Here is a 57671-nt window from a genome sequence, read left to right on the forward strand (position 1 = left end):
AGACCACACCGATACCTCAGACATTACGCGTGTGAACGACAATGCGCCTGAGATTACGATAACAGCGAAGGATGTCACTGAAGAATCAGTATCGAATACCACAGTCATCGCGACCTTCGTGGCAACAGATGCTGATGGCGATGAGCTGACGTACACGCTTCTGAACAATGACGAGGGTTACTTTGTCCTAGACGGTACCAATGTGGTTCTAACGGACGCCGGTGTCGCAGCCATCAACAACGATCAGCTAGATCTAGAGTCGTTGGACATCACGGTTCAAGCCGATGATGGTACTTATCAATCAGACCACACTGATACCTCTGATATCACTCGTGTGAACGACAACGCTCCAGAAATCACAGTAACGGCGAAGGATGTGACCGAAGAATCAGTATCTAACACCACAGTCATTGCGACCTTCGTGGCAACAGATGCTGATGGCGATGATCTGACTTACACGCTATTAAATAACGATAATGGCTACTTTGTCCTAGACGGTACTAATGTGGTTCTGACCGATGTAGGTGTGGCCGCCATCAACAACGATGAGCTAGATCTAGAGTCGTTGGACATCACGGTTCAAGCGGATGATGGCACCTATCAATCAGACCACACTGATACCTCAGACATTACGCGTGTAAACGACAATGCTCCAGAAATCACAGTAACGGCGAAGGATGTAGAGGAAGAGTCAGTATCGAACACCACCGTCATTGCGACGTTCGTGGCAACAGATGCGGATGGCGATGATCTGACGTACACGCTATTAAATAACGATAATGGCTACTTCGTACTGGACGGCACCAATGTAGTTCTAACGGATGCGGGTGTTGCGGCCATCAACAACGATGAGCTAGATCTAGAGTCGTTGGACATCACGGTTCAAGCGGACGACGGCACTCACCAATCAGACCACACTGATACCTCTGATATCACTCGTGTGAACGATAACGCGCCTGAGATTACGGTAACAGCGAAGGATGTCACTGAAGAATCAGTATCGAACACCACGGTCATTGCGACCTTCGAGGCTTCGGATGCGGACGGCGATGATCTGACGTACACGCTTCTGAACAATGACGAGGGTTACTTCGTATTGGATGGCACTAACGTTGTTCTGACCGATGCCGGTGTCGCAGCCATCAACAACGATGAGCTAGATCTAGAGTCGTTGGACATCACCGTTCAAGTAGACGACGGCACTTATCAATCAGACCACACTGATACCTCAGACATTACGCGCATTAACGACAACGCGCCTGAGATTACGGTAACAGCGAAGGATGTCACCGAGGAATCAGTCACTAACACCACCGTCATTGCGACCTTCGAGGCTTCGGATGCGGACGGCGATGATCTGACGTACACGCTTCTGAACAACGATGCAGGTTACTTCGTACTGGATGGCACCAACGTCGTTCTAACGGATGCGGGTGTTGCAGCCATCAACAACGATGAGCTAGATCTAGAGTCGTTGGACATCACGGTTCAAGCGGATGATGGCACTCACCAATCAGACCACACCGATACCTCAAACATTGCGCGCGTGAACGATAACGCGCCTGAGATTATGGTAACAGCGAAGGATGTAGAGGAAGAGTCAGTATCGAACACCACCGTCATTGCGACGTTCGTGGCAACAGATGCGGATGGCGACGATCTGACTTACACGCTATTAAATAACGATAATGGCTACTTTGTCCTAGACGGTACTAATGTGGTTCTGACCGATGCAGGTGTGGCCGCTATTAATAATGATGAGCTAGATCTAGAATCGTTGGACATCACGGTTCAAGCCGATGATGGTACTTATCAATCAGACCACACCGATACCTCAGACATTACGCGCATTAACGACAACGCTCCAGAAATCACAGTAACGGCGAAGGATGTAGAGGAAGAGTCAGTATCAAACAGCACCGTCATCGCGACGTTCGTGGCTTCGGATGCGGACGGCGATGAGCTGACGTACACGCTTTTAAACAACGATGCAGGTTACTTCGTACTGGATGGCACCAACGTCGTTCTAACGGATGCGGGTGTTGCAGCCATCAACAACGATGAGCTAGATCTAGAGTCATTGGACATCACCGTTCAAGCAGACGACGGCACTTATCAATCAGACCACACTGATACCTCAGACATTACGCGCACTAACGACAACGCGCCTGAAATCACGGTAACAGCAAAAGATGTCACTGAAGAGTCCGTGACTAACACCACAGTCATCGCGACGTTCGTGGCTTCGGATGCGGATGGCGATGAGCTGACTTACTCGCTACTAAATAACGATGACGGTTACTTTGTCCTAGATGGCACCAACGTCGTTCTAACGGATGCGGGTGTGGCCGCCATCAACAACGATCAGCTAGATCTAGAGTCGTTGGACATCACGGTTCAAGCGGACGACGGCACTCACCAATCAGACCACACTGATACCTCTGATATCACTCGTGTGAACGATAACGCGCCTGAGATTACGGTAACAGCGAAAGATGTAGAGGAAGAGTCAGTATCGAACACCACCGTCATTGCGACGTTCGTGGCAACAGATGCAGACGGTGATGAGTTAACTTACACGCTTCTGAACAATGACGAGGGTTACTTTGTCCTGGATGGCACCAACGTCGTTCTGACCGATGTAGGTGTCGCAGCCATCAACAACGATGAGCTAGATCTAGAGTCGCTGGACATCACGGTTCAGGCGGATGATGGTACTTATCAATCAGACCACACCGATACCTCTGATATCACTCGTGTGAACGATAACGCGCCTGAGGTTACGGTAACAGCGAAGGATGTCACCGAGGAATCAGTCACTAACACCACAGTCATCGCGACCTTCGTGGCAACAGATGCAGACGGTGATGAGCTCACTTACACGCTACTAAATAACGATAATGGCTACTTTGTACTGGATGGCACCAACGTTGTTCTGACCGATGCGGGTGTGGCCGCTATCAACAACGATGAGCTAGATCTAGAGTCATTGGACATCACCGTTCAAGCAGACGACGGCACTTATCAATCAGACAGTACCGATACCTCAGACATTACGCGCGTTAATGACAACGCGCCTGAGATTACAGTAACAGCGAAGGATGTCACCGAGGAATCAGTCACTAACACCACAGTCATTGCGACGTTCGTGGCAACAGATGCGGATGGCGATGATCTGACTTACACGCTATTAAATAACGATAATGGCTACTTTGTCCTAGACGGTACTAATGTGGTTCTGACCGATGTAGGTGTCGCAGCCATCAACAACGATCAGCTAGATCTAGAGTCATTGGACATCACCGTTCAGGCGGATGATGGTGCTTATCAATCAGACCACACCGATACCTCAGACATTACGCGTGTAAACGACAACGCTCCAGAAATCACGGTAACGGCGAAGGACGTCACTGAAGAGTCAGTATCGAACACCACGGTCATCGCGACGTTCGTGGCAACAGATGCGGATGGCGACGATCTAACTTACTCGCTTCTGAATAACGATAATGGCTACTTCGTACTGGATGGCACTAACGTCGTTCTAACGGATGCGGGTGTGGCCGCCATCAACAACGATCAGCTAGACCTAGAGTCATTGGACATCACGGTTCAAGCGGACGACGGCACTTATCAATCAGATAGCACCGATACCTCAGACATTACGCGCACTAACGACAACGCGCCTGAAATCACAGTCACTGCTGTTGATGTGACCGAAGAGTCAGTATCGAACACCACCGTCATCGCGACCTTCGTGGCAACAGATGCTGATGGCGATGAGCTGACGTACACGCTTCTGAACAATGACGAGGGTTACTTTGTCCTAGACGGTACCAATGTGGTTCTAACGGACGCCGGTGTCGCAGCCATCAACAACGATCAGCTAGATCTAGAGTCGTTGGACATCACGGTTCAAGCCGATGATGGTACTTATCAATCAGATAGCACCGATACCTCAGACATTATGCGTGTTAATGACAACGCACCTGAAATCACAGTCACTGCTGTTGATGTGACGGAAGAGTCAGTATCTAACACCACCGTCATTGCGACCTTCGTGGCAACAGATGCCGATGGTGATGAGCTGACGTACACGCTTTTGAACAACGATGCAGGTTACTTCGTACTGGATGGCACCAACGTCGTTCTAACGGACGCGGGTGTTGCGGCCATCAACAACGATGAGCTAGATCTAGAGTCGTTGGACATCACGGTTCAAGCGGACGACGGCACTAACCAATCAGACCACACTGATACCTCTGATATCACTCGTGTGAACGACAACGCACCGGAAATCACGGTAACGGCGAGGGATGTAGAGGAAGAGTCAGTCACTAACACCACCGTCATCGCGACGTTCGTGGCAACAGATGCGGATGGCGACGAGTTAACTTACACGCTTCTGGACAATGACGAGGGTTACTTCGTATTGGATGGCACTAACGTCGTTCTGACCGATGCAGGTGTGGCCGCCATCAACAACGATGAGCTAGATCTAGAGTCGTTGGACATCACGGTTCAGGCGGATGATGGTACTTATCAATCAGAACACACAGATACCTCAGACATTACGCGCATTAATGACAACGCGCCTGAGATTACAGTAACAGCGAAGGATGTCACCGAGGAATCAGTCACTAACACCACAGTCATTGCGACGTTCGTGGCAACAGATGCGGATGGCGATGATCTGACTTACACGCTATTAAATAACGATAATGGCTACTTTGTCCTAGACGGTACTAATGTGGTTCTGACCGATGTAGGTGTCGCAGCCATCAACAACGATCAGCTAGATCTAGAGTCATTGGACATCACCGTTCAGGCGGATGATGGCACTTATCAATCAGACCACACCGATACCTCAAACATTGCGCGCGTGAACGATAACGCGCCTGAGATTATGGTAACAGCGAAGGATGTAGAGGAAGAGTCAGTATCGAACACCACCGTCATTGCGACGTTCGTGGCAACAGATGCGGATGGCGACGATCTGACTTACACGCTATTAAATAACGATAATGGCTACTTTGTCCTAGACGGTACTAATGTGGTTCTGACCGATGCAGGTGTGGCCGCTATTAATAATGATGAGCTAGATCTAGAATCGTTGGACATCACGGTTCAAGCCGATGATGGTACTTATCAATCAGACCACACCGATACCTCAGACATTACGCGCATTAACGACAACGCTCCAGAAATCACAGTAACGGCGAAGGATGTAGAGGAAGAGTCAGTATCAAACAGCACCGTCATCGCGACGTTCGTGGCTTCGGATGCGGACGGCGATGAGCTGACGTACACGCTTTTAAACAACGATGCAGGTTACTTCGTACTGGATGGCACCAACGTCGTTCTAACGGATGCGGGTGTTGCAGCCATCAACAACGATGAGCTAGATCTAGAGTCATTGGACATCACCGTTCAAGCAGACGACGGCACTTATCAATCAGACCACACTGATACCTCAGACATTACGCGCACTAACGACAACGCGCCTGAAATCACGGTAACAGCAAAAGATGTCACTGAAGAGTCCGTGACTAACACCACAGTCATCGCGACGTTCGTGGCTTCGGATGCGGATGGCGATGAGCTGACTTACTCGCTACTAAATAACGATGACGGTTACTTTGTCCTAGATGGCACCAACGTCGTTCTAACGGATGCGGGTGTGGCCGCCATCAACAACGATCAGCTAGATCTAGAGTCGTTGGACATCACGGTTCAAGCGGACGACGGCACTCACCAATCAGACCACACTGATACCTCTGATATCACTCGTGTGAACGATAACGCGCCTGAGATTACGGTAACAGCGAAAGATGTAGAGGAAGAGTCAGTATCGAACACCACCGTCATTGCGACGTTCGTGGCAACAGATGCAGACGGTGATGAGTTAACTTACACGCTTCTGAACAATGACGAGGGTTACTTTGTCCTGGATGGCACCAACGTCGTTCTGACCGATGTAGGTGTCGCAGCCATCAACAACGATGAGCTAGATCTAGAGTCGCTGGACATCACGGTTCAGGCGGATGATGGTACTTATCAATCAGACCACACCGATACCTCTGATATCACTCGTGTGAACGATAACGCGCCTGAGGTTACGGTAACAGCGAAGGATGTCACCGAGGAATCAGTCACTAACACCACAGTCATCGCGACCTTCGTGGCAACAGATGCAGACGGTGATGAGCTCACTTACACGCTACTAAATAACGATAATGGCTACTTTGTACTGGATGGCACCAACGTTGTTCTGACCGATGCGGGTGTGGCCGCTATCAACAACGATGAGCTAGATCTAGAGTCATTGGACATCACCGTTCAAGCAGACGACGGCACTTATCAATCAGACAGTACCGATACCTCAGACATTACGCGCGTTAATGACAACGCGCCTGAGATTACAGTAACAGCGAAGGATGTCACCGAGGAATCAGTCACTAACACCACAGTCATTGCGACGTTCGTGGCAACAGATGCGGATGGCGATGATCTGACTTACACGCTATTAAATAACGATAATGGCTACTTTGTCCTAGACGGTACTAATGTGGTTCTGACCGATGTAGGTGTCGCAGCCATCAACAACGATCAGCTAGATCTAGAGTCATTGGACATCACCGTTCAGGCGGATGATGGTGCTTATCAATCAGACCACACCGATACCTCAGACATTACGCGTGTAAACGACAACGCTCCAGAAATCACGGTAACGGCGAAGGACGTCACTGAAGAGTCAGTATCGAACACCACGGTCATCGCGACGTTCGTGGCAACAGATGCGGATGGCGACGATCTAACTTACTCGCTTCTGAATAACGATAATGGCTACTTCGTACTGGATGGCACTAACGTCGTTCTAACGGATGCGGGTGTGGCCGCCATCAACAACGATCAGCTAGACCTAGAGTCATTGGACATCACGGTTCAAGCGGACGACGGCACTTATCAATCAGATAGCACCGATACCTCAGACATTACGCGCACTAACGACAACGCGCCTGAAATCACAGTCACTGCTGTTGATGTGACCGAAGAGTCAGTATCGAACACCACCGTCATCGCGACCTTCGTGGCAACAGATGCTGATGGCGATGAGCTGACGTACACGCTTCTGAACAATGACGAGGGTTACTTTGTCCTAGACGGTACCAATGTGGTTCTAACGGACGCCGGTGTCGCAGCCATCAACAACGATCAGCTAGATCTAGAGTCGTTGGACATCACGGTTCAAGCCGATGATGGTACTTATCAATCAGATAGCACCGATACCTCAGACATTATGCGTGTTAATGACAACGCACCTGAAATCACAGTCACTGCTGTTGATGTGACGGAAGAGTCAGTATCTAACACCACCGTCATTGCGACCTTCGTGGCAACAGATGCCGATGGTGATGAGCTGACGTACACGCTTTTGAACAACGATGCAGGTTACTTCGTACTGGATGGCACCAACGTCGTTCTAACGGACGCGGGTGTTGCGGCCATCAACAACGATGAGCTAGATCTAGAGTCGTTGGACATCACGGTTCAAGCGGACGACGGCACTAACCAATCAGACCACACTGATACCTCTGATATCACTCGTGTGAACGACAACGCACCGGAAATCACGGTAACGGCGAGGGATGTAGAGGAAGAGTCAGTCACTAACACCACCGTCATCGCGACGTTCGTGGCAACAGATGCGGATGGCGACGAGTTAACTTACACGCTTCTGGACAATGACGAGGGTTACTTCGTATTGGATGGCACTAACGTCGTTCTGACCGATGCAGGTGTGGCCGCCATCAACAACGATGAGCTAGATCTAGAGTCGTTGGACATCACGGTTCAGGCGGATGATGGTACTTATCAATCAGAACACACAGATACCTCAGACATTACGCGCATTAATGACAACGCGCCTGAGATTACAGTAACAGCGAAGGATGTCACCGAGGAATCAGTCACTAACACCACAGTCATTGCGACGTTCGTGGCAACAGATGCGGATGGCGATGATCTGACTTACACGCTATTAAATAACGATAATGGCTACTTTGTCCTAGACGGTACTAATGTGGTTCTGACCGATGTAGGTGTCGCAGCCATCAACAACGATCAGCTAGATCTAGAGTCATTGGACATCACCGTTCAGGCGGATGATGGCACTTATCAATCAGACCACACCGATACCTCAGACATTACGCGCATTAACGACAACGCTCCAGAAATCACAGTAACGGCGAAGGATGTAGAGGAAGAGTCAGTATCGAACACTACAATCATTGCGACGTTCGTGGCAACAGATGCGGATGGCGACGAGTTAACTTACACGCTTCTGAACAATGACGAGGGTTACTTTGTCCTGGATGGCACCAACGTCGTTCTAACGGACGCGGGTGTTGCGGCCATCAACAACGATGAGCTAGATCTAGAGTCGTTGGACATCACCGTTCAAGCAGACGACGGCACTAACCAATCAGACCACACTGATACCTCTGATATCACTCGTGTGAACGACAACGCTCCAGAAATCACAGTAACGGCGAAGGATGTAGAGGAAGAGTCAGTCACTAACACCACCGTCATCGCGACGTTCGTGGCTTCGGATGCGGACGGCGATGAGCTGACGTACACGCTTTTAAACAACGATGCAGGTTACTTCGTACTGGATGGCACCAACGTCGTTCTAACGGATGCGGGTGTTGCAGCCATCAACAACGATGAGCTAGATCTAGAGTCGCTGGACATCACGGTTCAAGCCGATGATGGCACTTATCAATCAGACCACACCGATACCTCAGACATTACTCGTGTGAACGACAATGCGCCTGAGATTACGGTAACAGCTAAGGATGTCACTGAAGAATCGGTATCGAACACCACAGTCATCGCGACGTTCGTGGCAACAGATGCGGATGGCGATGAGCTGACGTACACGCTTTTAAACAACGATGCAGGTTACTTCGTACTGGATGGCACCAACGTCGTTCTAACGGATGCGGGTGTTGCAGCCATCAACAACGATGAGCTAGATCTAGAGTCGCTGGACATCACGGTTCAAGCCGATGATGGCACTTATCAATCAGACCACACCGATACCTCAGACATTACTCGTGTGAACGACAATGCGCCTGAGATTACGGTAACAGCTAAGGATGTCACTGAAGAATCGGTATCGAACACCACAGTCATCGCGACGTTCGTGGCAACAGATGCGGATGGCGACGATCTAACTTACTCACTTCTGAATAACGATAATGGCTACTTCGTACTGGATGGCACTAACGTCGTTCTAACTGATGCGGGTGTGGCCGCTATCAACAATGATGGGTTAGCTCTAGAGTCATTGGACATCACGGTTCAAGCGGACGACGGCATTTACCAGTCAGATAGCACCGATACTTCAGGCATCACACGTATTAAAGACAACGCGCCAGAGATAACGGTCACTGCAATTGATGTTACTGAAGATGCTGTTAGTGAAAATATGGTCATTGCGAGTTTCACTGCCTCAGATGCTGACGGGGATACGCTGACCTACGCACTATTGAACAACAGTAACAATTACTTTGTACTAGATGGAAACAACGTAAGGCTTACTGCTGACGGTGTCGTGGCTATTAATAATGATCAGCTCAACCTAACTGAGCTGGATATTACAGTACAAGCCAATGATGGTAAGTACACAACTGATCATACTGATACTTCTATAGTGAATCGCTTCGACGACTCTCCAACTGCCTCTGACAACTCAATCACAGGAACCGAAGACACCGCGATTATTTTCAACTGGGATCAGTTCAACGCAGACGACATTGATACCGCTGATGCAGACCTATCAGTGGTCATCAAAACATTACCTGCTGATGGTACACTGGAAGTGCTCGTTAATGGTGTTTGGCAGGAAGCGAGTATTAATGACTCTATATCAAAAGTAGACATTGATGCAGGTAGCCTGAGATTTACTCCTGACGCTAACGAGTCTGGGTACGATGGTTTTTCAGATTCAGGGTTTGGTGATCAAAAACCAAACTATGCCCAGTTTGATTTTGCAGTAAGCGATGGTAACTCTGAGAGCTCTGAGGCTTCAATTACGATTGATATTACCCCTGAAGTTGATAAACCTGACCTGTTGGTTCTTCAAGAAAGAACGGAAGCTTCGATTAACTTCCAAGATACTGTATTACCTAATGGTAAGTCTTGGAGTTCGGATATTGATGTGAGTGAAGTGCTAGGTAATAACACTCTAGGCACTTGGTATGCGAACGATGACAATAAGGTTGAGATTGGTAGAGAGTCAACGTACCGACCTGGGGCTAGCGATAGTAACCTTGTTTTGGAAATTGAAGCTGATAACGGAGACAACTCGATTTATACCGATATCTCGGTAGAAGAGGGGCGCTATTACAGTTTCTCCTTCGATGCGGCAGCTAGACGCTGGGAAAACGGTGATAGTGATCTAGATATTTTGTGGGTCAAGTTGGATGACCAAGGTAATCCAATCATGGACGAAGCGGTCACGCTGTATGAGTTCCGTCCAACGGATAATACCTGGGAGAGAAATATTCAGGTAACTCTACCTTCGAATGAAGAAGGGGATTACCGCCTTATTGTTCAATCGACTGATGCCAATAGTTACGGCGCTATTGTTGATAACCTAGTTCTTGAGTCTTCTGATGCGAAAGGGTCTGAGGGTGAGTTTGTCGACCTTTGGGATCTCACTGCAGGTCTAGTAGATACAGATGGTAGTGAAACCTTGCAACTAACCTTGGAAGGGCTGCCTGAAGGAACGGTTATTAAAGACATCAACGGCAATGAGGTTGTGGTTGATAGCAATGGCTGGGTCGATATTACCGGCTTAGATATCGCGACGCTAAAAGCTAATGTGACCGAAGCTGGCGACTATGAGGTGGTATTTACAGCAACAGCCACTGAGACCAGCACCGGAGAGTCTGCTTCATCAAGTACTAAACTACCACTGATCATTGAAAGTAGTGAATTTATCACTAAGACCGCTTCGTTTGGCGACGATGATATTGTAGGTACCGATGCAAATGAACTGATCGTCGGAGATGTTCAAGGTTTCCAAATTGTCGCTGGTGAAGACTACAACATTGCCTTCATCCTTGATACGTCTGGGAGTATGCGTGGCGTAATTGATGATGCAAAAAACGAAATAATATCGGCCTTTAATCAAATCGTAGATGTGGCTACTCAAGAAAACTCGGGTGTAGTGAATGTGATGCTTGCTGAGTTTGCAACAGGGGCTCAGGTTGTTGTTTCTATTGATTTGTCAGCAATGACTGCTGATGAAGCAAAGACAAAGTTCCAAACTGAAGTCCTTAAACTTGATGCAAATAGTTCTACGAACTACGAATCAGCATTCGAAACGACGATAGAATGGTTTGATTCGTTGTCTGAAAACGGCGCATCTAACCAAACTTTCTTCATTACCGACGGTGAGCCTACACGTGGTATCCAGCTAACTGAAGCTAGCTTGAGTTCATTCTTGGTTGGCTATGATACTGCATTGGGTCAGGTTGAAACGCTCGAAGATGTATTGCCAGAAAACTACACAGTAGGCACAGAGGTCTATTATGACAATAAATTGGTTGTTGATAGCGAAGGTAAATTCTACTCCTCATACACAGGGGAACACCTTGGCACCATAACCAAGAAGGGTAATGATTATGTCTTTACTGACCGCTGGGACAATAAGTCAGAAGAGGTGAAACAGGCTCAACACTATTACGCCATTTTAAACTCTATTTCTGTTGTTGAGGCAATAGGCCTTGGCAGTGGTGTCGATTTAAGCACCCTGGTGAAGTTTGATAGTGACAATTTTGTTGAAGCAAATGTTGATGTAGATGATTTAGAAGAAGTTATACTGGGCAAAACAACATCATTAGATCCTGGTGTTGATTCTATTGATTCGGGAGCGGGTTCAGATATTTTGTTTGGCGATTCAGTCAATTTTGCTGGTATCGATGTTCAAGGTGTCCCTGCTATACAAAAATACATTGCAGGTAAAACAGGACAGTTTGAATCAGATGTAGATGCGAAGGATATGTTCGCCTATATATCGCAGAATACGGAAGAGTTCGACCAGTCGGATGATAGTCATAAAAACGACATACTCGACGGCGGCGCCGATGACGATATCTTATTTGGACAAGGTGGTAACGACATTCTAACGGGGGGCTCTGGCGATGATCTGCTGTTAGGTGGCGCTGGTGACGACATATTAGTTGGTGGAATGGGCGAGGACATCATGACGGGTGGAACTGGCGCAGATACCTTTGTTTGGAGTCAATCTGACTTACGTGTTTTCAATGAGACTGACACTATCATAGATTTCTCTATTGAAGATGGCGATAAGTTAGACCTTAGCGAGGTGTTCTCAGATGTTTCAGACTCTGTTGACCTAGACGCACTGTTGACCCAACTAGAAGGCACTATAACTGGTGACGATACGCAATCATTCATCACAGTGGAAAAGGGCGAAGAGTCTTTCACTATTGAACTGCAAGGGATATCAGCTACCGAGTTGACCGATAACCTAGCAACAATAGTGCAGCTAACCGATAGCTAAACGAATGACCCCAAGCCTAGCGCTTGGGGTTTTTGTTTGTGCCCAGGCTAGTTCCAGCTGAGAGTTGTCCAGTTGTCTCGCTTGGGCAAAGCTGCGAGGCTAGGGCAAGGATTGATTAGATAGGCGTAGTCGGCGTGCTCACACAGAGCGAGGTCATTGATCGAATCTGTATAGAAATGAATGGTTGAGTAGGCCTGCTTGCTTTGAGATAACCACTGCTCAAGGCGCGTCACCTTACCTTCTCTATAGCTAGGCACACCTTCTATTTTTGCTGTATATCTATCGTTTTTTTCCGCAAGATCAATGCCTAAGCTGTGCTTAATACCAATGCGTTTGGCAACAGCTTCTACTACAAATGTCACTGTGGCTGAGATGATCAGCATATCGATGCCATCGGCCTCTAGTTGCTGTATCAAAGTCTTAGACTCGTCAAACTGTCTACTCAAGATATGAGTCTCTACACATTCATCAACCAAAGCATCAACGTCCTTTTTTGACAGGTGTAGCAGCGGTGCTATTGCAAACTCAAGGTACTCGTCCATATCAAGTCTTCCTTGAGAGTAAAGCTCCATCAGTCGCTGATCTTCTGCCAAAAAGCTAGGGTCTTGCACTACGCCTTTCTCTAGGAGAAATTCATTCCAGATCATTGCACAATCGCCATTGATTAGCGTTTCGTCCATATCAAATACATATAAGGGCTTTGCCATTTTTTGTTCTCTTTGACGATTGATATTATGAGGGCATAGTTATTCCTCAGCGTACGCTGATAGTAGTGGCTGTTTATTTCGGTTTTATTGCAAAAGGTCAACAGACCCTAGAGGTTTAGCTCCATCTTATAATCATCCATGACATAACCGCCTCCAATATCCGCAACGATCTCTTCCGTTATTTCAAAGCCGATGCGCTGATAGGCAGCAATGGAGTGGGCGTTGTATTTATTGACGGTGAGAAAGACCTTATTCAAATTGTTCGACTTGGCTAAGTCCTTGATAAAGTTAATCGATAGTGCGCCAATCCCATTGCCTCGCTCACTAGAAAGCACGTAAATCTTGCTTAAAAACAGTTGCTCTGGTTGTAGCTTTACGCCCACATAGCCCGCAGGTTTACCGTCTTTGTGAATGAGGTAATAGTGAATATTGCTATCTTTTACTTCTGTAGCGATTGTCGCAGGAGAGTGGATGTGAGTGAGCATATAGTGCACTTGCTCCGCCCCTATGATGGGGGTGTAATGCTCAGTCCATATGATATTGGCTAGGTCGACAACGATATCTATTTGCTTCGGGTTGGTGACTCTTGTAAAGGTAACGTCCATATATCCTCTTAAACAATAACGGCAACCATAAGGCAGCCGTCGTATTCATTATGCATGGTAACTAGGATAATCGATGTCACCTTTTTCATCACCCCTGTATGGGATTAATCATGCTATGAGTATCGAAATCTGAGAGAAGCTAATCATTTTTGAAACGAGAGACTAGTCTTTATTTGGCTTCTATTTCTCGTATCCACAACGTAAAAAGCTTCCTTTCGGGTACGCTTTTTCTTCCCAAGTACTGAGTAACTTTTTCTCACCAGGCTCTAGCTCAAACTGGAATCGTTGTACCGCTGAGAGACCACTGTCTGAATCTGGTCGATAGCGCACCTCTACTAGGCCCTTAGCTAGCTTCTCGTTACTTCTGTTCTCAACATAATAGTCAGTAGAGTAATTGTTGGTTTCTTTAACCAGACCAATCGTCTCTGCACACACAGGCTCCTGTGGCTTTGGCGCGTTCTCATTGGCACAGGCAGTTAGAGCGCTGACTACAATGAGAGTGGTAATCACTTTTTTCAATTTGATACTTCCTGTAGGTTGTTTAGCAGGAATATATCAGTAGCTCTAAATTAATTCTTTGAAGTCGTGGGTATTTGAGCTAATTGAATAATTTAATCGATGTACCCTTCAAGCGCTAGGGTAGCGACTCTGTTAGGAACATCATGGTTTGTCGAATAGTTGGGGAAAGTTTAGGAAACCAACCCTAGCTGTAAACCTAGGGTTGGTGAGTTTCTTCTATAAAAGCTAGCTTTGTGTGCCAAAGTAAACCGGCAACTCTTTCACATCTTGAGTTTCGGTTAGGGCAAGCATTAGCATGATGCGTGCTTTTTGAGGGTTTAGTACTCCAGAACCGATAGCGTGTGATTTAGCCGTAACGAAACCAGAGCCTGTGCGTGTAGAAAGCACTACTGGGTAACCGTCTTCGTTTAGTTGGCTAATTCTCTCTCGAACCGCAGAAGGAACCGAGCCATTACCACTGCCCGCAACCACAATGCCGTCTGCTCCAGACTCTACAATGGCATCAATGATCTCTGGTCCCATATTTTGGTAGCTGTATACGATATCCACTTTCGGCAAGGTCTCTAATTTAGACACATCAAATGTTGGCTTACCCATGACTTTTGCTGGCTCGTAATAGAACTTAGGCTCACCTCCTGCGAAGGTTCCCAAGAAGCCTTGATCATGTGCCTTGAAGGTATCTAGAGAGATAGAGCTTGTTTTAGAGGTGTAGTAAGCCGCGCCAATGTTATCGTTCAAAAGCACCATAGTGCCTCTTCCATAAGCATTCTCATTAGAAGCTAACTTAACCGCATTCAATAGGTTCATTGGGCCATCAGCACTAATAGCCGTTGCTGGGCGCATAGCACCAACCACAACAATAGGCTTGTCAGTTTGATTGACTAGATCCATGAAGAAGGCCGTTTCTTCAGTGGTATCCGTGCCGTGGGTAATGACCACGCCTGAGGTATCGTTTTGCAATAAAGAGTTGGCTGTGTTTGCCATCTCAAGCAATATCTTACTATCGATATTTGAGCTGCTGGTATTGGCAACTTGAATACCGTCTACGTTAGCTACATCGACAATTTGAGGTACCGCTTCAATAAGAGTCGATACCGCAATCTCTCCTGCTTTATAGCCGGTCACATCGGTTGATTTTTCTGCAGAGCCGGCAATGGTGCCGCCCGTCCCTAAGATGGTGATATTAGGCAGTTCTTGGGCAATGGCATTCAAGCTAAATAGAGATGAAATGATTAGAGCGGTGGTAAGTTTTTTCATGGCGTCCTCTGGAACTAAATGGATATAACTAACCCATTGCACAATCGATGCCATTTCTACTAAAAGTCTCTCTATTTCATTTATTTAAGTGAAAAGTATGCCAAGTTATGTGTGCTTTTAAAGAGTCAAGATTTGCTTTGAAACGGACTGTAGTTAAAGTGTTTCTAGATGGTAATTGCGAGATTTTTGTTTGGTGCACCTGCACCGAAATAGGACGCTAAAGATAACCCGCACAAATGTTCCGAAGACAAAAAGCACGCACTGGGTGTATTCTGATTTGAAAAGAGATTAGCAATAAGGCACCGAGCATGAACATAACCGAGCATTCAGCCCTGATCGTCATCGACCTACAAGAAGGTATTGTTGATAAGGTGCCAGCAGAAGTAGCAACGGCAGTCATTGAGAACAGTACCGCTCTATGTGAGGCATTCGAACGAGCTGAGCTACCTGTTTTTATTGTTAACGTGGCAGGCCGAGCAAAAGGACTCACGCAGTTGCAACAAGAGGCATCCCAAAGTGCTCAAGCGTCACCTGCGCCGGTTTGGGGCTCCGTGATTAAACGCCTTGGCAACAAACCTAGATTCAAGTACCTAACAAAATACTCATGGGGCGCATTTACTAACACGGGTTTAGATGAGCAACTTAAAGAGCAGGGGATTACGCATGTCTATCTCACCGGCATTGCCACCAGCGTTGGGGTTGAATCAACAGCGAGGCAAGCCTTTGAGTTAGATTACAACGTGGTGATTGTCGAAGATGCCATCGCCGATATGGATCCTGTTTGTCATCAGCATAGCTGTGAGAGAGTGTTTCCGAAAATGAGTCTATTGATGAAAACAGAAGAGTTACTGGCAGGCTAATACATCACATATTCAATAGTGTGCGACGCGCACTTTTTCATCGTCGCACATTAAGTACCTGCAGTGTTCCAAGTGCAATCTACTTCGTAACCCACTTCAAAAGCAATCCACTTCAAATTATTGCCCCTAAAACGTAAAGCTAAGTAAATTCCCATACCAGCCATGAGGCACTACAACGACGTTATGCTAACCTTATATTAGTTAAGTCTAATGTTTATTTTAGTCTGCAAGGGAGTGATCATGGCTAGGTATAGTTGGGTACAAAGAGCGATATTTTTGCCTCCTGTTTTATTGGGCGTGGTCATGTTGGCATTGGCCCCGACGATGAAGGCTGAACCACCACAATCCAATACAACCACTACTAAGAAATCTGTGCGTGTTCTAAAAGTGATACCTCGTAATATTCAACCTTCTGCGGTTGGATATGGTCTTACAGAGTCTTCCCAAGAGTGGGAGGCTCAATCAGAATTAGATGGCGCTGTAGTTTGGGTATCTGAGCGGTTTGAAACTGGCGAGATAATTAACAAGGGGAGTGAAATTCTGCATATTGACCCTTCTTCTTACTTGCTTACAGTCGCTCGATTGGAGGCTGAAATAGAAGTGTCTAAGCTCACAGACAAAACTATTTTAGAGTCGTTAAAGATTGCAGAGAAAGACTTTCTAGTACAGAAGTCCGAATATGATCGCTCTGTAAAACTTAGCAAGACGGGGCACATTTCCAACGCGGAAAAAGATAAAGCGACGAGAGAGTTACTGGGTAGCCAGCAGCAATTGCAGACATTAAAAAATAGCCTAGCAATTAATCGAGCTCAGAAGAAGGTATTAGAAACTGAGTTGGCATTGGCCAAGCGGGACCTTGTAAATACTGTAGTAAAAGCGCCTTTTGATATTCGAATTACCGACAAGCAAGTTGGATTGGCTGAATATGTGAATAGAGGTGAGTTGATGCTTAAGGCTGATGGAATTGAAGCTGTAGAGGTCAGCGCTCAATTTCCTCTCGGTAAAATGCGCCCACTGCGAAGAGCTTCGAATCTGGATCCATTAAGTCATGATGTCCATAAAGATCTACAAGCAACTCTAGAACTAAAAGCAGGTGACAAAGTTATTTCATGGCATGGCAAGGTGAGTCGTTCGGGTGGGCAAATAGATACACAAACTCAAAGCCAAAGTATTGTTGTAGAGGTTGATGCCCCCTACCAACAAGCCGTTCCCGGGAAAAAACCGCCGCTCATTCGCAATACATTCATCAAGGTTACTCTTAAAGCTCCAGTGATGAAGAATCAAATCGTCCTCCCAGTGACCGCAATTCATAATGATTTGGTTTACATAGTTAAAGATGGGAAATTAACACGGCAATCTGTAGATATAGATTTTGTGCAAGGGCAGGTGGCCGTGATTAAGTCGGGTGTGGCCGTTGATGACCTTGTAGTGCTGAGTAAGCTGGTCCCTGCCGTTGAAGGCATGGCTTTGAAACCCATACCAGATGCAAATATGGAAAAGTGGCTTGAAAAAGAAGTTGGGTTTAAAGAGAACAAGATCAGCAAAAGTGAGGGTAAATCATGATTGCTTACTTTGCTCGACATGCGACAGCTGCCAATGTATTGATGATTGCTATTTTGTTGTTAGGTGCATTTGCTCTGCCAAAATTGCAAAAAGACACTTTCCCTATCACTCCTACAAAAGATATAGCGGTTCGGATCAGTTATCCCGGAGCGTCGCCATCAGAGGTCATGGAAGAAGTGTGCTACCCCTTGGAGGAGTCTCTTGATCAACTCAGTGGCATTAAGGAGCTATCGTGTGGCGCTAGAGAAAATCTAGCGATTGCCAATGCTGAAATTGAGAGTGGTGAAGATATTGATATATTGACCACAGATATTCAGCAACAAGTGAATGCAATTAATGACTTTCCTGATCGAGTAGAGCAAATCACAGTGGCTAAGCTGGATAGAGTCGCAAGCGTGGCCAGTGTGGCCATCATCGGTAATATGTCTGATCAAGACCTCTACTTGTATGCTCAGAAAGTAAAGCAGAAGTTAAAAGCCAATCCCTTGATTGCACAAGTAACTGTCAGTGGGTTCTCTGATCAAGAGATAGAGGTCAGAGTCTCTCAATGGAAGTTAAAGCAGTATGGATTAAGTATTTCAGATCTCTCAAACCTAGTTCAGCAACAAAGCATTAGTACGCCTGCAGGTGTGTTCAGCAATGAACTGGAAGAGATTAGTGTTCGTTTTGACCAACTGGGTAGCACAGTCGAAGATTTTCAGAATGTTATCGTGAAATCCAGTGAGTTGGGAACGCAAGTACGATTGGGAGATATTGCCAAGATAGAACAGAAATTTGAATCTGACGAAGATGTCATTCAGTTTCAAGGGCAAAGAGCGGCACTTCTTCAAGTATCTAAAACGTACTTTCAAGATACTCTGAACGTGAAAGAGGCCGTGGTAAAGATTATTGAGAATGAGAAAAAACAAGTTCCACAGGGCATTGAACTTCATGTGACTCAAGACTCGAGTATTAACATCACTGAGCGTTTAAGAATTTTAACCAGCAATGGTGTGCAAGGTCTAGCGTTAGCATTTCTTGTGTTATGGGCATTCTTCAATATCAGATTTAGTTTTTGGGTGACCATGGGATTACCCGTTTCGTTTCTTGGTGCCATATTCACTATGCATCTTTTAGGTTACACCCTGAATATGATGACAATGGTTGGGCTAATTGTCGCGATTGGTTTGCTGATGGATGACTCTTTGATCATTGCAGAGAATATTGCGGCGAAAAGACAGAAAGGATTGCCTCCCATTGAAGCTGCGATTGTCGGTACGAAACAAGTCTTACCTGGCGTGCTCGCTTCGTTTGCAACCACTATCATGGTAATAGGGCCATTGATGTTCCTTAGTGGAAAGATGGGTGAAGTGCTTCGCTATATCCCTATTATTTTGCTGATTACATTATTAGTGAGTCTTATTGAAGCCTTTCTTATTCTTCCATCCCACCTCGCTCATAGCCACGTTACATCTAAATCCAGTCCGATGCGGGACAAGATTATTATGGCCTTTGAAAAGATGCGAGATAAGGTATTTGTGCCCCTTTCCGTAAAGGCAATGAAAGCGCCGTATTTCACTCTCGGGATATTGATGATGATCGTTATGGTTTCGACGGCTTCACTCTCTGCAGGGCTCCTGAAATTCAAGGCAATGCCATCGTTGGAAAGCGATGTTTTGCAAGCTCGAATTCTTTTACCGCAGGGAAGTGTGTTGTCTCAGACAGAAACGATTGTAGCAAAGGTGTCTGATGCTTTAGATAAGCTTAGTAAAGCGTATGCCGAGAAATATCCCGATTCAGAGCCTTTAGTACAAAACAAAACGATCATGTACAACACCAATGTTGATGCGAATGAATCCGGCCCTCACATGGCGACGGTCAGTGCCGATCTGCTGCCTGCTCAATTTAGACAGCAGAGCATTAAGTCTCTCGTTCAGGAATGGAAGAAGAAGGTAGGAAGCCTGCCCGATGTGGTTTCAATGAAGTTTACCGACAAAGAAAGAGGCCTTGCTGGAAATGGGATTGATATTCGAGTGCAGGGAGATTCTTTAGAGCAGCTAGACAAAGTGAGCCGTTCGCTGATTAAGTGGTTAAAAGGCTTTGATGGTACCTTTAATTTGTCGAGCGATCTGCGTTCAGGAAGAACAGAAATACAGGTGAGCTTGAAAGATGAAGCGGGTGTCATGGGAGTAAATGCTTCCCTGCTCTCACAAAACCTTCGTAGTGCGGTGAAGGGAAGCACAGATCTAACGGTATTTCAAAACGGAGAAACCATCGATATTTCAGTGAGGTTGGATGAGTTTACGCATCAGGCAAGCTTACAGGAATTAAAAGACCTTACGATTACCGCCACTAATGGCACGTTAGTTCCGCTATCCAGTGTGGCGACGTTTAAGGAGGTGCAAACATTTTCCAGAATTAATCGAATCAATGGCGTTAATACAGTGACCGTGCAGGGGGATATCAATACACGTATCGCTAATGCTAGGGATATCATGTTGAAGTTTAATAGTGAGTTTGTCCCTAATGCTAAGAAGAAATACCCAGACGTTAGTTTTGTGTCTCAAGGACAAGATAGAGAGAGCGCAGACACTGGGTCATCACTGATAACATTCTTCATATTGGGGTTGATAGGGATTTATCTCATCCTTACCTTCTTATTCGAAAGTTACCTGCAGCCGATCGCCGTGTTGCTAGCTATTCCTATGGGTTGGATAGGGGTAGTTTGGGGACATATGGGAATGGGACTGGATCTGACCATTCCAAGTTTGGTGGGTTTTGCCACTCTTGCGGGTATTGTGGTGAATGACAATATCTTGCTTGTGAATTTTATCAAACAAAATAGAGAAGATGGGATGAGCTTATTAGACGCATGTCGTGAAGGTGTTCATGATCGATTTAGAGCCATTTTTATTACTTCTCTGACGACATTTGCAGGTTTGCTTCCGTTATTAGTCGAATCTAGCACGCAAGCTCAGTTTTTGGTTCCATTGATAGCGAGTATCGCTTTTGGGCTTGTCTCTGCCACATTGCTCGCTTCTATTATTGTGCCTTGCGTATTGCTGATTCTGGACGACTTGAAGGTAACCAAGTTACCTAAAGCCGCTAAATTGGAAGCAATGTAACTGAGAGGCTGAGGATTCTAAACGTTAGATGGGATTAAACCGTTAGCGAGGATAGACCTAAGGGCTATCCTCGCTCATCGTTAGATAAACAGTCTGTGTTGAAGAATAGGATTATTCTTCGACCTCAAGGGTAAATGCTCGGCTAGGGTCAACGTATACCTTGTTTCCCATACCTTCGCGACCCAGCAGCATTAAGTACGACATGTCTTTGCGGTTGGTTAGCGTTACTTCGATTGGCCAACTGTGCCCCGCGATGCCGAACGTGGTCTTAATCACGCAGCGTTGTTCTGCTTCACCGTTTGAAGATTTGATCTTACGTGAATCGATGACCTTAGCCTGACAGGTTACGATTTTGTCCAGATTGTAGATATCTGGGTGAAGATCAAACTCCACGTATGGCTTACCATTTTTGCGAAATTTACGGATGTTGTCCGCATGCAAAGATGAGGTTTTTGCACCCGTATCCACTCGCACTTCAAGATCAACAATGCCTAAGTCAGGCAAGCTACACAGTTCAAGATTACCGATTATCAATCTATCCATTATCACTTTCACCTAAAGTGTCTTGCAGAAGCTCTATATGCTCTGCAACACCATCATCATTTTGTCCAAAGTAAGCAATGTGATACATCGCATCGCCTTCTTGAACCAAAGGAATGTTCTGTTTGCCAATAATGATTCCAGAACGTGTAGAAACCACTTTTTGGATTAACTCACCCAGTGGAGAGTGTATTTCGGCCAGAGTTTGGCCTTTAATCACTTGCTCTCCAAGCTCAAACATCTCGTTGACGAAGCCACTGCCGCTAGCTCTTAGCCACTCGCTTTTGTTAGCGATAAATGGCTCAATCTTGCGTTTAACTCGGCGCTTGCGAATCAAACCTAGCTTCATCAATACGTTTTGCACGCCTTGGTACCCTGCGTTAATTGATAGGTCATCAAAGCGCAATGCTTCCCCCGCTTCATACAGTAAGATTCGAGTGTTGTTACTCGTTGCAGCCTCCCGCAGAGAACCGTCTCGCAATACGGAGTTTAGAAGCACCGGCACACCAAAGGTTTCTGCTAGGTCTTTAGTTTCTGCATCACTAAGGTCAGCACGGATCTGTGGCAAGTTGGAGCGATGAATCGCTCCAGTATGCAGGTCAATGCCGTAGTCACAGTGCTTGACGATATTCTCCATCAAGGTATACGCTAATCTCGCAGCCATTGAGCCTTTTTCTGAACCAGGAAAGCTACGGTTGAGGTCGCGGCGATCCGGTAGATAACGGCTTTGGTTCAACACCCCATAAACGTTCACCATAGGCACCAAGATTAAGGTGCCTCGAATGACATTTAGGTTAGCCGAGATAAGGCGCCTGATGATTTCAATACCATTAAGCTCATCACCATGAACCGCGGCACTGACAAACACGGTTGGCCCTTGGCGCTTACCACGCTGGATGTGTACAGGTAGCGACAGTTCTGTATCGGTATACAGCTTGGCAACGGGTACATCAATCTGGCATTGCTCACCGGGCAGAATATCTACACCGGCAATAGTAAGTGCCTTGCTCATCAGCCTTTTCCTTTCGTTTTGTTTGCGTTTGGTTTGGCATTCTTTTCAATAAAGTCGAAGATCATGCTCGCAACGTCTTTCTCAGTTGCTTTTTCGATACCTTCAAGGCCAGGTGAAGAGTTAACTTCCATCACCACTGGGCCATTCTTAGATTGTAGAATGTCGACACCACACACATTCAGTCCCATCACTTTAGCGGCATTGATTGCAGTTTGGCGCTCTTCTTTGGTCAAGCGTACCAGCTGCGCTGTGCCACCACGGTGCAAGTTCGAGCGGAATTCGCCTTCACCTGCTTGTCGTTTCATTGCTGCTATTACTTTGTTGCCGACTACGAAGCAACGAATGTCAGCGCCTTTAGCTTCTTCAATGAACTCTTGAACCAAGATGTTCGCTTTTAGGCCCATAAACGCTTCTATAACGCTTTCTGCGGCCTTGTTGGTTTCTGCTAATACAACGCCAATGCCTTGAGTTCCTTCCAGAAGCTTGATGACCACTGGAGCACCACCGACGTTCTTAATTACGTCAGGAATATTGTCAGGCTTGCTTGCAAACCCGGTGCGCGGCAAACCAATGCCTTTACGTGATAACAATTGCAATGAACGCAATTTGTCGCGAGAACGACTGATAGCAACAGACTCGTTAACAGCAAAGGTTCCCATCATCTCAAATTGACGAACCACTGCTGTCCCGTAAAAGGTAATCGAAGAACCAATTCTTGGGATGACCGCATCGTAATGAGGCAGGTCTTCACCTTGGTAGCGAACCTTTGGACTGTTACTAGTAATGTCCATATAACAATGCAAAGTATCAATAATATCTACTTGGTGTCCTCTCGCTTCACCTGCTTCTTTAAGGCGGCGAGTGGAGTACAAAGATTCATTGCGAGATAAGATTGCAATACGCATGGTTTCGATTCCTACAGTTACGGTTAATTTGTGCGCAATGTAGTCGTATCTGCCCGTGAACGTAAGCGAATAATTTTTATCGACAAGATAAGGGATATTTGTCGTAGAAAATAACTTCAACTTTACGGCATAACCCTATGTACTTAGACTATTTGTTAGCGGTATTGTGTAGGTCAACAGACCTTAGTAGGTGCTAGCCCCAATCACAAAGGGCCCAATGAGAGAGTAACGTTATGGATGTAAAGGTATTTAAAACCTTTTTAGAAGTGGCTAAAGAGAGGCACTTTGGTCGTGCATCTGAGAATCTTTATATTACTCAGGCTGCCGTGAGCGCTCGGATAAAGCAGCTTGAATCGTATTTCGATACCACGCTGTTTATTCGAGATCGTAATGCCATTAAGTTAACCAGTGCAGGGGAGCGCTTGATCGGGTATGCCGAGGTTATGGTAAACACCCTACAACAAGCGAAGTTTGAGCTCTCTTTGGACAGTGGTAAGGCATTACAGTTAACACTTGCGGGTACGCCCAACATTTGGGACGCCTACTTGCAAAATGGCTTGAGCGTCATAACCGACTCGTTTACCGGATATGGCTTTATTGCGGAGTCACTGTCGCGGGAGCAGTTAAACCGAAACTTACTGGAACGTACCCTAGATATTGCCTTCGTCTTTGACCCATTAAAGTCAGATGAACTGTTTAGTACCAAGGTTGCGGATTTAGAGTTGATGCTTGTCTCTACCTCACCAAATTCTGCAGAAGCGGCTTTTTCTCAAGGTTATGTGTATGTGGACTGGGGGACTCGCTTCGCCTCAGAGCACGCGGAGCGTCATCCTAAAACGCCAGCACCTTTTTTAAGAACCTCTACAGGCCGAATCGCGTTGGATTTCATTTTGGAGAAAGGCGGCACGGCTTATTTGCCAAAATCAGTGGTAGAACCGTTTGTAACCGCGGGCCAACTGCATTTGGTGAAAGGTATAGAAGAGTGGAAACGCCCTGTTTACTTGAGTTATCGTAAATCGAGTACCTCTATTGATGCCATAAAACAGGTAGAGAAACTGTTCTCTCAAATCGATCCGCAAACAACATTTACCCTGCAGCAGGGTAGTGAAGTTAATTAATATCTTGGACTTATAGGCCAGTTTGCATATATCCAGATCACGCAAACTGGCTTGTTTGATGCACCGATAGTGACTGTGCCTTCAGTTTTTACTCAAGTTCACCTCAAACCTCACAAAACCGTTTTTCATCGCTAATCCTTCAACAAAAAAACGCTTAAGATCAAACGTGTATTCATTAGCAAATTCAAAGGATTGAGATGCTTATGCGTTATGAAACAGGCTTCACTTTTGTGCTGAAGCAAGGAATAGGGATATTACTCGCTGTCCTGCTTATAATAAGTGCATTCTTTTATTTATCTTACGATCTAAACCAAACCATTCTCGCGTTTGGTGATGTCAACGAATTGATAGACGAAACCCCTATAACGGTATTAGTAGGAGAATACTCCTCCGCCAATTAAATACTCAACTATGATCGAGACTCTTAGCTTTTGCGTAGAGGTAACGTCTTCAGGAGGGTACTTATGAAATGGATTTTATTGATCAGCGGACTGTGTTTCGCTGCAACCACCTTTGCCGCGAGTGAGCAGTTTGTTCGATATGAATATCAAGGGCAAACGGGCTATGGACAGCTAAAAGAACAAAACATCTACCCCGTCGAGGGTGACCTTTTCGGTCAATTCACCCTCTCTACACAAGTTATTAAACAAAGTGACGTGAAATTACTTTTGCCGGTCGAGCCTGAGAAAGTGTTCGCGGTGGGGATGAATTTTGCGAGCCATTTATCGTCTCCCTCAAACAAACCACCACCACTGTTTCTCAAGCTCCCTTCTTCTTTAGTGCTGTCTGGCGAACCCGTCATGGTGCCCAAAGGAGCCAGCAATGTGCACTTTGAAGGAGAGCTTGTCTTGGTCATAGGCAAAGAGATTCGCTACGTAACGGAAAGCGAAGCCAGTGATGCCATCTTTGGTGTGACAGTGGGTAACGATATTACCGAGCGAGGTTGGCAAGGCAGAGACTTGCAATGGCTACGGTCAAAAGCGGCAGATGGATTTGGCCCAATAGGAGCCACCATTACCCGTGGAGTGGATTACAACAATGTCATTCTTACTACACGCTTGAATGGCAAGGTGGTACAACAAGAGTCCACCAAAAACATGATTCACAGCCCCGCTAAGGTGGTGAGCTACTTAAGCCAGTACTTTACGCTAAAGCCGGGAGACCTCATTTATATGGGCACCCCAGGCCGTACCAAGGCACTGAAAAACAATGATGTTGTTTCGGTATCAATTGAAGGGGTGGGAGAGCTCAGCAACAAGATCCAGTTTTAAACAAAAAAAGAGTGGAAGCCTATTGGCCTTCCACTCTTTTTTGCTAGAAGCTATCAGCCTGTCTCTTGATCACAACTCGAGCTTTGGGGTATCCGTCATGCCCGAGTGCTCTTATCGGGCATCTGTTTCTATAAAAGGTCCCCGATAAAAGCCCTCGGGGACGACGTTTATTAATCGCATGAACGTCAGGCTATCAGCTAGCCTCTAGCCATTAATATCCAAACGCCGGAGCCAAAACCTTGTACATCAGCGCCGGAAAATCATCGAAAAGATGCAACGTATTGTTGTGCTTAGCGCCTGTACTTAGATCGGTGAAATCTGCACGGAAATAGAATCTCTCTGAATCCTTGTAGGTATCCATATCAAAGTCAGTGACCAGATCGTACGGTATACCATTGGATAGGATTTGATGGCCATCCAATTGGTGTGTCAGTGTGTGCTTGATGTTAATGCATTCATCGTTGGCGCAGTGCGTGGCGATGTTAAAGCTTACACTATCACCTTGAGTGCTAAGGTGTTTATCCGCTAAGCCCACTGCATTGTGATTGACCATAGGCCAGATATAGCCATTGTCGATTTGCTTATCATTGATCACCCAGATAAACGCGTGCTCATAGAGCATTTCAAGTTCGCTGGTATGGCGTGACACAAAATGCACGATAGTCAGTTCTTCATTTTCCCACACGCAGGATACATGAATGGCCATTTGTGGATGCTCGCCGGTGTAGCGACATACCGCATCTAGGTCTTCCACGGCCATTCCGTAACGAGCTGACGCTTCTATGTACCAATCGATTGGCAATCTATCTGGGATTAAATCACCTGGTAAATGTCCAGGCTCACCTGCGCCAGGGTTAGGACGCTCAGGAGCAGTTACATCTGGAAGATGCGATGGCGGTAATTGCTGAGAGGCGTTGTCATTGCTAGAGGAGTTACAACCTATTAAAAAGGTTACCAGAGCAATCGGCAGTAAATGTTTCATTGTGCTTACCTTATGATGCGAGTTCAGAGCAAAGCCTGTAGTAACCTTGCTCAATGCTTTTTCTGGCGTATTTATAACAACGGCAAGCAGCTACGACTAATTCATGAAACAACTATCGTTAATAAGCAGTGCTTATCATAAGGCGGTTTGAAGTGCGCAAGGAAAGGGTTAATTGGCGTTCTTCTGCATCAATCCAAAAGGCACAGACTCAAATAAGTCTGGGTTGGTAGAGGTATTAGGACCTGGGTTGGGGGAGTGCCAGTCCAGTAGCATTATGGCTAACACATTGCGATGTTCACCGTAGCTAAAATCGAGGTTTCCTGAAACCGAGGGGATGCGGCCAGCGGTTTCATCGATAGATTGTCTGATGGCTTCTCGAGCTTTATAGACGACAGGGTCATCTTCAAGCCCAGCGAGTAAGAAGCTGAGACCAACCTCAGCGATAACATCTTGTTTGGTGTAGGTGATGATATCTTCTATGTTTTGTCGAAAATAGTCGTATATCCAAGCATGGTCCGCTTCGTTGACTTGGCGTTGATAGTAGCCCGAGTCCGCAATCACAATATGGGTCATACCATAGAGCTTGTTTTCATACTGCTGCAGAGACAATCGATAATCTTCATGATCTGGGTAGGTATCCTTTAGCGCCTGAGTAAATTCAGTGACGTGATCGCCCATCCCCAATTGCTTCAACCAATAGACCTGATTGGCCAGTTGAGCTGCCCATGCTCTTATCATCGCTTTGTCAGTAAACAATTTATCGAAGGGGTATTGCTCAAGATGCCTTCTTAGCTTCTTATCGTCTTTGTGCTTTAGACCATAGTCATCGACTCGAGCCATATATCTCAGTAGATCTAAGCCTAGATAAAAGTATTCTGGCTTGTCCTTTGTGGCGACCAGTCGTCTTTTACTGCGCTCATCTTTACCTTGCTGATATTGCGTTAGGCGCTGCTCGGCGTATTGATTCATGGTTTGCTTGGAGTGAAGGTCGGCAGAGAGTTGGTTCAGTCTGATGGACATGATGCCGATGTCTTCTTCAATCACGACTAGGTACTTAGGATCTAGCGTTTGTCGGAACATGCGTAAGCCAAAATGACCTTGCTTATAGGGCGAGAGGGTGAATAGTTCCTGCTCATAGGTCTGTTTTACGGTGTTGGCTGCGCTACGATAGGTATCAGAAGAGGTGGTTTGTTGAAAATAATAAACCGCCACACCAGAGCAAACGAGTGCGGTAATACCTACATAGGCTAGCGGTCGTTTAATCATTCCCTTGAAATTCCTTATCTCTAAAATAGCCACATTGCTTATTCTAGGCGAAATCTATCTAACAATATGACTTTGAAAGTTATTTTTCCGTTAAAGATACTAGTAATTAACCAGCGGTGAATGAGCCTTCATCCTCAATTCTTTAGTCTTTAAATCCATCTTTTATAGCTCCATTTTTCGCCAATGTTGAGCAAGATCTCGTTTATTTTGTGTCAGTCCGGTGGTGGAATATAAGTTTACATTTTTAAACCTTGACGCAGTTAATAAAATTAAACTCAAACTACCACTTTAGTGTGATGTGGTTCTCTAATATTTTTTGATCTAAATCTATAAAATCAGTAAATCTGTTTAAAAACAACTAGTTAATGTGTTTTGGTGTGATTTTGTCATCTACCCCTATAGGAGTATTCTGTGCCTACCGAGTTAATAGAAGTAAACCTAAGTGATGAGCGTACAACAAGTTAAGTTTACAAAAGAAGACAAGAAAAGCCTTCAACACTATTTTCGCATTGCAGACACTATTGCGGATTTAATTGGGCCACATTGCGAAGTATTGATTCACTCTTTTGAGAGCCTCGAAAACTCAGTAGTAAAAATCGTCAATGGGCATCATACCGGGCGTGAAATCGGTTCCCCAATAACCGACCTTGGTCTGCGCATGTGGAGCGAGTTTGAGCGAACAGGAGAGGTTTCACCGAAATGTTATTTCACTAAGAGTAGTGATGGCGCAATGATGAAATCAACCACATGCGTGTTGGCCGGTGAGAATGGCAAAGCGATTGGCATGTTGTGTATCAACATGAACTTGTCTCACCCTTTCCCAGAGATCATGAAAACACTGATGCCTGATGTGTCAGTGAGCAACTTCTTGGAGAACGAACATTTCAGCACCTCTGCAGGTGATGTGATTTATCAAGCACTTGAGCAGGCGATTCATGAAGTGGATGGCGACCCGAGTGTGACTCCAAAAGGACGTAATAAAGCGATTACCAAACACCTGTTTGATAATGGGATTTTTGAGCTGAAAGAGACCACAACACAAGTGGCAGAGAAGCTAGGGATCACTCGTCAGGCAATCTATAAGTTCCTCAGAGAATTCAAATCAGAAACAACTGAAATTTTAAATTAAGGAAAAGTCGTGAAACAACTTATCTCAACCCCTAATGCTCCAGCTGCAATCGGACCTTATGCCCAAGGTACTGCTTATTCCGAGTTAGTACTGACTTCGGGTCAATTACCTCTAGACCCAGAAACTATGGCGTTTGTTGAAGGCGGCATCAAAGAGCAAGCAAGACAGTCGTTATTAAATCTAAAAGAAGTATTAGAAGCCGGTGGGGCCAGTCTAGAGACCGTTTTAAAAACCACCTGTTTTCTGTCTGATATGGAGAATTTTGCTGCATTTAATGAAGTGTATACCGAAGTATTTGGCACAGATAACCCACCGGCGCGCTCTTGTGTAGAAGCAGCTCGCTTACCTAAAGATGCACTTGTCGAAGTCGAAGCTATTGCCCATCGCAAATAGCGAAAGCCTAAATAGGATTTAATTATGAGTTTCCAATTTATTGTACTTTCCGTACTGTTTTTAGGTTTTTACGCAGTACTGTCCAATTTTAAAAAGCAAAAGAAAACATTTAACTACCGCGTACTCAGTGCATTGGTGGGAGGTCTTTTATTTGGTGGTGTGATTCAGTTGTCACTAGGCGTTGACCACAGCGCAGTCGCCAGCTTTGGCGAGTTCATCTCTGTATTTGGTAAAGGCTACATCAAGCTTTTACAAATGATCGTTATCCCATTAGTGTTTGTGGCTATGGTTTCATCTGTGATGAACGTAGATGGTGCGGGCGCACTGTCTAAAATAGCACCAAAAATCATTGGGTTATTGATCTTCACTGTAGCGATCTCTGCCATTATTGGTGTTGCAAGTATCTATATCTTTGGTATTGATGCCAACACTATGGTGACCTCTGTTGGCTCTAACGGCGCTATTGAAGCTCGTGGTGACCGCCTGCTTTCAACTCAAGAAAGCATGTCTAGCAATGGCCTAGCAGCGCTTGCTCTATCTATCATCCCTGCGAACGTATTCGATATGTTGACGGGCTCTGAAAGAACTTCAACGCTATCTACTGTTCTATTTGGTATGTTCCTTGGCTACAGCATCCTACAGGTTAAGAAGCGTCGCCCAGAGAAAGTGCAAAACTTCGTAGATTTCATTAACTCTGCTAAAGAAGTTGTACTGTCTATGGTTCGCGAAATCTTGAAGCTAACGCCATACGGTGTGTTCGCTCTGATGACGTCGTTCATGATGACAAATGACCTATTTGCTCTTGCAGAGATGGGCCGCTTCCTAGTTGCAAGCTACGCAGCAATCTTTGCAATGTATCTAGTGCACATCGCGATGGTCTCCATCACTGGTTTGTCTCCAATGAAGTTTGTGAAGAAGTCATGGCCTGTATTGGTGTTTGGTTTCGGTTCTCGTTCAAGCATGGCGGCTATCCCACTTAACGTTGAAACGCAAAATCGCACTTTAGGTGTAGACGAAGAAACTGCCAACATGTCAGCAACGTTCGGTACGAGTATTGGCCAAAATGGTTGTGCAGGTATCTACCCAGCAATGCTAGCTATCATGGCTGCGCAAGTCATGGGTATTCCAGTAGACCTAGGCTTCATTGTTCAGCTAGTTGCTGTTATCGCGATTGCTTCATTCGGTATTGCTGGTGTGGGCGGCGGTGCAACCTTCGCTGCAGTAGCGGTACTGACTATCATGGGATTAGATATCACCGTTGTGGCTATCCTAGTCTCAATCGAAGCCTTGATTGATATGGCGCGTACTGCCTTGAATATCTCTGGTTCTATGTTGTCTGGTGTATTGACGGCTAAGAAGAACGGCACACTAGATAAAGAAGTGTACAACTCGGAAGTAACCAAAGGTACTGAGACTCCAGAGGAAGCGATAGCTTAATCGGTCTCTTTAATAAATATAAAGAAATACTCTATTTGGTGGCCATATTGGCCACCCTTTTTAGTTAAGGTTTTAGTATGAAAATAGTGGTGATCGGCGGTAACGCGGCGGGTATGAGTTTTGCGGCAAAATACAAACGCAATCAGCCAAGTGATGAAGTGGTTGTTATCGAAAAGCGTGACTATATCTCTTTTGGCGGTTGTGGCTTGCCTTACTTCGCTGGTGGCATGTTTGATGATACTGAGCGAATGATTTCTCGTACGCCAGAGCAGGCGATTAAGTCAGGCCTGGATCTGCGAATCTCTACTGAAGTCGTCTCTATTGATAGAGACAACAAACAAGTGGAAGTATTAGCTAATGGACAAAAAGAGCGTATTGATTACGACAAAGTGATCATCTGCACCGGCGCAAGACCGATAGTGCCTAGTTTTGGTGAATATAACCCAGAAAATGTCTTTACTCTTACCAGTCAAGAAGACGGATTAGCGGTAAAGGCAGCTTTTGCTGAAGAGAAAAATCAAAATATCTGTGTCATTGGTGCCGGCTTTATTGGTCTTGAGGTATTTGACGCCGCTGACCATTTAAACAAGAAGGTGACTATCATTGAGCGCGCCTCTCGCGTAATGAGCCGCCAGTTTGGCGCAGATATGGTGTCTGCCGTAGAGCAAAGTATTACAGAAGCGGGTGCGGACTTAAGAGTTGATTGCAGCGTAGAAGCCATTCGAGATGCTGAAGCTGGTGGTTACGAAGTGATCACAGATAAAGGCTCTGTATTTGCAGATGTGGTCGTCATGTCTTTGGGCTTTAAGCCGAATACCGAGATGCTTGATTTAGACAAACATCCAACAGGTGCACTGCTGGTGAATGAGTTCGGCCAAACAGCAGACGAGCACATTTACGCTGTAGGCGATTGCGCTGTGGCTCACCACATTGCTTTGAACCAGTCGGTATACCTACCGCTTGCTACAACGGCGAATAAGCAAGCTCGAATGATGGCAGATAACCTATCAGGTAAAGATGTTTATTTGGAAGGCTTCCTAGGTTCTTCGTGCTTGAAAGTCTTAGATTACGAGATGGCTTGTACGGGTGTCACTCAGGCACTAGCCGAAGAGTCTGGCATTGAGCACAAGATCTCTGTGATTTCAGACAAAAATCAAACCGACTATTACCCTGGTCAAGAAGACATTAAGGTGAAGTTAATTTATAACCCAAAAACCAAAGTAATCTTGGGTGGCGAGATCGTTGGTAAGAAGGGCGCAGTAAGCAGAATCAATGCTCTCGCTGTAGCCATCACAGCTAAGATGACCACATCGCAATTGGGTTATCTGGATTTCTGCTACGCTCCTCCATTTGCTCGTACGTGGGATGCCCTGAATGTCGCAGGTAACGTAGCCAAGTAAATCATGCTCTAACTAAAACCCTAGAAGTGGATAGTCCATTTCTAGGGTTTTTTGGTTTAAAGCTTACTGGTTCTTGAAAGAGAAGGTCAGCTCAGTGCTAGTATGTTTCGCACCGCCTGTTTGCACTGCTCTATATTTTCCACATCACTGGGTATAACTAACACAGTATCATCACCGGCAATGGAGCCTAATATGGCTTTGTCTGCGTCAAAATCAATCAATCTAGCGATCAGCTGGGCACTGCCAGGCTTTGCCTTTATTACAATCATAGATTTGTTGTCTGCAACGGAATCGATCTGAGAAGCAATAGATGAATCAAACTGTATGGCGCTGGTTTCTGGTGCTAAGCAGTAAATCTTTTTACCTAGGGCGTTTGGCGCCTTGATAACCCCTAGTTGAGTCAGAAGACGTGAAACCGTTGATTGGCTGATTCCAGCAAAGCCATTTTTGATTAAGCTTTCTCGTAATTCACTCTGATTGTGAAAGCTATTTTCCTGAAGAAGACGTTTACATACGTTTTCCAATGACTTGTCTTGAGATTGAGGGTGGCTCAAGCTGGCACTGCTGTGCATAGATTTACCTTAGTGATGCATTAATAGTATTAGGTGTGAGCGGCGGCATATTATCATCGAATTCCTCCTTAATGTATGAAGAAGATCACTGTATTACTATTATATTTATTATTAATAATCAATGGCTTGCATAACATCTACGTATCTATATTTAGTTGGTTTCATATTAATTGTAAATAAAGGTCTTTGCAGGGTATCTCTGATATTCCATCAGTTTCTATTGCTTGGGTTGCACAACAAAGTAGTAATAACTCCTTATATTCAACACCATTCCAGTTTTGAATAGTTACCTTGCAAATTTATAGTGAATAAATAATTAAATTGATATCAATCAAGAGTACTGTGCACCTGGTTGCAGTTACAAGCGCTATAAATGAACGCATCTAGTGTCAGTTGCTCAATTTTCATAAATAAGTGACGCAGTTATCAAAAATGAAATGATTGATGTCGGTATTTGGTATTTTGATCACGGAACTTTAGGCGTAACTTATCCATATCGAAGCGATAGCCAATAAGTTTTATATAGCTAACCTTCGTGGGGAAATATAAAGAGTAGCCAAGAGTCAGTTTCTAGGAACGAGTTCACTTTCGACTGTTTTTTATATTAATGTTACTGCTAAATACGAGGTTAAATTATGAGGCTGGATGGAATCAGCGGGGACATTCTTGTTGCTGCAAAAAGAGTTATTCTTTGCCAAGTAGTATTAGCCATCGGTGTAGTTTTATTTGAAGTGTTTTTTGGTAATAAAATAGATATGGAATCTGCAGTATTAGGTGTCGTTATTGCGATGATACCACCGCTGATCGGTTTTATATATGCAAGCCTTAAAGTGCAAAGAAACCCAAATTATAGCTTGCGCGATCTTATGCAAATGAGTCGTGTAGTGAAACTCATTTATACATTTGTAATGTTTATTCTGGCCTTCCGATTCTTCGGTTTGGACAACCCAGTAATTATAGAAGCATACATTGTGACAATGATTGGGTACTTCTTAACACCATTTATTATCGGCTCTAACAAGTCGGAGTATGCGTAGTATGGAAAATGTTACTACCGCTCACGAGTATATAGAGCATCACTTAACCTTCTTAACTACAGGTGATGGTTTCTGGGCATTCAACGTAGACTCTATGTTGATGTCCTGGATAACTGGTTTACTGTTTATTGGCGCTTTTCGATACGTTGTGACTAAAGGAACCAGTGGCGTTCCGGGTCGTTTTCAATGCCTTATCGAAGTCATCTTTGAATTTGTAAACAATCTAGTAAAAGAAATTTTTCAGGCAGAAGATAAATTAATTGGGCCACTGGCATTAACCACCTTCGTTTGGGTGCTGTTAATGAACGCAGTCGATTTACTACCAATTGATTTGGTGCCATCGCTTACCGGCGCTATGGGACTAACACACTTTAGAGATCTACCGACAGCGGATGTGAACGTCCCGATGTCGATGGCACTGGGTGTATTTATTCTGCTATTAACGTATACGTTTAAAAATAAAGGTCTGAAAGGATTTATTAAAGAGCTAACAACTCAACCATTTGATAATCCACTGTTATACCCAGTTAACCTTGTTTTAGAACTTATTACGTTAATTTCAAAACCAATATCACTAGGTTTACGATTATTCGGAAATATGTACGCAGGTGAAATGATATTTATCCTGATTGCATTAATGCCTTGGTGGATGCAATGGGCACTGAGTGTTCCATGGGCTTTATTCCACATCTTAATCGTTTTCTTACAAGCATTTATTTTTATGGTACTGACTATCGTTTATTTAGGAATGGCAGTCGAAGAACACCATTAATTATTAACACAGATTTAATTAACAAATTTATATATCGGAGATACAAATGGATATCGTAAGCGCAGTTTTATATGTAGCAGGTGCATTACTGATTGGTCTTGGTGCAGCGGGTGCCGCATCTGGTATCGGTAACCTAGCAGGTAAATACCTAGAGGGTGTTGCACGTCAGCCAGATCTAACTCCAATGCTTCGTACTCAATTCTTCATCATGATGGGTCTTGTGGATGCTGTACCGATGATCGGTGTGGGTATCGGTCTATACATCATCTTCGCAGTAGCTTAATTCAACAATTAATAAGCTTTGAAAAGATCGATTTATAAGTAATCAAGATTTAGTGAGGAAGGTATGAACTTAAATGCAAGCATGCTCGGACAAGCAATCTCATTCGTGATTTTTGTTTGGCTATGTATGAAATATGTATGGCCACCTCTCACCGCGATGTTAGACGAGCGCCAAAAAGAAATCGCTGAAGGCTTACGCCACTCAGAAAATGCAGCGAAAGAGCTAGAAATAGCGAAAGCGAATGGTGCTCAACTCATCGAAGATGCAAGACGCAATGTGACTGAAATGGTTGAACAAGGCAATAAACGCCGCAGTGAAATCATCAGCCAAGCTCAGCAAGAAGCTGAACAAGAAAAAGCACGCATCTTGGAGCAAGGTAGAGCCGAACTAGAAGGCGAGCGTCAAAAATTACGTCAGGAACTTCAGGCGAAAATGGCAGACGCAGTAATTGAAAGTGCACAGAAGTTGATTAGTAAGAACCTGGATTCAGCAACGAACCGAGCTCTGGTTGATCAATTGATAAGCGAAATCTAAGCGGAGGCAATATGTCAGAGTACACAACTATTGCTCATCCCTACGCCAAAGCATCGTTCGACTTTGCTTTGACTGAGAACAAGTTACAAGAGTGGCAACAAATGCTGTCAATTCTTGTAGCTGTGGCAGAAGACGAAACCATCGCGGGTGAGATTTCTTCAGCAGAAGGTGCAGGCACACAGCAAGCCGAAATTCTGGCCGACATCATTATTGAGGTTTGCCAAGGACTCGTAGACGAACACGTCGTAAACCTAATTAAAGTCCTGGCAGAGAATGGTCGTCTTTCGGTTGTAAGAGAGCTGTTTGAACTGTTTACCGAACTTAAGGATGAACATGAGCGTGTTATTCCTGTCACTGTCACAAGCTCAGAATCGCTTACACAAGAGCAAGTTACGGCACTTACTGCCGCACTTGAGAAGAAATTAGAGCGTCGAGTTGAACTAGAGCAAGTGCTAGACAACACAATGGTGGGTGGGATTGTCGTCCAAGCAGGCGAAACAATCATTGATGGTTCAGTAGACACATCAATTACCCGACTAGCTAGTCAACTTCACGCGAGATAGGTAACAGATATGCAATTAAATTCAAATGAAATTAGCGATCTGATCAGAGAGCGTATCGCGAAATTTAATGTGAGCACTGAAGCTCGCAACGAAGGTACCATCGTCTCTGTTCGTGATGGCATCATCACCATCAATGGTCTTGCAGATGTTATGCAGGGTGAGATGATTGAACTACCAGGCGGCAAGTTCGCACTAGCACTTAACCTTGAGCAATACTCTGTAGGTGCCGTAGTAATGGGCCCTTACACCGACCTTTCTGAAGGCATGAAAGTAAAAGGTACAGGCCGTATCTTGGAAGTGCCAGTAGGTAACGGACTGCTTGGTCGTGTAGTAAACACGCTAGGCGAACCAATCGATGGTAAAGGCGCTGTAAGTTATGAGCAGCTTGATCCTGTAGAAGTGATTGCACCGGGTGTAATCGAGCGTAAGTCAGTAGACCAACCTATTCAAACAGGCTACAAAGCCGTTGATACTATGGTGCCAATCGGTCGTGGCCAGCGTGAGCTTATCATCGGTGACCGTCAGACGGGTAAAACCGCGATGGCAATCGATGCCATCATCAACCAGAAAGACTCTGGCGTTAAATGTGTGTATGTGGCTATCGGCCAGAAAGCATCAACCATCGCCAACGTAGTGCGTAAACTAGAAGAGCACGGTGCTCTAGAGAACACTATCGTCGTTGTGGCTTCAGCATCTGAATCAGCAGCACTTCAATACCTTGCTCCTTATGCAGGTTGTACCATGGGCGAATACTTCCGTGACCGTGGTGAAGATGCACTGATCATCTACGATGACTTGTCTAAACAAGCCGTTGCTTACCGTCAAATCTCACTACTACTTAAACGCCCACCGGGTCGTGAAGCATTCCCTGGTGACGTTTTCTACCTCCACTCACGCCTTCTAGAACGTGCAGCTCGTGTAAACGAAGCCTACGTAGAGAAATTCACTAAAGGTGCAGTGAAAGGTAAAACAGGTTCATTAACCGCTCTACCTATCATCGAGACTCAAGCAGGTGACGTATCGGCGTTCGTACCGACTAACGTAATCTCAATCACTGATGGTCAGATTTTCCTTCAGACTCAACTGTTTAACTCAGGCTTACGCCCAGCGGTTGACCCAGGTATCTCAGTATCACGTGTAGGTGGTGCAGCGCAGAGTAAGATCATCAAGAAACTGTCTGGTGGTATTCGTACCGCACTTGCACAGTACCGCGAATTGGCAGCGTTTGCTCAGTTCTCTTCTGACCTTGATGAGACAACTCGTAAGCAGCTTGATCATGGTGAGCGTGTAACTGAACTGATGAAACAGAAACAGTACGCACCAATGTCAGTAGCCGCTCAAGCGATAGTTATCTTCGCTGCAGAGAAGGGTTACTTGGGTGATGTAGAGCTTTCTAAGATTGGATATTTCGAGCAAGAGTTGTTGGCTTACGCAAACGGCCAAAACCCTGAGTTGATGGCAAAAATCAACGCAACGGGTGATTACAACGACGAAATTGACGCGGGTTTACACGAGATACTGAAAGGCTTTGTCTCAGTGCAGTCACTGTAAGCTCCGGTTTGTTGACTGGAAATCGAAACAAATAGGAGCAGATAATGGCAAATACCAAAGAGATTCGCACCAAGATAGGCAGTGTTGGTAACACTCAAAAAATCACCAGTGCAATGGAGATGGTTGCGGCAAGTAAGATGCGTAAAGTTCAAGACCATATGGAGCAAACTCGCCCCTATGCCGAGAACATGCGTCACGTTATCTCTCACGTCGCATCGGGTTCGTTGGAATACCAACATCCCTACCTTCAACAGCGTGAGCCAAAGCGTGTTGCTTACATCATCATTTCATCTGACCGCGGCTTATGTGGCGGCTTGAACAACAACTTGTTCAAGAAGGTGCTTGAAGAGATGCAACAGTGGCGAGCGAAGGGTGTAGAGGTTGATACCACCTTAATCGGTTCTAAGGCTATCAGCTTCTTCCAACGCGGCGGCAACGTCGTAGCGCAAACTGCAGGTCTAGGGGATTCTCCAAAATTGGAAGACATCTTAGGCACAGTAAACGCGATGTTGGAACACTATGACGAAGGTAAGATCGACAGTTTGTATTTGGTTTACAACAAGTTCGTTAACACCATGGTGCAAGAGCCAACGACAGCACAATTGCTGCCACACCCGTCAGATGTAGAAGCAGACGCAAATGCAAGAGAAGCACGTCGCTGGGACTACATCTACGAGCAAGCACCAAAAGACATTCTCTCTGAATTGTTACACCGCTACATCGAGTCGCAAGTGTACCAAGGCATTGTAGAGAGCATTGCGTGTGAGCAAGCAGCCCGAATGGTAGCCATGAAAGCGGCCACCGACAACGCCGGCCAACTGATTGACAACTTACAGTTGGTTTACAACAAAGCGCGTCAGGCTGCCATAACCCAAGAACTGAGCGAAATCGTCTCAGGCGCCCAAGCGGTATAGGGTTCGGAAAAGAATTTGAGGATTTAGACATGAGTGTTGGAAAAATAGTAAAAGTGATCGGTGCGGTGGTTGATGTCGAATTCAGCCACAATAACGGTCCTCGCGTTTATGACGCATTAACAGTATTAGGCGACGATGTAGGCTCGCTAGTGTTAGAAGTTCAGCAACAAATGGGTGGCGGTATCGTTCGCTGTATCGCGATGGGTACCTCAGACGGTCTTCGTCGTGGCCTTGAAGTTGAGAACACTGGCTCTCCAATCACAGTTCCTGTAGGTGAAGAAACACTAGGCCGTATTATGAACGTGCTAGGTCAACCTATCGATGAATGTGGCGAGATTGGCCAGAAAGAAAACTACGAAATTCACCGTGAAGCGCCTTCTTATGAAGACCAAGCAAACAGCACTGAGCTGCTAGAAACCGGTGTTAAGGTTATCGACCTTATCTGTCCTTTCGCTAAGGGCGGTAAAATCGGTCTGTTTGGTGGTGCGGGTGTAGGTAAAACCGTCAATATGATGGAGCTTATCAACAACATCGCGAAAGCTCACTCAGGTTTATCAGTATTTACCGGTGTAGGTGAGCGTACTCGTGAGGGTAACGACTTCTACTACGAGATGAAGGAAGCGGGCGTTCTCGACAAAGTGGCCATGGTTTACGGTCAAATGAACGAGCCACCGGGAAACCGTCTACGTGTAGCGCTTACAGGTCTAACTATGGCTGAGCGTTTCCGTGATGAAGGCCGTGACGTACTGCTATTCATCGATAACATCTACCGTTACACACTTGCGGGTACAGAAGTATCAGCGCTGCTAGGCCGTATGCCTTCAGCGGTAGGTTACCAGCCAACACTGGCTGAAGAGATGGGTGTGCTTCAAGAGCGTATCACGTCAACTCGCCAAGGTTCTATCACTTCAATCCAGGCGGTATACGTACCTGCGGATGACTTGACTGACCCATCGCCAGCAACCACTTTTGCTCACTTGGATGCAACAGTTGTATTGTCTCGTAACATCGCAGCGCTTGGTCTATACCCAGCAATCGATCCACTAGATTCTACTTCTCGTCAGCTTGATCCACAGATTGTGGGTGAAGAGCACTACAACGTAGCACAGCACGTACAAACAACGCTGCAACGCTACAAAGAGCTGAAAGATATCATCGCTATCCTAGGTATGGATGAGCTTTCTCAAGAAGATAAGCAAACTGTATCTCGTGCTCGTAAGATTGAACGTTTCCTAACTCAGCCTTACCACGTAGCAGAAGTATTTACCGGTCAAAAAGGTGTGTTCGTTCCACTAAGCGAAACTATCTCTGGCTTTAAAGGCTTGCTAGACGGTCAATACGACGATATCCCAGAACAAGCGTTCTTGTACTGTGGTTCTATCGACGAAGTGCTTGAAAAAGCAAAATCTATCTAAGAGGCAGGGTGCATTATGGCTATCGGAGTTACAGAGAATACATTTCAACTTAACATCGTAAGTGCGGAAGGTACGCTGTTTTCAGGGCCTGCACATGCCCTTGCGGTTTCAGGAGCCGACGGTGAACTGGGTATTCGCCCAGGTCACTCACCACTTCTTAGCAAAATTAAGCCAGGGGTAACGGTATTCGTTACTGGCGAGAAACAAAAAGAGCAAGTGCTGTATGTTTCTGGCGGCTTAGTGGAAGTGCAACCTGATGTGGTGACCGTTTTGGCAGATACCGCCTTGCATGGCAAAGATATTGACCGTGCTCGTGCAGAAGAAGCAAAACGTGCAGCACTCGAAAACATCAATAAAGGCAATACGGATATTAATTTCGCTCAAGCACAGCTTGAACTAGCGAAAGCCATTGCTCAGTTACGTGCGGTAGAGCTCACCGGCTCTCGCGTCCGTCACTAAGAGCCTTTGGGCTCATCTACCAACTTAAGCTTGTGCTTGAGTTGGTATCAGTCAATAGGCTGACTTGTTGTCTCTTACCAGCAGGTTGGCCTCCCTAAGTAAGCTGTAAAGCGTAAGACTTATTTAAGGGAACAACGATTTCTTTTAGCAGAGAAACTCAGAACAGTAGTAGTTCTGATCCCCAGAAGGCCTCAGGTGACTCACCCTCTCTCTGAGGCTCTTTCCTTTCTGTCATTATTCAAATTCGCCAAATCATTATTTGCACCAGTATCTATGCTAAAATCGCCCCATCAGCTATATGAATGACCTCTCATTTGTTTACTTGAAGGTAGCAACAGGCCTACCGAATTTTTAATATAGGTATGAAACATGAGCAAATTAAGTTCAGCTGAGCGTAAAGCACGTGACAACGAGCGCTTCTCACAGCGAGTCAATGAACGCCGTGAAAAAGGTGAAGACGTAGTCGCCTATGCACTGACCAACAAGAAAGCTGTGAAGTTTTTGACTAAGTCAGAAAAGAAGGCAATGAATGAACGCAAAGCGGCGCTTCAAGAAGAAGCGAAGCTTAAAGAGCAGGAAGAACTACGAAGAATTGAAGAATCATTTACGGTTGACGGTAACCAAGAGTAAAAGACTCTATTACCAAAATCCGACTTCGTGATCTGCATGCAGATAGCAAACAGGGGCCTCATATGAGGCCCCTGTTTTGTTTTTCTAATCACCGAATTGAGTTCCATCTCGGCACCACCACTACAAAATTCCTCCGTCGTGTCGCATCCGCCATATGCAATTGTTGGGTTTTTCAAATCGCCCATAAAATAGCCTCAACTTAAGACGCAAACCAACTTATTACACAGAGGTCATTATGAACAACTCAACACTTACTACTAAAGCACAGTTTGAAAACGACACCCTATTTGAAATGAGCGAGATTCAAAGAGTTAGGGATCTCCATAGAGATCCCTTTTTTAACTATAGAGCCTTAGCGAAGCGCTTTATTTATGGTCGAGTTCCAGGTGGTAAAAGCTCACCTTGGTATAGTCGCCCGCTTCCATACCATTGTTAGTACAGCGCACTACGCCAGTACTGCATTGGTTATATGCACCGGCTTTGTAGAAGAAGAGTGACTGTGCATAGCCGGCATCATATTTATTGCCTAGGTAGTTCCCTTCAGCAATGTTCATTGCGAACGTCTTTTTCACCGGATTATCGGAATCTGCATCCTTAATAAACTCAAGGTGCATGATGTCGCCTTCAACATTGACCGTGTAAGAGATCTTCTCATCCAGCTTAACCCCATCTTGCGGGTCTTCTTGGCCAAAACGTAGCTTTGCTTTGCCAAACACATTGTGAGAAATATCGAGACGTTTGTGGTAATCATCCCCTAATGCATTGTTTTCGTAGTTCCAGTAAACCGAGCCGTATTCGTGATCCGGTAGCTTACGATAAAAGATCTTTAGTGGTTCGTTGTGGCGAGCATGTATTTGTCCTATTACCACTGAGAAAGAGTCATTGTGTCTGTGATCGCCACTTAAGCTTACATGATTGACCGCAAGTTCAGCGCTCAGCTTTCCGCCAACCGCCGCATAGTCTTCAGCATTTTTGTTTGAGGCTACAGCAAAGTTATTTGCTGGCTCATAGGTACCAATCTCTGGATTGTCGGCCAGCATAGCGTGCAGCTCAGAGCGAGCGTTACTAGAGTTTGGCGTAGTCATCGCTTTGTTCGGTGCAACAAATACTAGCGCTCCGCTTTGCGGGTCGGTGTAGAACCATTCTGGATGAGTGTAACCCTCGTTAAGCTCAGCAGCAGAAACCTCCATGACCAAGCCTTTACGCTCGGGTTTAACATCTTCAATGGGAACGTTCAGTTTCCAATGGGTCAAATCGAAGTTTTCCGATGGAGCTTTGTTTGGGTCCAATTGGGCGAATGCGTGTGAGGATAGAGTGGTTGCCAAAAAAGTAGCGATTAGAGTTTTTGTTTGTAGTTTCATATTTATGCTTTTTTTAATTAATGAATAGTGTAAGAACCTCATGTCGGTGCGAGTGATTTCAATGAAACCGTCTGCACTGAAAATAAAATAAACAGATGGGTGTAAGATTGGAAATAGTATTAATGTATAACACTTATTCGGTTCTCGAATAATAAGTCAATAATTTATTAATGGACAGTTTTGGTGTGTTTTTGTGAGGCTGGTAACTATGGATTTTCGTTGATTAAATGATATTAAATCTACTAAATTTCAAGTTGTGGTAAATATTCATCACAGTATTAAGTAATAATGCGCTTCATTTGATGTCGTTTTTTAAGTTAACTTATCATTATTAGTCTATTGTATTTATCTTATGAATGGTTACTGCAAGGGTAGCTACTGCTATAGCATTATAAGTGCCAGATTTTTTGTTATTTCTCTTATAGAGTATTTAATTTAATTTAATTTGATTTAGAGTAAGTGAGTTATCAATAGCGATGTTTGTTATTTATTATCTTGCTAGTTTGTTTAATAGTTATTTAAATAAACGGAGAGCCAAGAATGAAAAGGAACTTAATTGTTTTGGCTGTATCTTCATGCTTTATTACTGCATGCGGTGATAGTGATGATGCAATAACTCCTAATTCAAATCAAAATCTAGATGTCAAAGCAATTGATGGCTACCTCAATGGTGCCAATGTATGGCTTGATGTGAACTCAAATTTTGTTATGGATGAAGGGGAACCAGCAGCAATAAGTGGTGAGGGAGGAGAGGCCTCATTAGATGTCACCGGAGTTGAAGGCTATGAAAAATACCCTGTTGTAGTACAGGCAATTAAGGGTGTAACCATTGATGAAGATAACCCAGATAAAGCGATAAATTATGACTTTATTATGACGGCACCCGCGGGAGAGACAAATATAACCCCTCTATCAACGCTAGTTAAATTAAACATGGATACAACAAGCAGCAGTAAAGAGGAGGCTGTAGTTGCTGTATCGGAAAAATTAAATATCTCACAGGAAAAGATACTGTCTGATTATATTGAAGACCCTGAAACTGCGAATAAAGCGCGTAATTTGGTTGGAAGTGGTGTGCTGCCTGATAGTTCTCAAGATGCAGCAATTGTATTTGAAACAGAGAATTACTACAGCGAAGATGAAACGCTTGCTCAAGTTTCACAGCTGGTAAAAGAACTTGAACCAACCGAAGCAATTATTACCGATGGAGATTCATTAAGCGTCGTTGAAACCGATGATGATACTGACAACGATGGCTACCTTAATTCTGAAGATGTCTTTCCGCTCAATGCTAACGAATGGCTTGATAGTGATGAGGACGGTGTGGGAGATAATTCAGATGCCTTTCCGAAAGACCCAAATGAAACCGTTGATAGCGATGGTGATGGAGTAGGTGACAACAGTGATGCTTTTCCTTTAAATCCAGCAGAAAGCAAAGATTCTGACGGAGATAAGATTGGCGACAATGCGGATGCTTTTCCTAATGACCCCAATGAAACAATCGATAGCGACGGTGATGGAGTTGGCGACAGCAGTGATATTTTTCCTTTAGATCCGGCGGAGAGCAAAGACTCTGATGGTGACAAGGTTGGCGACAATGCAGATGCTTTTCCCAATGACCCAAATGAAACAGTGGATAGCGATGGTGATGGATTCGGGGATAACAGCGATGTATTTCCTCTAGATCCGACAGAGAACAAAGATTCTGATGGTGACAAGGTTGGAGATAATGCCGACGCCTTTCCTTTAGACCCTTATGAATCAAAAGACACAGATGGGGACAGTATTGGTGACAATGAAGATGTATTCCCTACTGATCCAAACGAGTCTCAAGATCTTGACGGAGACCAAATTGGTGACAATGCGGATATTGATGATGACAACGATTTGATAGCGGATCTCGAAGACAACTGCCCTTCTATCAACAATCCTACGCAAAAGGATTATGACGAGGATGGTATAGGGGATGCGTGTGATAGCGAAGAATTAGCAACGTTTAGCAATGCTCAGTTTGACTCTAGCAAATGGTTATAAGTGAATAAGGAAATAAGACTATGAACAGAACAAATCTAGCGATTATGTGTTCGTTATTAATGGGAACAGGGAATGCATTTGCAGCAGATGAAATGCTGACTTTTAGCTCGGGTGACTACATTAAGGCTGATGAGATTAACCAAAACTTCAGCTATCTAAAAGCTCTTTCCGAGAGCAGTGGAGCACGTGGCCCTACTCTGGAAGATGAAATTGATTGTACTTCGAATTCAGAGGCGCTCGCGGAATACTTTGCAGCTGGTGCGAAAAATAGTGACTTTCTTGTAGTAACGATTAAAGGCAATTGCAGTTGGGGAAGTGTTAACTTTAATCGTTCAAATATCGAATTTGCTGGCCATGAACAAGGTGGGCAAATTAGCGGGAATATTAGAGTAGACAGTGAACAGAAGATTGGCTTTGTGAATTTAACCATTAATGATGATCTTATCTATGATGGAAACGCCAATGGCTGGGTAGATAACCTGACTGGAGATGGTGACAACATGATTAGTGTAGGGGCATCTTCACGCCTTTGGTATGGTGATGGAACTACAAACATTCGTCGACTAGAAGCTACGAATGGCTCTGCTTTAAGTGGAAGTTACCTCGACGTCAACAGCTTATATGTAGATGCCAGTACTATGGCCGCGGGAGAAATAGTGGCAGATGAGATTATTTTGCTTCAATCTGCGTCTCTAAGTACTTGGACTGAGGAAGGTATAGATGCTAGATATATTGGACTAAGGTTAGGTTCTTCACTACAGACGCAAAGCTTATCTATAGAAGAGAATGTGGATGTGACAGAAGGTTCATCACTGTCAGTTGAATACCTCACCTTAGGAGGAGAGCTTGGAGTTAATAGTTCATCTTCAGTTGGAGTTCATACGGAGCTAGTTTCTAGTGGTAATATTATTGTAACGAATTCTAGCTCTATGAATGCGGGCTCATTGTCAGCACCACAACTATTCCTGCAACACTCTTCATCAGCAAGTATTGCATCACTTGATGTAGATTTATTATTTTGTCGCACCTCAAGTATGTATAACGACCAATCGTTTACTGTCCCTAACTTAGAATTAGGTGGGTTCTGTTATTTAGAAGCACATATAGATATGACATCCCTATGCGATCGTGTTGATACCAGTGGCTCGGTGCTAGGGTGGAGTACGGTTGAAGACGTCTGGAATAGCTTCCCTGCGGATTGTACTTTTTCTGCTCAATAACAAAATTAGATTTGAAGGATAGCTTTATACTTCATTAAAAGGGCATGCTAGCTTAAGCATGTCCTTTATTTATTTCAGTATGTTAGCTAATTGTTCGACAGTCAGAGGGAGATAACTATGTGACTGTATTCACATTTAGAAACACAAAAACGAAAAAGCCATTGGATTTTTAGCTTCTGTCCCAATATCTTAATCAGACGCACATTTTGTCTTCACTCAGTCTTTTTACGATACCGTTTTTGAGTCGAAACAAAATAGGAGAGCCAATGAGCTTATTCTTGCGTGCCGCAGTACTATCTCTGTTAGTACTGACTCGTGTTCCTGCGTTCGCCGCAGTCCCAGTAGCACCAAATAACGACAACTCTAGATCGAACAACAATCAAGGCCAAGTGTGCTCAGCTAAATTCAAACATAGCTTGAGTGGGCTTTACGGTATCCCAAATCACGACGTTTCTCCACTTCAACCTTATTCCGATTTTGACGTGCTTTATAGCAAAGCGCACCAAGCTCAATCTGAGCTAGAAACCCTATGTAAAAGCACAGCATTATTGACCTCATCAGAAGCCTACTTCGCAGGTGTTAAATCACAGCAAAGAGCCCAAGAAAAAGTGCAATACGAGCTGGGTGGCAAAGCCGAGAGAATCACTGATTTAGCACGCGCAACCATAGTCGCCAATGATATCTCCAGCCTGATGAATGCCTATGAAGTGCTTGAGCGTGAAGCGACGATTGTAAAAGTGAAGAACCGCTTCAAAAAGCCAACCGAGTCAGGTTATCGTGACCTCAACGTTTTGGTGCAATTGCCAAAAACCAACATGATTGCAGAGGTTCAGCTTCACCTTAAAGATATAGCCGATGTAAAAAATGGCTACGAGCATAGTATCTATGAGCAAGTGCAAAAAATAGAGCGCTTAGCCGCCATTGAAGATCGTGACTTTACTGATATCGAACGCTCACAAATCAAGCGTTACCGCTTTCAGTCGAAGGAGCTATACCAAAACGCTTGGTTGCCGTATGTGACCACTAATATTGAAGCGGCTTAGGTGGCCTAATTCAATTAAAAATACTTCCTACCTGAGTCCGCTGTATCGTCACCCTCGAGCTTCCAGGCTCGTCACCCCCGAGTGCTTTTATCGGGGGTCTAAGTAATTCGGCAGTTGAAGAGGTCTCCGATAAGAGACCTCGGAGACGACGGTTTATTGTGTTGAAGGGGCTAACTCCCGATACGCGTCACCCTCGAGTGCTTTTATCGAGGGTCTAACCAGCCGTGAAGTTGAAGAGGTCTCCGATAAGAGACCTCGGAGGCGACGGTTTCTTTGTATTTGAGCCAAACACATCCTCACCATCGACACCTAATTAGCGTCACCCCCGAGCGCTTCTATCGAGGGCCTAAACAATCCAACCAATGAATAGGTTCCCAATAAAACACCCCGCAGACGACGGTATATTTGCACTCTCCTAGCCGTCAACCTCGTAAAAGCAACATATCTAAAGTGAATAGCACATATAAATACAAAGAATTAGTCTCTTCTAACTTCATGACTTACACTATGCGAGATCAATTCTCGGAATTGTTCCTCTCTAGAGCCTAATCTCCGCTGGCTTCTTCCCTTTATTTTCTATGAGCATGTGAATCTTCACAGGAGCCCACTAATGCGTAAATTATCCACGAGCTTAATTATTCTCTTTGCTGGTTTGAATGCCACAAGTGTGCTCGCAGATACCTCAAACACGACAGAAGAGGGTACTTCTAGTCGTTCAGAGTCTAAAAAGGATATTTACGACAACGAGAATAAGCACGTCGATGACCCAACTCGCGTGGTGACAAAACTAGGGTTAGCGGGCGACTACAACTTTGAATCTGAAAAGTTTGGATACTCGATCTCCGGCTCTATTGGCCTCAGTGACGCACAGAAAATCAACCTCAGATATCACCCAGATAGTGAAGAGTGGACGCTAGGCGGCTCATGGTTGTTTAACTTTGGTATTGTGAACTTCAACTTCGGCAAGAGCGAATATGAAGACGGTTCCAACTTCAACAACTACAGCGTCGGGACATTTGTACCCCTTTCATATTTCGGTATAGAACCTGCGGGTTGGCAGATCTTCCCAATGGCAGGCTTTAACTACACCGATGGTGAAAGACCACTGAATGAGGGTGAGCCAGACTTTGACCCATCGAACCCATACGTATTGCACCCTAGTGACAGTACCGGTGGTTACCTTGGTTACTTCTCTTTAAAGCCAGTCACAGAAGAATTTACCGTGATTACATTCGCAGGCGCTTCAGTAGGCTCTGATGACTACTTTGGTTACTGGCTTGGCGCAGGTATGGGGTACAAGTTCACTAAGAAAGACTCTATCAACTTGCTAGGCATTGTGACTGACAATGATTACGGCGCTGAACAGAAGATCATCCTTGCATACAGTCACACTTTCTCTGATTAGATACAGACTGAACCCATTCACTTTGCTCGCACAAAGGAAAGTGATAGATGGAGATATATTGATAAAGGGGCGATAGAATGCCCCTTTAAACATCTACTGATGTGTCTCGCTTTCACGGTACTGAATACACATTGCTTGTGCTTCAGTGTTCTCTTGGATGTCTTCGTGTTCTCTGAGTTCTAAGTAGAGTGCAATACACTGCTTAGATGCGAAGGTTAACTCTGTTTTGTTTGGGCTTGCTACTGTTAGTTCAATCCATTGTGGGTCTGGTTGAGGGTGTTTAGCTTCCGTGGTTTGGAAGCTATCAGAGAGTATGGTTCCTTGCTCCCAGAGTACCTGTGTATTTAACATCAAGTTAAAACTACGTGTTGGTAGTTAGTGCGGTAAAATCAACGCAGCATTACAGTATCGTTTGAAATGAATTTCGGTGCAATAAAAATTAGTAGAGTAAAGGTAGTAATTCATGTTCGCCCCACCACGAACTGGCTCACATGGGAAGCTCATATTCTCCTCCGGGTTATTTGCCTATCACGCTTTGAAAATAGCCTGGGAAGTTGATTCACCGCACCACAATATAGACCGATTTGTTCCGTTGAATACGACAGACCCTAAGTGTTTTTGATTTAAAAGAAGACCAAAATAGCTAAAGAAAAGCGCCAAGAAGCTATACAATGCTCGAGTTGCGAGATTCCAATATAGAATACTCATTCACCGAGAGCCTTAAAGTAGCCACATATGTCTAAAGATTTTGATTTCACCACAGAGTACACGCTCGACAAGACCTTTTTTGCTGAGTGTTATGATGAAACTAGCCGTCCTCCTAATGTTCTAAAAGACTATCTAAAAGTGGTTCTTTTTCTAGTTTTTGGTGTGGTTCTATTAGAGTTTGAGCTACTACCTAACGGCTATGTGGGTTGGTTCTTTATTGTGTTGAGTGTTATTGAAGCGTGTAGTGTTTATTTTAAGAGAGGCTGGTGGTTGTGGCGCCAAACGTTCAGTGCGAGCGCTGGCACTAAAGTGACATTTCAAGTGAAGTCTAGCGGTATGAGTTACAAAAACGGCAACAACACCAATAACATCGCCTGGGGTGAAATCGACCAACTTCAACAGAGCGATTTAGGGTTTATCCTCCATATGGGTAAGCAGCGCCAATATATCAGTAAATCTTGCTTAAATGATGAAGCGATCGCATTCATTGTCGAGCAGCACGCACAGTCAAAAGCGAACTAACATCAATACGTGAGAAATAGAAATGCTCAGACGGATACGGTCAGAGCATTCATTCTCGTTGTAAAACGAATTTCCCTTCAGTAGATTCAGATACTCAAAGAAGACGTGCCGTCATTCCTTTGAAAAAGGGAATCTACTGTTTGGGATAGTAGCGTGGGTAGGAAGAAATCGTAGCAAGGTTTCTGTCCAAAAGTGAGTTTCAATATCCAATTAGTGCGTCTTTTGTAACTGCAAAGGCAACCCTTAAACCCCCAATAATTTATAACCTATGCACCGTCTACGTGACCTCGACAAGTGAATCGTTCTCCGTCAACTCCAGTGATGTCGATTGAATAATTCAGATCATATCCATTGCCTACAATGTCTTGCTGCCCTTCAGTTTCTGGGTCGCTCATTCGCTTTGTGAACATGGCACAAACTTGCTCATTCCCGTGCCAAGGAGAGTCCTTCATCTCATGACCTACAGCGACAACATCCATGTAGGGCTTGCCTGTTTTTGACGCCTTTGGAGGCGCGATGGTGGTCTCCATCGATGTGTATTCGATACCTTCGATCTTGCTGCTTGCTTCTTCTAGTTGGTCTTGAGTAGCAGTCGTGTGGATTGGTTTAGTCACTAGTAGACTTGCGGCCTTAAGTTTCATGGATGTGCAACCTGTCATGGCTGTGATAGACACTAGGATGAAAGATAGCCCGACTTTTTTAAAAGTATTCATTGCTCTATTTAGAACCTTATTGCTGTGTAGAGAAGAGATTAAAGTTAATGCTATCGAACGGTCGATCCTTGGATTTCCGTAACGATCCATTAAATGCTAATCCTGGAATATGCACCCTGCACAGGTTTCAAAATGACAAGTATGTTTGCACTTTTCGCAGCTAAGGCATTGATCACCGTTCTAGCCTTGTGCTGGCGGTAATCCATAGAGCGAGTCCCTATAAAAGGTGAACAACTCAAAAGTAACTGTTCATGTTTTTCCTTATATGGATTCTTAATATGAGCCGCCAATCATACCGGCAAGCTAATTATTTACACTGAAGGTACCACCATGAAATACATACTCTTAGGCTTATCAATTGTCGCACTATCAGCAAATGCTTTTGCTGGTGAGGCTCAACAAGAGGAAAGTTCTGGCCTATTCCATCTTAACGGTGTCGCTGTTACTGCGGGTTATGCAATGGCTACGCCAGATACAATGGATTCTAGGCTTAACGGTTGGTCTTTCCAGATTAATCAGGATATTAACGAGAACTTCTCTATCAGTACTGGTTTTGCCGATGTTAGTGGAACTGAAACATCAAACGTACACCCTAAAACCGATGTTGATGTGTTTGAAACTAGATTCGATTTGAAGGCAGGGCAATCATTTCACCCTAGCAGCTATGTAACGGTTCATCCGTACGTTATGGGTGGTGGTGTGATGGCAAAGGTTGACGCTAAGAGCAGTAGTGGAAGCGATAGCGATTACAATTTCGGCGGTGAGGTTGGTGCAGGTTTAAGTGTCGCCATTCAGAAGCACTTTGTTATCGATGCGAGTTATAACGAGCAATTCATTGAAGGTACCAAAAACGGCATGCTAGTAACTGAAGTTGGCTACAAGTTCTAACCTCAGCACAATCTCGACATTAAAAGTGCGCATGCCAGGCTTTGCTTAAATTTGGCGACACACCAAAAGCCGTTAGTTGGTATTGAACAACAGTAATAATCCAGTGCAGATAGGTACTTTGCACTGGGTTTTTGTATTGGAGCTAGTTGAAAGAAGATATAGTTCTTTACGTTTGCAGTTAATCCTTCACTCCCTAAATAAGCAATGTGATGTATTTAGTACTATCCAAAGGTATTTAAAAAAGCTCAGCTATACCACATTCTGCTTAAGAATGAGTTCCCTTCCCCTCAGCTGATTTGATTAGATGCTCTCCGATAATAGCCCACAGGTGAGCTATAATTTGGACAGAATACATGCGTTCATATGGGACAGAATCATGAAAATCACGATGGCAGTTTGTGGGCTCCTAAGTACATTCTTTCTTGCCGGTTGTGGCGGTTCTGACGGGGACTCTAGCGGGACATCAGGAAGTACCACCTCTTATACCGCACGTGGCATGGTCGAATCTGTTTCTCTGGAAAATAATCAGTTTGAGGTAAACGGTCGACAAATAGAGTTGGGGGCTGAGCAACTTCAATATTTAGATGATTCATTGTCAATATCACTGCTAACCACAGGGCAAATGGTAGAGGTCGTGGTACTAGAAGATAATTTAGAAGCGATTTATCTACTACCTATCAATGTTGGAAGCGTAACGTCTAATACAAATGGCAAGCTAATCGTGAATGGCATTGAGGTTGAATATGATGATTCTTCCATTTCAAGTGATGATTGGGTCATGATATTTGGGTATGCGTTACCCGATTTGTCGTGGGATATTACCAATGTCACCTCGGTATCAAACGCGAGCCTTGCCGAAATTGAAGGGAAGATTACCAGCTTAGATACCAACAGCCAGAGCTTTGTTCTTGGTGGAATTAACGTCGACTATAGTAATGCATTTGTTGATGGAGCCGCTCCTGCCTTGGGGATGTGGGTTGAGGTGTACGGTGAATTTTCCAATGGAATATTTGTTGGGTCAAAAGTGGATCCTAAAGATGATGAAGAATTAAAGGGACTAGAGATTGAAGGCGTCGTGACGTGGGTTAGCAGCTCAAATACGCAGTTCGAACTGTCCGGTGGAGCACTTATCAATATTAGCAGTGCGACTCAATTTGATGACGGTTCGATAGCTAACTTGGTGGTTGGCGCGCTGGTTGAAGTCACTCTATCAGAGACCTCTGACACCCTCGACGCTTTGGAAGTGGATTTTGAAAGTGAACTCGATTTTGATTCTAGTGAATTGGAATTTTCTATTGAGGGCGAAGCGAGCTACGCAGATGGTGTCGCGACGATCAATGGTTTTGATTTTATCATTGATGCAACCACAGAGTTTGAAGATGGTATCTCAGTGAATACATTAAACGGCTCTTGGGTTGAGCTAGATGGTTATTCGACTCAAAATCAATATTGGGTTAAGGAAGTTAAACTAGAAGACAAAGACAATGAAATAGACCTAGAAGGTAGAGTCACCGCAGATATGATCTGGGGTTATACCGCGAGTGATACATCACTAGCTCAATTTGAAGATCAGTGGGTAGACATTTCTTGTGACCGTTCTGCATTGAATGTGCTTACTCAATGTCAATTGGATTTAGATTAGATCCCTTGTAAAAAGGGTCACATGACAAATAATTGCCTAACTTATTGTTAGATTTAATAGGTTTGTTGAAAATAAAACGTATGTGGAGAGTTTGCTTTATATGCACTCCCCTAGGGCCTTATCAGTCTACAATTTTTTGTTGATTTTTATTAGCAGCATCCTTTGCCTTTTTCAGATGGATTTTTCTGTATAGGAGGGCAAGGTACAGTGCCATAAGAGCAATAAACGCAACAGTCCCCTTGTTTCGGCTTTAGTAGAGTATGGCATTTTTCACACTCATAAAACCACTGGCAAGCGTTGGTTGGCATTATTTCAGTTTTTTTATTGCCACAGTGTGGGCACGTTAATTCAGACTCTAAGACGATATCCATCATTATTCTGTCGCTATTTAGGCGTTTGTATAGGTTTTTCTTTATTAAATTTATTATAAGCCCGAATCAAGGAATTAGTGTGCCGGCTATAGCTTAAAACGGATTTGGGCTATGTCCATGCATAGCCTCACCAGTGGTGGGGTGAGTAAAGTAAATGTCGCTGGCATGTAGCATTAAGCGTTGAGATAACTCTTCTACTTTAGAGTGGTTTTCTTGGTCATGGCTACTGTTTAGATCTGCGTTGTTGTAAAGATCGCAGCCTAAAATTGGGTGGCCGAACTCAAGGCTATGGATACGCAGTTGGTGAGTGCGACCCGTAACAGGGGTGTATTGCACCAGCGTTCTAGGAGGGTTAGCCAAGCGACCCATGACTTGGTAGTCACTAATGGCGCTTTTGCCTGAATCGTGGCAGATCTTTACACGGGGAAACAGTGTCTTATCTTTAGCAATAGGGGCTGATATTTGGCCGCTATCCGCTTCAACCCAACCCGCTAACATGGCTAAGTATCGCTTTTGCACAGTACGTGCCTGAAACTGCTGATTAAGGCTCTTTGAAGCTGCAGGGTTAAGCCCTACCACCATAACACCAGAAGTCCCCAAATCTAGTCGATGAGGCAGTTTTGCATTCACAAACGACGGTGTCGCTTTTTCTACTTCGGTAGCGTCTTGACCGTTAACGAGACGGTAGTGCACCGAATCCCAATTGAGTGGGTTTTTACCTGATAAACTTAACAAACCACTCGGCTTGTTAATCAATAAAATGTCATCATCTTGATACAGTATCTCTAGCCTAGCCAGACACGTTGGCGCTACAAAGTTATCAATAATTACATTGGTTGTAGAAGAGTCCGATTTAGACATTTAAGAGACCTGATGTGATAGACGTGGGACGGTTTAAGTCGCAGTAGATGAGCTCGACTGGCCACTACTTTGTCGGTAAACCAATGGCATTGCAATAGAAGATATTCTGTTAAACCTTGCAGTCTCTATAAATAGACCAACCTGATACAAATAGGCATGTTTAGAGACTATAGGAAGGCCATCAAGAAGAGAATAACGTCATTATATCAAACTGGGTAAGTGGTTATTGAGCTTCTTCATTGAATAGACAGTACTGATGGGGACCATATCGCACATAAAAAAACACCCCGCATAGTGCGAGGTGTTGGTCATTTCTTCTGTCGACTTACAACGTTGAGATGTAGTGAAGAATGATCTCTTTAACAAACTTCTGGCAATCAGCCGCTGTTGAAGGGTCGTATTTACCATTGTTGGTTAAGTTGTTTGATAGAACGCGAACGCCAAGGAATGGAATGCCGTAGGCATCAGCAATCATTGCTGCAGATGACGTTTCCATTTCTTCAACGCTTGTGCCGAAGTTGGTGTGTAGCCATGTCATGCGGTCAATTTCATTGTTCCAGAAGTTGCCGCTACCAATGGTGCCTTCGACGACTTTTCCGCGAGTGTAAGTGCTTTTAACGGCATGTGCAGAAGCAAGTAGCTCGCTGTTACCCATGTAGTAGCGAATCTTCTCAGCGTCTACCGCTGCATCACCTTCACCGGCGCTTTCTTCTGAAGCCATGATATCCATAGGGATCCAGTTCATAGAGTCAGAACCTTCGCCAGCCGCAAGCTTAGGTGTTTTGAAGTTATTAGAGTTTACTGAGCGCTTACCAAGTACGATATCACCCACTTGTAAAGAAGGATCGTGACCGCCTGATGTTCCTTGGCTGATAATAGCGCGTGGTCTGTAGCGTTCGATACCGACAGCTGTTGCTGCTGCCGTGTTTTCTAGACCTTTACTCGTTTGAGCAACAACAATGGGATAGCCATTCAAATCGCCTATGTAAAACTTAGCATTACCTGCTTGCTCCATTCTCACATCAGTCAGTAGTGATGCAAAGTACTCAGCTTCAATAGGCATTGGGCCTTGAATCATGATCGGTTGCATTGGCGCTGCGTGAGATTCAACGCTGACGCTTTTCATTTCGCTTGCGTTTGCCACAGGAATAATCGTTAACGTTGCCATTACAATCAATGCTTGTTTTATCAATTTAAACATACTGCCTCTAAGTGATATCAATATCAGGTGATTAATGGCGCGGAATCTATCATGACGCAAACGTTTGCGCAACTCGTAACTATGCAATTTTACACACATGGTTTTTGGTTACTGCCGACCCGACTTTAGTAGCAAATAGTGAAAGAAATGTATCGAGTTCATTTCATTAATGTATTTTCGCTTTAGAGTTCTGGCGAATCTTCCAGATTGGCGAATAGTTAACCCGATAAATAAATACATTAAAGCAGGCTTCTATGTTTTAATGGCGCCCTTCCAATAGATGGTATTATCTACGAATGCCATCTATAGTGTTCAACCAAGCTAGCTTGTGTTGGCAATACGCTTGGGAAGAGCGTTTTAACCCAAGTAATGAAAAGATTTTTAGAGAATTACATATGTCTGATAGTAAAAAATTCACGGTACGCACTATTGAAAAGCGTAATGGCTGGTGTGCCGAGATTGTTCGCCAAGTGACATCTCGCAGAACAACTGTTTCTAAGAGAGAAATGGGCTTCGAAACTGAAGCGCAAGCACAAGCTTGGGGCGAGAAAGAGCTAGAGGGTTTCGTTAAAACCCAAGTAGAGCGTAACAAACGTAAAGCCGCTGATCGTAAATCAGAAGATTAAGCACCGCTCTAACATAACAAGCTTCAGCTATCGAGTCAGCGAAACCTTCGCTGACTTTTCTTTATCTAAGACATCAAATTTGATCGTCGCAAACACTTATTAGCCTCTTCTTACCTACTTATCCAACAAGCTCAAACATTGCTTATTATGCTCGGAAGTATGTGCAAAATAGAGCATACTGCACGCATCATACCAAGATTATCTAATTGTTAGAGCAAGCATGAATTCAATCGATCTCAGTAAACCTTTTACCCTTACCAATGGTCAAGTCATTAAGAATCGCCTGTTTAAATCAGCGATGAGTGAGCAGCTTGGAGATAAGCAGCATAACCCGACCTCGGGTATAGCAACCCTATACCAACGCTGGGCTAAAGGCGGGATTGGTCTATCCATTACGGGCAATGTCATGGTGGATCGAAGTGCCCTTGGTGAACCGAAAAATGTGGTTCTCGATGAGCAAAGCGACTTGTCGCTATTTACTGAGTGGGCGAGTGCTGGAAAGCAAAATGGCTCGCAGATATGGATGCAACTCAACCACCCAGGCAAGCAAATTCCCAAGTTTCTTTGTGATAAGCCGGTAGCGCCTTCTGCTATTTCATTGGGTAGTGGTTTGGAGAAAGGCTTTAATACTCCGCGCGCATTAACTGAAGCGGAAATCTTTGAGATTATTAATAAGTTTGTCACTAGTGCCAAGCTTGCAAAGCGTGCGGGTTTTACTGGAGTGCAAATCCATGGCGCTCATGGTTATCTAGTAAGTCAGTTTCTATCATCACGCCACAATCAGCGAGATGATCAATGGGGTGGTTCATTAGAAAATCGACTTCGATTTGTACTAGAAGTGTATCGCGCCATACGTAAAGAGGTTGGCGATGATTTCCCTGTAGGGATCAAGCTCAATAGCGCTGACTTTATGAAAGGCGGCTTTACAGAAGAAGAGTCGATGCAGGTGGTGCAGGCTTTAAGTGAAAATGGTATCGACCTTATCGAGATCTCCGGTGGTACTTATGAAAGCCCGTCTATGATGGGTTCTAAGAATAAAAGTGAGCCCGTGAAAGCCAGCACCATAAAACGTGAAGCCTATTTTATGGATTATATGGTTAAGGTGAGAGACTTGGTGAGCACGCCGCTGGTGGTGACGGGGGGCTTTAGAACGGCGCCAGCGATGAATGAAGCACTGAATACATCGGCCACTGACTTTATTGGTATTGCTCGAACCATGGCTGTAGACCCTGATTTCCCAAACAAACTAATCGAAGACCCTCACTATGGAATGCCTCTGACCGTTCCTACTACGGGTAAGCCTGCGCTCGATAAAATGGCGATGGTTGGATTGGTATGGTACGAGCACCAAATGTGGCGTATTGCTGATGGCAAAAATACCGACCCTAAATTAAGTGCGCTCGGAGTGGTGATCAAAACCATTTTAAGTGCTGGATGGCATACGTTCAAAAAGCGTAGGGCGTAGATAAAGTCGAGATCCTGGGCCCTGGGTTCTAGGATCTTGTCACCATCTCGGTATGCGTAAAATATATATCAAGAATTCCATGATATGCATTTCATTTATTATTGATATTGTAAATGGGAATTTGTGATTCCCCTCAGTACACCATAAACTCTTTCGTACTTGCTGAGACAATGATTGTAATTCATTGATAAGCATAAAATTTGAATCAACCGTTT

45 protein-coding genes (1 of these 45 only partly in view) are annotated in these 57671 nt (G+C 44.7%); 29 read left to right on the forward strand and 16 right to left on the reverse strand.

Annotated features, from left to right (window positions below):
- Positions 1-12598, forward strand: partial view of a tandem-95 repeat protein gene (locus OCU35_RS13565; protein ID WP_261826274.1) — the 3' portion only. Its footprint begins 1628 nt before the window's first position; only the last 12598 of its 14226 coding nucleotides appear in the window; its start codon lies off the left edge, out of view; the stop codon is at positions 12596-12598.
- 47 nt (positions 12599-12645) lie between these two features.
- Here the strand turns inward: OCU35_RS13565 and OCU35_RS13570 are convergent, their stop codons facing one another.
- The 4 genes from OCU35_RS13570 to OCU35_RS13585 all read right to left on the reverse strand — a co-directional run bounded on the left by OCU35_RS13570 (position 12646) and on the right by OCU35_RS13585 (position 15686).
- A complete protein-coding gene (locus OCU35_RS13570; RefSeq protein WP_261826275.1) occupies positions 12646-13305 on the reverse strand; it encodes an HAD family hydrolase in 660 nt (219 codons plus the stop codon).
- A 107-nt stretch (positions 13306-13412) separates the two neighbouring features.
- Entirely contained in the window at positions 13413-13910 is a 498-nt protein-coding gene (locus OCU35_RS13575) for a GNAT family N-acetyltransferase (RefSeq protein WP_261826276.1), read from the reverse strand.
- Between the two features lie 180 nt (positions 13911-14090).
- Positions 14091-14420: a hypothetical protein gene (locus OCU35_RS13580; protein ID WP_261826572.1), complete on the reverse strand. Its 330-nt coding sequence runs from the start codon at positions 14418-14420 to the stop codon at positions 14091-14093.
- Between the two features lie 234 nt (positions 14421-14654).
- The gene (locus OCU35_RS13585; RefSeq protein WP_261826277.1) at positions 14655-15686 is read right to left on the reverse strand and encodes a type II asparaginase; all 1032 of its coding nucleotides are present in this window, start codon (positions 15684-15686) and stop codon (positions 14655-14657) included.
- Positions 15687-15994: 308 nt separating this feature from the next.
- Between OCU35_RS13585 and OCU35_RS13590 the strand changes: the two genes are divergently transcribed.
- The 3 genes from OCU35_RS13590 to OCU35_RS13600 all read left to right on the forward strand — a co-directional run bounded on the left by OCU35_RS13590 (position 15995) and on the right by OCU35_RS13600 (position 21213).
- Entirely contained in the window at positions 15995-16546 is a 552-nt protein-coding gene (locus OCU35_RS13590; protein WP_261826278.1) for an isochorismatase family cysteine hydrolase, read from the forward strand.
- Between the two features lie 240 nt (positions 16547-16786).
- The gene (locus tag OCU35_RS13595) at positions 16787-18109 is read left to right on the forward strand and encodes an efflux RND transporter periplasmic adaptor subunit (RefSeq protein WP_102490119.1); all 1323 of its coding nucleotides are present in this window, start codon (positions 16787-16789) and stop codon (positions 18107-18109) included.
- A complete protein-coding gene (locus tag OCU35_RS13600; protein WP_261826279.1) occupies positions 18106-21213 on the forward strand; it encodes an efflux RND transporter permease subunit in 3108 nt (1035 codons plus the stop codon). Before OCU35_RS13595 ends, OCU35_RS13600 begins: the two co-directional genes overlap by 4 nt.
- Before the next feature lie 111 nt (positions 21214-21324).
- Here OCU35_RS13600 and OCU35_RS13605 read toward each other — a convergent pair whose 3' ends face one another.
- Genes OCU35_RS13605 through rimK form a run of 3 tightly spaced genes read right to left on the reverse strand, consistent with a single transcriptional unit; the run spans position 21325 to position 23670 of the window.
- On the reverse strand, positions 21325-21756 hold the full coding sequence (locus OCU35_RS13605) for an ATP-dependent zinc protease family protein (RefSeq protein WP_017030171.1): 432 nt from the start codon (positions 21754-21756) through the stop codon (positions 21325-21327).
- Positions 21749-22765 carry a succinylglutamate desuccinylase/aspartoacylase family protein gene (locus OCU35_RS13610; protein WP_102472233.1) on the reverse strand — a complete coding sequence of 339 codons (1017 nt, stop codon included), beginning with the start codon at positions 22763-22765 and terminating at the stop codon, positions 21749-21751. The genes OCU35_RS13605 and OCU35_RS13610 overlap by 8 nt, the downstream gene beginning before the upstream one ends.
- Positions 22765-23670 (reverse strand): 30S ribosomal protein S6--L-glutamate ligase, encoded by a 906-nt coding sequence (gene rimK, locus OCU35_RS13615; RefSeq protein ID WP_017030173.1) that lies wholly within the window; start codon positions 23668-23670, stop codon positions 22765-22767. Before rimK ends, OCU35_RS13610 begins: the two co-directional genes overlap by 1 nt.
- Positions 23671-23903: 233 nt before the next feature.
- Between rimK and OCU35_RS13620 the strand changes: the two genes are divergently transcribed.
- A complete protein-coding gene (locus OCU35_RS13620; RefSeq protein WP_102360049.1) occupies positions 23904-24788 on the forward strand; it encodes a LysR family transcriptional regulator in 885 nt (294 codons plus the stop codon).
- Between the two features lie 464 nt (positions 24789-25252).
- On the forward strand, positions 25253-26059 hold the full coding sequence (locus OCU35_RS13625) for a fumarylacetoacetate hydrolase family protein (RefSeq protein ID WP_261826280.1): 807 nt from the start codon (positions 25253-25255) through the stop codon (positions 26057-26059).
- Positions 26060-26270: 211 nt separating this feature from the next.
- On the opposite strand, the gene OCU35_RS13630 is transcribed toward OCU35_RS13625, so the two are convergent.
- Complete coding sequence (locus tag OCU35_RS13630; protein ID WP_261826281.1) at positions 26271-27041, reverse strand: hypothetical protein; 771 nt, start codon at positions 27039-27041, stop codon at positions 26271-26273.
- 168 nt (positions 27042-27209) lie between these two features.
- A complete protein-coding gene (locus OCU35_RS13635) occupies positions 27210-28307 on the reverse strand; it encodes a DUF3541 domain-containing protein (RefSeq protein ID WP_261826282.1) in 1098 nt (365 codons plus the stop codon).
- Positions 28308-28752: 445 nt separating this feature from the next.
- Here OCU35_RS13635 and OCU35_RS13640 point away from each other — a divergent pair, with 445 nt between their 5' ends.
- The 4 genes from OCU35_RS13640 (at position 28753) to OCU35_RS13655 (ending at position 32666) form a co-directional block, all read left to right on the forward strand.
- Positions 28753-29436, forward strand: a complete 684-nt coding sequence (locus OCU35_RS13640) for a helix-turn-helix transcriptional regulator (protein ID WP_017030179.1) — start codon at positions 28753-28755, stop codon at positions 29434-29436.
- Between the two features lie 9 nt (positions 29437-29445).
- On the forward strand, positions 29446-29829 hold the full coding sequence (locus tag OCU35_RS13645) for a RidA family protein (RefSeq protein ID WP_017030180.1): 384 nt from the start codon (positions 29446-29448) through the stop codon (positions 29827-29829).
- Between the two features lie 24 nt (positions 29830-29853).
- Positions 29854-31266, forward strand: a complete 1413-nt coding sequence (locus OCU35_RS13650; protein WP_261826283.1) for a cation:dicarboxylate symporter family transporter — start codon at positions 29854-29856, stop codon at positions 31264-31266.
- Between the two features lie 77 nt (positions 31267-31343).
- A complete protein-coding gene (locus OCU35_RS13655) occupies positions 31344-32666 on the forward strand; it encodes a CoA-disulfide reductase (RefSeq protein ID WP_261826284.1) in 1323 nt (440 codons plus the stop codon).
- Positions 32667-32752: 86 nt separating this feature from the next.
- Here OCU35_RS13655 and OCU35_RS13660 read toward each other — a convergent pair whose 3' ends face one another.
- Complete coding sequence (locus OCU35_RS13660; RefSeq protein ID WP_065210951.1) at positions 32753-33238, reverse strand: arginine repressor; 486 nt, start codon at positions 33236-33238, stop codon at positions 32753-32755.
- Between the two features lie 635 nt (positions 33239-33873).
- Between OCU35_RS13660 and OCU35_RS13665 the strand changes: the two genes are divergently transcribed.
- From OCU35_RS13665 to OCU35_RS13710, 10 genes are all read left to right on the forward strand, one after another.
- Positions 33874-34275 (forward strand): hypothetical protein, encoded by a 402-nt coding sequence (locus tag OCU35_RS13665; protein ID WP_017028206.1) that lies wholly within the window; start codon positions 33874-33876, stop codon positions 34273-34275.
- A 1-nt stretch (position 34276) separates the two neighbouring features.
- Positions 34277-35047: a F0F1 ATP synthase subunit A gene (atpB, locus tag OCU35_RS13670; RefSeq protein ID WP_017028205.1), complete on the forward strand. Its 771-nt coding sequence runs from the start codon at positions 34277-34279 to the stop codon at positions 35045-35047.
- A gap of 46 nt (positions 35048-35093) precedes the next feature.
- Positions 35094-35330, forward strand: a complete 237-nt coding sequence (gene atpE / locus OCU35_RS13675) for a F0F1 ATP synthase subunit C (protein ID WP_004730405.1) — start codon at positions 35094-35096, stop codon at positions 35328-35330.
- Positions 35331-35393: 63 nt separating this feature from the next.
- Positions 35394-35864: a F0F1 ATP synthase subunit B gene (locus OCU35_RS13680; protein ID WP_017028204.1), complete on the forward strand. Its 471-nt coding sequence runs from the start codon at positions 35394-35396 to the stop codon at positions 35862-35864.
- Positions 35865-35875: 11 nt separating this feature from the next.
- Positions 35876-36427: a F0F1 ATP synthase subunit delta gene (locus tag OCU35_RS13685; protein WP_102443963.1), complete on the forward strand. Its 552-nt coding sequence runs from the start codon at positions 35876-35878 to the stop codon at positions 36425-36427.
- A gap of 9 nt (positions 36428-36436) precedes the next feature.
- Positions 36437-37978, forward strand: coding sequence for a F0F1 ATP synthase subunit alpha (atpA, locus tag OCU35_RS13690; protein ID WP_017028202.1), 1542 nt, complete (start codon positions 36437-36439; stop codon positions 37976-37978).
- A 44-nt stretch (positions 37979-38022) separates the two neighbouring features.
- Positions 38023-38892: a F0F1 ATP synthase subunit gamma gene (gene atpG, locus OCU35_RS13695; RefSeq protein WP_017031657.1), complete on the forward strand. Its 870-nt coding sequence runs from the start codon at positions 38023-38025 to the stop codon at positions 38890-38892.
- Positions 38893-38921: 29 nt separating this feature from the next.
- Positions 38922-40307 (forward strand): F0F1 ATP synthase subunit beta, encoded by a 1386-nt coding sequence (gene atpD / locus OCU35_RS13700; protein ID WP_017028200.1) that lies wholly within the window; start codon positions 38922-38924, stop codon positions 40305-40307.
- A gap of 15 nt (positions 40308-40322) precedes the next feature.
- Positions 40323-40766 (forward strand): F0F1 ATP synthase subunit epsilon, encoded by a 444-nt coding sequence (locus tag OCU35_RS13705; RefSeq protein ID WP_017028199.1) that lies wholly within the window; start codon positions 40323-40325, stop codon positions 40764-40766.
- 369 nt (positions 40767-41135) lie between these two features.
- On the forward strand, positions 41136-41396 hold the full coding sequence (locus tag OCU35_RS13710; RefSeq protein WP_017031646.1) for a hypothetical protein: 261 nt from the start codon (positions 41136-41138) through the stop codon (positions 41394-41396).
- A 365-nt stretch (positions 41397-41761) separates the two neighbouring features.
- Here OCU35_RS13710 and OCU35_RS13715 read toward each other — a convergent pair whose 3' ends face one another.
- Positions 41762-42757 (reverse strand): polysaccharide lyase family 7 protein, encoded by a 996-nt coding sequence (locus OCU35_RS13715; RefSeq protein WP_198590624.1) that lies wholly within the window; start codon positions 42755-42757, stop codon positions 41762-41764.
- 540 nt (positions 42758-43297) lie between these two features.
- Here OCU35_RS13715 and OCU35_RS13720 point away from each other — a divergent pair.
- From OCU35_RS13720 to OCU35_RS13735, 4 genes are all read left to right on the forward strand, one after another.
- Positions 43298-44791, forward strand: a complete 1494-nt coding sequence (locus OCU35_RS13720) for an MSCRAMM family adhesin SdrC (protein ID WP_261826285.1) — start codon at positions 43298-43300, stop codon at positions 44789-44791.
- A gap of 20 nt (positions 44792-44811) precedes the next feature.
- A complete protein-coding gene (locus tag OCU35_RS13725; protein WP_261826286.1) occupies positions 44812-46011 on the forward strand; it encodes a hypothetical protein in 1200 nt (399 codons plus the stop codon).
- 266 nt (positions 46012-46277) lie between these two features.
- Entirely contained in the window at positions 46278-47054 is a 777-nt protein-coding gene (locus OCU35_RS13730) for a RelA/SpoT domain-containing protein (protein ID WP_102430816.1), read from the forward strand.
- A 610-nt stretch (positions 47055-47664) separates the two neighbouring features.
- On the forward strand, positions 47665-48459 hold the full coding sequence (locus tag OCU35_RS13735; protein ID WP_017028250.1) for a hypothetical protein: 795 nt from the start codon (positions 47665-47667) through the stop codon (positions 48457-48459).
- A gap of 93 nt (positions 48460-48552) precedes the next feature.
- Here the strand turns inward: OCU35_RS13735 and OCU35_RS13740 are convergent, their stop codons facing one another.
- Positions 48553-48813 carry a hypothetical protein gene (locus tag OCU35_RS13740; protein ID WP_261826287.1) on the reverse strand — a complete coding sequence of 87 codons (261 nt, stop codon included), beginning with the start codon at positions 48811-48813 and terminating at the stop codon, positions 48553-48555.
- 381 nt (positions 48814-49194) lie between these two features.
- On the opposite strand from OCU35_RS13740, the gene OCU35_RS13745 reads away from it, so the two are divergent.
- Positions 49195-49689 carry a YcxB family protein gene (locus OCU35_RS13745; RefSeq protein WP_261826288.1) on the forward strand — a complete coding sequence of 165 codons (495 nt, stop codon included), beginning with the start codon at positions 49195-49197 and terminating at the stop codon, positions 49687-49689.
- 266 nt (positions 49690-49955) lie between these two features.
- Here OCU35_RS13745 and OCU35_RS13750 read toward each other — a convergent pair whose 3' ends face one another.
- Positions 49956-50402: a hypothetical protein gene (locus OCU35_RS13750; protein ID WP_261826289.1), complete on the reverse strand. Its 447-nt coding sequence runs from the start codon at positions 50400-50402 to the stop codon at positions 49956-49958.
- Positions 50403-50732: 330 nt separating this feature from the next.
- Between OCU35_RS13750 and OCU35_RS13755 the strand changes: the two genes are divergently transcribed.
- Together OCU35_RS13755 and OCU35_RS13760 are read left to right on the forward strand one after the other, a co-directional pair.
- Positions 50733-51290, forward strand: coding sequence for a porin family protein (locus tag OCU35_RS13755; protein WP_261826290.1), 558 nt, complete (start codon positions 50733-50735; stop codon positions 51288-51290).
- Positions 51291-51666: 376 nt separating this feature from the next.
- Positions 51667-52932 (forward strand): DUF5666 domain-containing protein, encoded by a 1266-nt coding sequence (locus OCU35_RS13760; protein ID WP_261826291.1) that lies wholly within the window; start codon positions 51667-51669, stop codon positions 52930-52932.
- Positions 52933-53081: 149 nt separating this feature from the next.
- Here the strand turns inward: OCU35_RS13760 and OCU35_RS19190 are convergent, their stop codons facing one another.
- The 3 genes from OCU35_RS19190 to OCU35_RS13770 form a co-directional block, all read right to left on the reverse strand.
- Entirely contained in the window at positions 53082-53306 is a 225-nt protein-coding gene (locus tag OCU35_RS19190; RefSeq protein ID WP_315972634.1) for a GDCCVxC domain-containing (seleno)protein, read from the reverse strand.
- A gap of 90 nt (positions 53307-53396) precedes the next feature.
- Positions 53397-54164, reverse strand: a complete 768-nt coding sequence (locus tag OCU35_RS13765) for an RluA family pseudouridine synthase (RefSeq protein ID WP_261826292.1) — start codon at positions 54162-54164, stop codon at positions 53397-53399.
- A gap of 325 nt (positions 54165-54489) precedes the next feature.
- Positions 54490-55365, reverse strand: coding sequence for a 5'-methylthioadenosine/S-adenosylhomocysteine nucleosidase (locus OCU35_RS13770; protein WP_102543208.1), 876 nt, complete (start codon positions 55363-55365; stop codon positions 54490-54492).
- A gap of 395 nt (positions 55366-55760) precedes the next feature.
- On the opposite strand from OCU35_RS13770, the gene OCU35_RS13775 reads away from it, so the two are divergent.
- On the forward strand, positions 55761-55991 hold the full coding sequence (locus OCU35_RS13775; protein WP_026012860.1) for a DUF3622 domain-containing protein: 231 nt from the start codon (positions 55761-55763) through the stop codon (positions 55989-55991).
- A 220-nt stretch (positions 55992-56211) separates the two neighbouring features.
- A complete protein-coding gene (locus tag OCU35_RS13780; RefSeq protein WP_137000939.1) occupies positions 56212-57456 on the forward strand; it encodes an NADH:flavin oxidoreductase/NADH oxidase family protein in 1245 nt (414 codons plus the stop codon).
- Positions 57457-57671 lie beyond the last annotated feature (215 nt).

Origin of the sequence: Vibrio breoganii (assembly GCF_024346795.1) — a bacterium.
GTDB classification, from domain to species: Bacteria; Pseudomonadota; Gammaproteobacteria; order Enterobacterales; family Vibrionaceae; genus Vibrio; species Vibrio breoganii.

Coding starts and splice junctions, on each gene's coding strand:
- OCU35_RS13705 (WP_017028199.1), top strand. CDS start 40,323: ATGGCTATCGGAGTTACAGAGAATACATTTCAACTTAACATCGTAAGT.
- OCU35_RS13730 (WP_102430816.1), top strand. CDS start 46,278: ATGAGCTTATTCTTGCGTGCCGCAGTACTATCTCTGTTAGTACTGACT.
- OCU35_RS13725 (WP_261826286.1), top strand. CDS start 44,812: ATGAACAGAACAAATCTAGCGATTATGTGTTCGTTATTAATGGGAACA.
- OCU35_RS13750 (WP_261826289.1), bottom strand. CDS start 50,402: ATGAATACTTTTAAAAAAGTCGGGCTATCTTTCATCCTAGTGTCTATC.
- OCU35_RS13590 (WP_261826278.1), top strand. CDS start 15,995: ATGAACATAACCGAGCATTCAGCCCTGATCGTCATCGACCTACAAGAA.
- atpG (WP_017031657.1), top strand. CDS start 38,023: ATGGCAAATACCAAAGAGATTCGCACCAAGATAGGCAGTGTTGGTAAC.
- OCU35_RS19190 (WP_315972634.1), bottom strand. CDS start 53,306: ATGATGGATATCGTCTTAGAGTCTGAATTAACGTGCCCACACTGTGGC.
- OCU35_RS13575 (WP_261826276.1), bottom strand. CDS start 13,910: ATGGACGTTACCTTTACAAGAGTCACCAACCCGAAGCAAATAGATATC.
- OCU35_RS13655 (WP_261826284.1), top strand. CDS start 31,344: ATGAAAATAGTGGTGATCGGCGGTAACGCGGCGGGTATGAGTTTTGCG.
- OCU35_RS13640 (WP_017030179.1), top strand. CDS start 28,753: ATGAGCGTACAACAAGTTAAGTTTACAAAAGAAGACAAGAAAAGCCTT.
- OCU35_RS13770 (WP_102543208.1), bottom strand. CDS start 55,365: ATGTTTAAATTGATAAAACAAGCATTGATTGTAATGGCAACGTTAACG.
- OCU35_RS13775 (WP_026012860.1), top strand. CDS start 55,761: ATGTCTGATAGTAAAAAATTCACGGTACGCACTATTGAAAAGCGTAAT.
- OCU35_RS13660 (WP_065210951.1), bottom strand. CDS start 33,238: ATGCACAGCAGTGCCAGCTTGAGCCACCCTCAATCTCAAGACAAGTCA.
- OCU35_RS13595 (WP_102490119.1), top strand. CDS start 16,787: ATGGCTAGGTATAGTTGGGTACAAAGAGCGATATTTTTGCCTCCTGTT.
- atpB (WP_017028205.1), top strand. CDS start 34,277: ATGGAAAATGTTACTACCGCTCACGAGTATATAGAGCATCACTTAACC.
- OCU35_RS13650 (WP_261826283.1), top strand. CDS start 29,854: ATGAGTTTCCAATTTATTGTACTTTCCGTACTGTTTTTAGGTTTTTAC.
- OCU35_RS13665 (WP_017028206.1), top strand. CDS start 33,874: ATGAGGCTGGATGGAATCAGCGGGGACATTCTTGTTGCTGCAAAAAGA.
- OCU35_RS13605 (WP_017030171.1), bottom strand. CDS start 21,756: ATGGATAGATTGATAATCGGTAATCTTGAACTGTGTAGCTTGCCTGAC.
- OCU35_RS13715 (WP_198590624.1), bottom strand. CDS start 42,757: ATGAAACTACAAACAAAAACTCTAATCGCTACTTTTTTGGCAACCACT.
- OCU35_RS13610 (WP_102472233.1), bottom strand. CDS start 22,765: ATGAGCAAGGCACTTACTATTGCCGGTGTAGATATTCTGCCCGGTGAG.
- rimK (WP_017030173.1), bottom strand. CDS start 23,670: ATGCGTATTGCAATCTTATCTCGCAATGAATCTTTGTACTCCACTCGC.
- OCU35_RS13585 (WP_261826277.1), bottom strand. CDS start 15,686: ATGAAAAAACTTACCACCGCTCTAATCATTTCATCTCTATTTAGCTTG.
- OCU35_RS13720 (WP_261826285.1), top strand. CDS start 43,298: ATGAAAAGGAACTTAATTGTTTTGGCTGTATCTTCATGCTTTATTACT.
- OCU35_RS13635 (WP_261826282.1), bottom strand. CDS start 28,307: ATGATTAAACGACCGCTAGCCTATGTAGGTATTACCGCACTCGTTTGC.
- OCU35_RS13755 (WP_261826290.1), top strand. CDS start 50,733: ATGAAATACATACTCTTAGGCTTATCAATTGTCGCACTATCAGCAAAT.
- OCU35_RS13570 (WP_261826275.1), bottom strand. CDS start 13,305: ATGGCAAAGCCCTTATATGTATTTGATATGGACGAAACGCTAATCAAT.
- OCU35_RS13710 (WP_017031646.1), top strand. CDS start 41,136: ATGAGCAAATTAAGTTCAGCTGAGCGTAAAGCACGTGACAACGAGCGC.
- OCU35_RS13780 (WP_137000939.1), top strand. CDS start 56,212: ATGAATTCAATCGATCTCAGTAAACCTTTTACCCTTACCAATGGTCAA.
- OCU35_RS13685 (WP_102443963.1), top strand. CDS start 35,876: ATGTCAGAGTACACAACTATTGCTCATCCCTACGCCAAAGCATCGTTC.
- OCU35_RS13745 (WP_261826288.1), top strand. CDS start 49,195: ATGTCTAAAGATTTTGATTTCACCACAGAGTACACGCTCGACAAGACC.
- atpD (WP_017028200.1), top strand. CDS start 38,922: ATGAGTGTTGGAAAAATAGTAAAAGTGATCGGTGCGGTGGTTGATGTC.
- atpA (WP_017028202.1), top strand. CDS start 36,437: ATGCAATTAAATTCAAATGAAATTAGCGATCTGATCAGAGAGCGTATC.
- OCU35_RS13620 (WP_102360049.1), top strand. CDS start 23,904: ATGGATGTAAAGGTATTTAAAACCTTTTTAGAAGTGGCTAAAGAGAGG.
- OCU35_RS13630 (WP_261826281.1), bottom strand. CDS start 27,041: ATGAAACATTTACTGCCGATTGCTCTGGTAACCTTTTTAATAGGTTGT.
- OCU35_RS13735 (WP_017028250.1), top strand. CDS start 47,665: ATGCGTAAATTATCCACGAGCTTAATTATTCTCTTTGCTGGTTTGAAT.
- OCU35_RS13760 (WP_261826291.1), top strand. CDS start 51,667: ATGAAAATCACGATGGCAGTTTGTGGGCTCCTAAGTACATTCTTTCTT.
- OCU35_RS13765 (WP_261826292.1), bottom strand. CDS start 54,164: ATGTCTAAATCGGACTCTTCTACAACCAATGTAATTATTGATAACTTT.
- OCU35_RS13600 (WP_261826279.1), top strand. CDS start 18,106: ATGATTGCTTACTTTGCTCGACATGCGACAGCTGCCAATGTATTGATG.
- OCU35_RS13680 (WP_017028204.1), top strand. CDS start 35,394: ATGAACTTAAATGCAAGCATGCTCGGACAAGCAATCTCATTCGTGATT.
- atpE (WP_004730405.1), top strand. CDS start 35,094: ATGGATATCGTAAGCGCAGTTTTATATGTAGCAGGTGCATTACTGATT.
- OCU35_RS13625 (WP_261826280.1), top strand. CDS start 25,253: ATGAAATGGATTTTATTGATCAGCGGACTGTGTTTCGCTGCAACCACC.